Source organism: Nocardia brasiliensis ATCC 700358 (assembly GCF_000250675.2).
GTDB lineage: Bacteria > Actinomycetota > Actinomycetes > Mycobacteriales > Mycobacteriaceae > Nocardia > Nocardia brasiliensis_B.
This window is the reverse complement of record NC_018681.1, coordinates 1,325,628-1,382,044: the sequence shown is the minus strand read 5'-3', so window position 1 is coordinate 1,382,044 and position 56,417 is coordinate 1,325,628. Positions and strand designations below refer to the sequence as shown.

Genomic DNA, 56,417 nt, shown 5'->3' with positions numbered 1-56,417 from the left:
GCAATTGTGGATAACTCGGGGGTGTTGAAGGAAGGTGCTGACCTAGAACGCACCCCTTCTGCGTTCCCGCACCCGCTATGCCAGGCCGCAGCGGGTGCGGGAAGACGGAAGGGGTGCGGGGAGTCGGAACTGGTGCGACTACGTCGCGCGCAGGGTGGCTTGGAAGCGGCGCATGCCGTCCAGCCAGCGGTCGTAGTCGGCGCCCTTGTAGCGGTACATCTTCAGGACCTCGGGGTGGGGCAGGATCAGGAAGTGTTCGGCGTCGAGGGCTGCCAGGACGACCTCGGCCACCTCGTCCGGGGAGAGGACCGGGCCCGCGGTGGTCACCGCTTTCACGGCGAGCTCGGCGTCGGCGGTGAATTCCCCCGGGACCAGGCCGGTGTGCAGGAGTTGGGTGTCGACACCCATCGGGCACAGGCAGCTGACTCGAATTCCCTTGTCGCCGTAGGTAACCGACAGCCACTCGGCGAAGCCGACGGCGGCGTGTTTGGAGACCGCGTAAGGGGCTGAACCGAGTTGGGTCAGCAGGCCCGCCGCCGACGCGGTGGAAACGAAGTATCCGCCACCGCGCGCGGACCATTCGGGGACCAGCAGGCGAGCGGCCCGCACGTGGGCGAGCACATTGACCTCTAGCGCGGCGGCCCACTGCGCGTCGGTGCTGTCCAAGCCGCCGCCACCGCCGATCCCCGCATTTGCGAAATACAGGTCCACCGGGCCGAATTCGGTCGCGGCGCGTTCGATCAAGCCGCGAATCACCTGCTCGTCGGTGACGTCCCCACCCATCGCGACCGCGCCCGCGCCGAGCGATTCGGCAACGCGGGTCGCACTGGCGGCATCGAGGTCGGCGAGCACCACCCGAGCCCCGGCGGCGACGAGCGCCTTCGCCAGCGCCGCCCCGATCCCCGCGCCCGCCCCCGTGACGATGGCAACCTTGCCTGAAATCTCCATCTCCGCACCTTAATCAACCGCGCCGCGGGTGGCGCGCCCCCGCTCAGTTCGCGCCGGCCAGCCGGTCCAGCAGCGGGGCGGTGCGCGGGCCGACCAGTTCGCGCATGACCAGCGCCATGTTGGTGCGCTCCACGCCGGGGATCTTCAGTATCTGTCCGGCGATTCGATACAGATCGTCGGCGTCCTTCGCGACCACCCGCACGGTCAGGTCGGTGAGCCCGGTCATGCCGCACACCTCGGTGACCTCCGGCACCTCGGCGAGTTCCGTTACCACGGAATCCAATTGGTGCTGATCCACAACCACCGCGACGAACGCGGACAGCGGATAGCCGAGCGCGCGGGGTTGCACTCGACGCTCGAAACTGCCGAGCACCCCGCCCGCCTCCCAGCGCGACAGCCGCGCCTGCACGGTATTGCGGGACAGCCCCAGCCGGGCCGCCAGTTCCACACCCGTGGCTCTCGGATTGGCGACCAGCTCCAGTAACAACCTGGCGTCGGTCGCGTCCAAAGTCACGTCGGCCGTTTCTCTGGTCATGCATCGCAGTATGGCACCACTCCCCCGCCCCAGTGGCCGCTGACCCGGTATTTGTCCAGGCCAGAGCACTTTTGTGAACCACCACGTAGTCACCGGACCGACCCGCCGGCCAGGCCGGGAGCTGCGGGCCCGATCGGGCAGGAGTACGCCGAGAATCGACTCAGGTGCTTATGCCTGCATCGACGGCTGGACGCGAGGGCGGCAATGCCGCTGGGCGGCACCCGGATTCATCGTTCCAGGATTGGTCATTCATGGTGAAAGTCTGCACGTCGGGGATTGCTCGCCACCGAAGCCCCATTTGCAGTGACCTGCCCCACAGAAAGTTCGAGATCTACGCATCGTTCTCACTAAAGGACACGAATGGGTCCGTGCAGCGGCTAGCATCATCGACGCTGCGCGAATTTGCCGCGGTGAACAATGGGGAGGACATGCAGATGAGCAAGACATCGGGCCGCGGCATCCTTTGGCGGACGGGCGGGACAATTGCACTAATCGTAGGGGTGGCGTTCTTCGCACCGTCTACGACGGCAGCACCGCTGCAGACCGCTCGACAGGGAGAATTGGCGGCCCCGATACTGTCGGCAACGCTGACTCCAGATCGAGGTGACGGCCGCGGTCACACAATAGATGTGACGGTCTCCAACCCGAACGCCGAGTTCTCGGGTATCAATTGTTGGGCGTACATGGACGACACGTTCCCGGTCGCCGGAGAACGCAACCCTTTAATCATTTACAGGGACGGCAGAGATCGCGTTTTTCCGGGCCAGACAAAGCAGGCCAGCCTAATTCGCGTACGGGCCGGTGAGCGAGTCATCACAGCGAGTTGCCATGCCGGGGAACAACGTCAGAATACTTATCCGGAGGCGAAGGCGACCCCGATCAAACTGATCGTAGGCGGCTAGTGTGCTGAATTGGTGATCGCCGGTCGAAGTTTGCGGGTAGCAAGCCATCGCCCGACAGGCACCGCAATGGCGAGCACCAGCGTCACGAGGCAGAGCACCGCGGGAGCGATCGCGGCGAACATCGGATCCGGGCGGAACTCGGGGAACTCCGAATCCGTTGGCAGGAAGGAAAGGCCGTAGGCACTCGGGTTGCGGAAGTAACTGAAATTGGCCGCCAACCCGAGAATCGATGCGAGGACCACGAAGACCCAGCCGATCGGTTTGCGCTCGTAAAGCCGCAGCGCGCCGCAGCAGTACAGCAGCCCGACAGCGCTGACTTCGACCGCGACCAAGGTGTACAGCACGATGACGAATACGCTGAGATCGGGCAGATCGCTGCTGCCGGAAGGACTGTCGGCCGCATCGGCCACGAAGGTGATCGATACGGTACTCTGCACGGCAGCGGGTACCACGGCGATCAGCGCCGTCACGATTGTCAGGGCGGTGGCGATGTTCGGGAATCCGGTCGGCTGCGGCTGCACCCGGCTCCGCATGCCCAACCAGATGACGACCACCGCCATCGCGGCGACGCCGGCGAAGACGGCCTGCAGCGTGCTCGTCTGCAGTCCGCCGGACAGGCTCATCCAACTGATTTTGCCGAGACCCTGTGCGCCGTAGGAATCTACGTCGGTGAGGGCAACTTTCACCACGAGAGTGACGAGAGCGGCCGATACACCGACGAGGAGAACCACCACCAACCAGGTCCGGGTTGGTGGCACGAACCTTGCCGAGCGTTCCGGCAGCACCGGGACCTGGCCCGCTTCACTTCGCGCGGCCCGCCACCGCAGCAGAATCGCCGCCGTGGCGGTGGCACCGGCGACACCGGCGAAGACGACACCAGTGCCGATGGAAGGCCCGTTGTAGGTCGAACGAGTGTCGTTGCCGCCGTTCGCAATCACACCCATGAGTCCGGCGCCGACCACTGCGGCGACGGCGATGACCCACGGTGCGGAATCGTGCCGCAGCAGTCCGCAGATACCGACCCCGACCAAGCACGCGACGCTCAGCGGCAGGCTCATTCCGAAGACATCGAACCAATCATCCCAGGGTGTTTCCCAACAGAGAGTTACGTAGAAATTCGCCCACGACGCGACAAAAGCGGCCACAGCGGCGAGCTGTGCGAGGTAGGCGATCCCGGCCATACGATTGCGCGTAGACGCACGCGCAGAAGCGAACATGCGGTCAAGCTAGCAGCGGCTGTCTGGTCAGTTGTGTTGAATCCGTGGAGATTTGGTGCGGGTTCCCGGTGGCGGGCGGCTGTTCGGAGTGAGCGGCGATAGGTTGCAGGGCAACGGCCCGTGGTCCCGCTGCACGGGTGGAACCCTCCCGGTAGGAAGCGAATGCGCGGGCGAGTGCCGCACCTATGTCGACGCGGGCACCGGCCTCATGGCATACAGCACTTTGGCCGTCCAGTTGGCGGTGCTGGTGTTGATGGTGCGGAGCCTGTCACGCCGGCACATCGTCCTGATGTGGCCGCTGGTGTCGATTCTGGTGCTGGTCGCTGTCGGGATAGTCAGCTTCTTGCTCGTCGCGCATGGACTCGACTCGTCGGGATAGCGGCGAGGCCCGGTGCTGCGAGGCCGACACGCCCATAAATCTCGGTCCCTCCGACCACGGTCTACTGCCGTGTCATGTGAGTCCGATTCGTCCCATATTTCGACCGCGCAGCCAACCTCGGGGCCATCTTCGCTGATCGCACGCATCGCTGGTCATTCGACGCAGCATGACAGCAACGTACTGGTCGGAATTGAGCATTCTGCGCATTCGCGTGTCGTTCACTTGCGCACATCGCATTCTCGTGGATGCTGTGAGGTAGAGCACACGCGCACCCCGTGAGGAGGCGGACCCCGATGCCAGAGAAGATCGATTATCCGGTCCAATTGGTCCAGCCCGACGGACGGCGCGTCCTAGCTCGCGAGTACGCCGCTCTGGTCGCCGATATCGGCCCCGATCAACTGCGGGACCTATACGAGGACATGGTCGTCACCCGGCGCATCGACACCGAGGCGACCGCCCTGCAACGCCAGGGACAACTGGGCCTGTGGGCGCCGCTGCTGGGACAGGAAGCCACCCAGGTCGGTTCGGCCCGCGCGCTGCACCCCGACGACTACGTGTTCTGCAGCTACCGCGAGGCGGCCGTCGCCTACTGCCGGGGGGTGCATCCCACCGAGATCACCCGGATGTGGCGCGGTGTCGCGCATTCGTGCTGGGATCCGAACGCGGTCAACATGACCAATCCGAATATCATCGTCGGCTCGCAGGGGCTGCACGCGACGGGTTACGCGTACGCCGCGCATCTGGAAGGCGCGGAGATCGCGACGATCACCTACTTCGGCGACGGCGCGAGCAGCCAGGGCGATATCGCCGAGGCGCTGGGTTTCGCGGCGAGCTGGAGCGCGCCGGTGGTGTTCCTCTGCCAGAACAACCACTGGGCGATCAGCGAACCGGTCCGGGTGCAGAGCCAGACCCCGATCGTGCGCCGCGCCTACGGTTACGGCATTCCGGGCGTGCAGGTCGACGGCAACGACGTGCTCGCGGTGCTGGCGGTGACGCGGCAGGCGATCGCGCGAGCCCGCAGCGGCGGCGGTCCGTCGTTCATCGAGGCGCTCACCTATCGGATGGGTCCGCACACGACCGCCGACGACCCCACCCGCTACCGCTCGTCCGCCGAGACCGAAGAGTGGGCGCGCCGCGATCCGATCGATCGGCTGCGCCGACTGCTCGAACGAGAGTCGTTGTTCGACAACGAGTTCCAGCGCCACGTCGCCGAGCACGCCGACGAGGTGGCCCGGCAGGTGCGCACCTCGACCATCGATATGACCGATCCGGCACCGATCGACCTGTTCGATCACGTCTATGCCACCCCGCATGCGCTCATCACCGAAGAGCGACGGGAATACGCGGAGTATCTGGCTGGCGATCCCAGCGATGCGGCCGCGCGACCGGAAGGAGTCCCTTCATGATCACCACTTTCGCCGGCGCATTGAACACCGGATTGCGGCGCGCACTGGAGGACGACCCCAAAGTACTGCTCATGGGCGAGGACATCGGGCGGCTGGGCGGGGTGTTCCGGGTGACCGACGCCTTGCAGAAGGACTTCGGCAACAATCGAGTCGTCGACACTCCGCTGGCCGAATCCGGCATCGTGGGAACGGCTTTCGGCATGGCGCTGCGCGGCTTCCGGCCGGTGTGCGAGATCCAGTTCGACGGCTTCGTCTATCCCGCCTTCGATCAGATCGTCTCGCATGTGGCGAAGATCCACTACCGGACGCAGGGAAAGGTGATCGCGCCCATCACGATTCGCATTCCGTTCGGTGGCGGGATCGGTTCGGTGGAGCACCATTCGGAATCGCCGGAAGCCTACTTCGCGCACACCGCCGGGTTGCGCGTGATGACGCCGAGCAACCCCGCCGACGCGTATCTGATGATCCGCCAAGCGATCGCACTGGACGACCCGGTGATCTTCTTCGAGCCGAAGCGGCGCTACTGGGACAAGGCCGAGGTCGATTTCCTCGCTTTGGACCGCGACGGGGATCTACCGCTGGACCGTGCCAGGGTCTGCACCGTAGGCGGCGACGCCACCGTCGTCGCCTACGGCGGCACCGTGGCCACCGCGTTGACGGCCGCGAAAATCGCTGCGGAAGAAGGGCATGCGCTGGAGGTGATCGACCTGCGCAGCCTCTCGCCGATCGATTTCGACACCATTGAGGAGTCGGTGGCCAAGACCGGCAGGCTGGTCATCACGCACGAGGCCCCGGTGTTCGCGGGTCTCGGCGCCGAGATCGCGGCGCGGATCACCGAGCGGTGCTTCTATCACCTGGAGGCGCCGGTGCTGCGCGTCGGCGGATTCGATATCCCGTATCCCCCCGCTAAGCTCGAGAAGTTCCATCTCCCCGATCCCGACCGCATTCTCGCCGCGGTCGATCGAACGCTCGCCGCCTGACGCCGGTACGCCGCAGTGAGAGGTGCCCACGTGGAAGATCGCGCCAACGAGCCCGGCTCGGGGAACGTCCTGGAATTCCGCCTCCCTGATCTCGGGGAAGGTCTTGCCGACGCCGAACTGGTCTCCTGGCTGGTGGGTGTCGGCGACGACGTGGCACTCAACCAGACGATCGCCGAGGTGGAGACGGCGAAGGCGGTGGTGGCACTGCCTTCGCCGTTCGCCGGGCGGGTGGTCGAGCTGCTCGCGGAACCGGGCGAGACCGTGCTGGTCGGGGCGCCGCTGATCCGCGTGCAGAGTGAGCAAGCGCCGGCGCAGCCGCCGCAGGACAGCGCGGCGGGTGAGACGAACAACGGACGGACCGCGGTGCTCGTGGGCTACGGGCCGGAGGGGGAAACCGTATCCCGGCGGCGCAGGCCTGCCGCCGCGGCGAACCCCGCCCCGCCGCAGGGCGGTGACACGCCCGATTCGATCCCCGAACAGCCTGCGGCGCAGCTGGTTTCGTCGACTGACCCAGAACAGTCCGACAGCAGACCACAACTGTCCGCCGGGCGAGCCGCCGCAACACCCGCGGCGCGCAGGCTCGCTCGCGAGATCGGCATCGATCTGTGGTTCGTCGCGGGTTCCGGACCCGGCGGTGCGGTCACCGTGGACGACGTGCGCGGCGCGGTGCCGGTCTCGCAACCGCGCACGACGGCGCCCAGGCCGGGGCCTGCCGCGGTCACCGACCCGCACGCGGGGGTGAGCCGGCCATCGGCTCGGGAGGAGCGGGTGCCGATCACCGGCGTGCGCAAACGCACCGCCGCGGCCATGTTGGCCAGTGCCCGCACCATTCCGCAGGCCAGCACCTTCGTCACCCTCGATTGCACCGCGTCGGTGGAATTGCTCGACCATCTACGCAGCACGAAACCTTTTGCCGGACTTACCCTCACCCCGCTCGCGCTGGTGGCGAAATCGGCGCTCGCCGCGCTCACCGAATTTCCCGGTATCAATACTTTTTGGGACGAACCGAATCAGGAAATCGTCACCAAGCACTACGTGAATCTCGGGATCGCGGTGGCGACCGACCGCGGCCTGCTGGTACCGAACATCAAAGAAGCACAGTCACTGAGCCTGCGCGACCTGACCCGCGAGATCGGCTGGCTGGCCGAGACCGCCCGATCCGGCGGCGCGAGCCCCACCGACCTGCGCGGCGGCACCTTCACCATCACCAACGTCGGCGTCTTCGGCGTCGACACCGGCGTTCCGCTGGTGAATCCCGGGGAGGCGGCAATCCTGTGCCTGGGGTCGATCCGCAAGCGCCCGTGGGTATTCCGGGACGAACTCGCGGTCCGCTGGGTCACCACCCTGGGCATCAGTTTCGATCACCGGATGATCGACGGCGAATTAGCCTCCCGCTTCCTGTCGACGACCGCCGCCCTACTAGAGGATCCACTAACCCTCCTCAGCCGCATCTGACGCACCCTCTCCAGCTTCCCGCACCCTTTTCGCCTTCCCGCACCCGCTGTGGCGTGGCATAGCGAGTGCGGGAAGACAGAAGGGGTGCGGGAAGTCAGGTGGTCAATTGCGCTGCGGCAGTGCGGATCACGGCGGGGATCTCGACGGGTTTGCGGCTCTCGGCGTCCACGTAGACGTGCACGAAGGTGCCCGTGGCGGCGAGTTCGAGGTCGTTGTCGGCTTCGCGGAAGATGGCGAGATCGTAGGTGATGCTGGACCGGCCCAGGCGGGAGATGCGCAGGCCGACCTGGAGCCGGTCGGGGAAGCTGAGCGAGCCGACGTACTGGCAGGAGGTCTGCGCGACGACGCCGAGCGCGGGCAGCTCACGGATATCGGTGCCGGTGGCGTGCATCAACCACGCGTTCACCGCGGTGTCGAAGTACGAGTAGTAGGTCACGTTGTTCACGTGCCCGTAGTGGTCGTTGTCCGCCCACCGGGTCGGCATCGGCCAGAGCACCGGATACTGCTGCTGCGTCACCCGGCCGACACTAGCTCAGCCGGGTTCGCGCCCTGCCGGTGGTCGCGCGGGCTGACGCCGAAGTGGCGTTTGAACGCGGCACTGAGGGCGAACGCGCTGCCGTATCCGACCTGGCGGGCGATGGACTCGATGGTCGCGTCGGATTCGGCGAGCAGGTCCGCGGCCAGCGCCAGCCGCCACTCGGTGAGGAAGGACATCGGCGGCTCGCCGACCAGATCGGTGAAGCGCCGGGCCAGCGCGGCCCTGGACACCCCGACCGCCTCGGCCAGGCCGGCCACCGTCCAGCCGTGCGCCGGATTGTGCTGCAGCAGCCGCAGCGCCTTGCCCACGAGCGGATCACTGTAGGCGTGGTACCAGGCGGGCGCGTCGTTGCGGGCGAACCAGGCGCGCAGGGCCGCGATCAGCACCATGTCGAGCAGCCGGTCGAGTACCGCCCCTTGCGCGGGTTCGTCTTTGACCGCCTCGTCGACCAGGATGTCGAGCAGCCGGGTGTCGAAGTCGCCGCGCTGCAACACGATCACCGGCGGCAGCGCGCGCAGCAGCCGCTGGCTGGCCGCGCCCGCCGACTCGTAGGTGCCGGTGATCATCATGGTCGCGCCGTCGGCGTCGGTGCCCCACTGCCGCACGCCGAGACTCAATGTCTCGCAGAGTATTTCACCGTCGGCGGTCTTGGTGACGTTGCCGGGGTGGATGTAGATCTGCGGCTCGGTGGCCGGGTCGTCGGCGACCGTGTAGTGGTCGGGCCCGCGGAAGATCGCGATATCGCCTTCGCACAGCTGACGAGGCGCGTGCTGGCCCAACATGATCCAGGCGCCGCCGCGCACCATCGACACCACGGTGAGCGGGGCCTCGTCCTGGATGTGCAGGGACCAGGGCGGCGCGAGCATCGAACACATCAAGAACGCGCCTCTGGCACGGGGACCTTCGAGCAGACTGGCGAGCGCATCCACGCAATCAACCCTAGACGATTACACATGATCATGAGCTGTTGAACTATGTTCCGTCTCGCCGCACGCGGATGTACTGGACCCATGACACACAGCACCGATTCCCGGCCCCGCATCCTCGTCACCGGCGGCACCGGCAAGACCGGCAGCCGGGTCGCCGCGCGACTCACCGCCGCGGGCCACCAGGTCCGGGTCGGCTCCCGCACCGCCGACATTCCCTTCGACTGGGCCGACCGCGACACCTGGCCTGCGGCGTTGACCGGCGTGCACGCCGCCTACGTCGCCTTCCAGCCGGACCTCGCGGTACCGGGCGCCCCCGAGACGCTGCGGGCGTTCGCCGCGGTGGCGAAGCGGAGCGGCGTGCGCAGACTGGTGTTGCTCTCCGGTCGCGGTGAGCCGGAGGCGCTGGAATGCGAGGAGATCGTGCAGCAGTCCGGCCTCGACTGGACCGTGCTGCGCTGTAGCTTCTTCGCCCAGAATTTCAGCGAGGGCGCGTTCACCGAATACATCCTGGCAGGCGAGGTCGCGCTGCCCAACGGTGACGTACCGGAGCCGTTCGTGCACGCCGACGATATCGCCGAGGTCGCCACGGTGGCGCTCACCGAGCACGGGCACGCCGGCGTGGTCTACGAGCTGACCGGGCCGCGCGCCCTGTCCTTCACCGCGGCGGTCGCGCAGATCGCCGAGGTGACGGGGCGCGAGATCGCCTTCGTTCCGGTGACGCGCACGGAATTCGTTGCGGCGCTGACCGATTACCAGGTACCCGCGGATGTGGTGAGCCTGCTCGACTACCTGTTCGGCACGGTGCTGGACGGCCGCAACTCCGCCATCACCGACGGTGTGCGGCGCGCGCTGGGCCGGGAGCCGAAGGACTTCACCGACTATGTGAAGGAAGCAGCCGCGTCGGGCGTCTGGGATATCCAGCCGAGCTGAGGGCGCACCTCGTCGGTGCCGGGCGCGGTGCGTGGAGACCGCGCCCGGCATCGATCCGAGCCGGCCGCGAAGATCATCGGTACCGTCGAAGGGGTGTTCAGTCCGACGATGGATCGCACGCTCCGCCTCGCTCGCATCGCCGTGTTCACGGTGTTCGGGCTGAACGGATTCCTGCTCGCCATGTGGGTGGTGCACATTCCGGCGATCACGGACCGGACCGGTATCGCGAAATCCACACTCGGCATGTTCATCCTGCTGATGGCGGGCTCGGGCATCGTCGGCATGCGGATCGCCGGGCCGCTGGCGGATCGATTCGGCAGCCGGACGCTGGTGGGTACTGCGGCGGTGATCGCCTCGGTGGCGGTGCTCGGTCCCGGGCTGGCCACCGGTCCGGTGACATTGGCGATCGCCCTGTGCTGCTTCGGTTTCGGCAACGGCGCGCTGGACGTTTCCATGAACACCCAAGCGGTACACGTGGAACGCGCCTACGGGCGGCCGATCATGTCGGCCTTCCACGCGCTGTTCTCCGGCGGCGGTCTGCTGGGTTCGCTGCTCGGCGCGGCGACCTTGCGCGCGGGCTGGGATCTGCGAATGACGTTGGCACTGGCCGCGACCGGCTGTGTCCTGTTGACGGCGGCGCTCGTACCGCGCCTGCTCCGGGACAGCGAGACCGAGCCACGGACCGTTCCTGCGGCCGCGGACGAGCAGGCATCCGTCGACCTGACATCTGGACGGGCGCATCGGCGAAAGGTGCTGGCACTGGCCGCGATCGCCTTCGCGGTGCTGCTCGCGGAGGGCGTGGCCGGGGACTGGAGCACGCTGCAGATGCGTGAGCACCTCGGTGTCGACCAGGCCACGGCCGCCCTGGCGTTCGGCGCGTTCTCGGTCACCATGACCGGCGGCAGACTCGCCGCCGACCGGGTGAGCGGGGCGTTCGGCCGGGTGGCGGTGGTCCGTTACGGCACCTTGCTCGCCGCGCTCGGCCTCACCGTCATCATGGTGTCACCGTGGGTGCCGTTGTCGTTGCTCGGCTGGGCCATGGCGGGCCTGGGCCTGTCCGGCACCGTACCGCAGATCTTCACCGCCGCAGGTAATCTCGGCTCCGCGACGGCGGCCACCGATATGGCGCGGGTCTTCAGCCTGGGCTACCTGGGCTTGCTCGCGGGCCCCGCCGTCATCGGCTGGCTCAGCGCAGCCATTCCGCTGACCGCCACCTTCCTGGTCCCGCTGGTGGCCATGGTGGTGTGCTGCGCTTACGCGGGGGCCGTGGCCGCGCCGCAGCGGGCGAGCGAAAAACACTGACGCACAGCGAATTCCGCTCGCCCGCCGGGACTACTCGGGTTCCACCAGGCAGAGCGTCATCGGATCCGGTTTCGGATACACGATGGTGCTGTCCTCGGTGTATTTCGGGCCGCACGCGGACTTGTCCGCGCTGCCCCGCACGATACGGCCGATCTTGTAGTCGGCGGCGGAGCTGCAGGCGACCTTGGTGCTCGCCGCCAGCGTGCCGCTCTTGATGCAGTCGCCTTCCTTCACATTGAGACGCAGGCACAGCGTGTAACCGTTGCGACCGGTCTCGTAGTAGCTGGCGTAGTCCTTGTTCTCGCAGTTCTTGTTCGACCCGTCGATCCGTTGTGCCACCACGTAATTGGCCTCGGGATCGGAGCATTCCTTGATCGCGAACTCGGCCTTGTAGGTGGTGCCGGACAGTTTCGCGCACTCGCCGACGGCGACCTTCTTGCCGTCAGGTCGCCCGACGGTGGCGATGAGCGCGACCACGGCGATCACGCCCAGGATGACGACGGTGATGATGATCGCCTTGGCCTTGCCGCCCGAACGCGACGGCGGTCCCGGTGGCGGGAAGGCGCCGGGCGGGAACCCGGGCGGTCCGCCGTGCGGTGGAACGCCTTGCGGTGGTGGGAAACCCTGCGGCGGCATACCCTGCTGTGGCATGCCCGGCTGCGACGGATATCCGTTGCCTGGCGGCGGATAGCCTGCTCCGTAACCCGGTTGTGCCGGCTGACCCGGATACCCCTGCGCCTGCGGGTAGCTCGGCTGGGCGTAGCCCTGGCCGCCGGGTTGCCCCGGATATGGATAGTTCGGTGGTGTGGTCATGTTCCCCTCCCCAGGGTTTACGCGATCTCGGCCGCACGCGGCGGCCGAACGAACTCACAGAATCTAGCCGATGGCTCCGACGGCTGTGCGCTGGGTGATTGCCGTTACGTTCTCAGAGGTAGAGGCCGGGGTTGACCGGATCCGCGGGCACCGACTGGATCTTGGTGTCTCCGTCGCGCAACGCGACCAGTTCCGCCAGCGTCGCGCCGTCCGGACAAGAAGCCGCCGCGGGGGTGTCCGGACGCCGTTCCCGGGCCAGCCAGGCCGCCGATTCGGCGGGCGAGAGCCGCCCGACCTCGAGCTGCGCCAGGCACCGCCCGGGGCGGGTCACCGCCGGGTGCAGCCGGGTCAGGTCCTCGTTGGTGGTGATCGCCACGAGCACGTCCCGGCCTTGGCCGAGCATGCCGTCGGTCAGGTTGAGCAGTCGCGAAAGGCCCTGTCCCGCAGTTTCTCTGGCCTCGCCGCGGATCAGTTCGTCACAGTCCTCTAGCACCAGCATGCGCCAGCGCTTGGTGTCCTCGTCGCCCTCGATGCCCGCCGCGACATCCATCAGATAGCCAGGCTTGGCGAACATCACCTCCGGGTCGAGCACGCAGTCGAACTGGCACCACGGCCCCCACGCGCGCGCGAGCGCACGCAGCGCGGTGGTCTTCCCGGTGCCCGGCGGCCCGTGCAGCAGCACGAGCCGGCCGCGCACGTCCGCGGCGGTCAACGCCATCAGCCGGTCCAGCGCGCCCGCCACGTCGGCGGCATAGTTGCCACGGATTTCCGGCCAGGTCGGCGCGGTGATGGTGCGGCCACGCCGCTGGGGGCCGTGGCTGTGCATATGCCAGAAGCCCATTTCGATGGTCTCGCCGATCTCCGGCTGCGCGGCCGCATCGCGGATGGCCTCCGCGAGCACCGTCGTCGCGAGTTCGTCGGTGACGGCGGTGACCTCGACCATCGCCGAGCCACCCGACCACCGGACCGCGCGCAGCGACCAACCCGCTCCGACGACCAGCGCGGCACCGCTGTCGTCGTCCTGCGTCGAGCGCACCACCCGGCCGTGCTCCGGCCGCAGCAGGGCGTCGGGCTTGATCCGCTCCAGATGCGCGGTGCGCGCACACGGCTGATCACCGCGCAGGAAGGGACTCACCGCCAGCGCATCGATCGCGTCGCGCGTCGAATAGGCGGAGTCGACCGCGACAGTCCACGGCAGCCGCTCGGCGAGATCGACCGAGGGCTCACTCGGGTCGATCAACCGAAGGGGCTCGTTACGTGCGGACACTCCGAGCATGATCAGGCCTGCGGACGTGGCTTGTCCACTGGTTTAACGCCGAACGGCCTCCCGCGTGCGCGGAAGGCCGTTCGAATCCGAATCCCTACAGCGCCTTCAGTTCCTCGGTGACCGCACCGACGGACTTCTTGGCGTCGCCGAACAGCATCGAGGTGTGATCGGCGTAGAACAGCGGGTTGTCGATACCCGCGAAGCCGGAGTTCATCGAGCGCTTGAGCACGATGACGCTCTTGGCCTGGTCGACGTTGAGGACGGGCATGCCGTAGATCGGGCTGCTGGCGTCCTCGCGCGCCGCGGGGTTGGTGACGTCGTTGGCGCCGATCACCAGGGCGACGTCGGTGCGGCCGAATTCGCCGTTGATGTCGTCCATTTCCTTGAGCGCGTCGTAGGAGACCTCGGCCTCGGCCAGCAGCACGTTCATGTGACCGGGCATGCGGCCCGCGACCGGGTGGATGGCGTATTTGACCTCGACGCCCTTGGCTTCGAGCAGCGCCGCCATCTCCTTGACCGCGTGCTGGGCCTGGGCGACGGCCATGCCGTAGCCGGGGACCACGATCACCTGATTGGCGTAGGCCATCTGAATCGCGGCGTCCGCCGCCGAGGTGGCCTTGGCCTGCTTGTTCTCACCGTCGCCGGCGGCGCCGGGAGCTGTTCCGCCGCCGCCGAATCCGCCCGCGACGATCGCCGGAATGGACCGGTTCATCGCCTTGGCCATCAGGTTGGTGAGGATGGTGCCGGACGCGCCGACGATCATGCCCGCGACGATCATGGCGGTGTTGTTCAGCGCCAGACCCGCTGCGGCGGCCGACAATCCGGTCAGCGCGTTGAGCAGCGAGATGACCACCGGCATATCCGCGCCGCCGATCGGCAGCACCACGGCGAGGCCGAGCACACCGGCCAGCACCAGGACCGCGATCATCCACAGTTGGGACACACCGTCATTGGTGGCGCCGACGCCGATCACGACGGCGGCCGCGATCGCGCCCAGGAGCAGCAGCAGATTCAACGGCTGCTGCAGCTTGCCGAGACCGATCGGGCGGCCGGGCAGGATCTCCTGGAGTTTGCCGAACGCGATCAGCGAGCCCCAGAACGAGACCGAGCCGATGATCGCCGCGAACAGCGAACCGATGACGATGTGCACCGTCGGCTCTTCGTCGAAGTGCGAAAAGCCTCGGCTGTTGATGAATTCCGACCACGCGATGAGCGCCACCGTGCCACCGCCGACGCCGTTGAACGCGGCGACCAGCTGCGGCATGGCAGTCATCTTGGTGAACTGCGCGGGCGGCACGCCGAGCGCGATGCCGACCACCAGTCCGGCGATGATCAGGATCCAATTGCTGGTGTGGCGCACCGAGATCAGGGTGGCGACCACGGCGATGAACATGCCGACGGCGGCGATCAGGTTGCCGCGCACCGCGGTCTTGGGACCGGTCAGGCCCATCAGACCGTAAATAAACATGCCGAACGCGATGATGTAGAGGCCGTTGACCAGGTAGGTCACGTTGTCGAAGGTATGCATCACGCTGCCCCGTCTCGTCGCTGCGCAGGCTGCGCTCCTGCTGCCTTCGCCGGCGCTGCTGCCGCTTTCTTGCCCTTGAACATGCCCAGCATCCGGTCGGTCACCACGAAACCACCGATGACATTGAGGGTTCCGAAGACGACGGCGACGAACAGGATGATCTGGGTCAGGATCGAAGGGTCCTGCACGTTGCCCAGGGTGACCAGCGCGCCGAGCACGACGATGCCGTGAATGGCGTTGGTACCGGACATGAGTGGGGTGTGCAGGGTGTTGGGGACCTTCGAGATGACGGCGAACCCGACGAACCCGGAGAGCACCAGGATCGCGATGTTCGCGAGCAGTTCGGTGTACATCAGGCTTCCCTCTCCCGGGTGACGCAGGAATCGGCGAGCACCTGATCCTCGAAGTCGGGTGCCAGCGCACCGTCCTTCAGCATCAGTTCCAGCAGTGCCGCAATGTTTTTCGAGTACAGCTCCGAGGCGTGCTCGGGCATCGTCGCGGGCAGGTTCAGCGGCGAGGCGATGGTGACCTGGTGCTTGACCACGGTCTCACCCGGCTCGGTGAGTTCGCAGTTGCCGCCGGTCTCCCCGGCCAGGTCGACGATCACGCTGCCGGGCTTCATGCCCTCGACGGCGGCCGCGGTCACCAGACGCGGTGCGGGACGGCCGGGTACGAGCGCGGTGGTGATCACCACGTCGAAACCCTTGATCGCGTCTTCCAAAGCCTGCTGCTGCTTGGCCTTTTCCTCGTCGGTGAGCTCGCGGGCGTAGCCGCCCTCACCGGCCGCGTCGATGCCGAGATCGAGCCACTGCGCACCGACCGAGCGCACCTGATCGGCGACCTCGGGCCGCACGTCGTACCCGGTGGTGCGGCCGCCGAGGCGCTTGGCGGTGGCCAGCGCCTGCAGGCCCGCGACACCCACGCCGAGCACCAGCACCGTCGCGGGCTTCACGGTGCCCGCCGCGGTGGTGAGCATCGGGAAGAAGCGCGTCGACTCCGACGCCGCGAGCAGCACGGCCTTGTATCCCGCGACATTGGCCTGCGAGGACAGCGCGTCCATCACCTGCGCCCGCGAGATCCGCGGAATCGCCTCGACCGCGAACGCTTGCACGCCACCGGCTTTCAGCTTGCCGATCTGGTTGTCCGCGTTACGCGGGGCCAGGAACCCGATCAGGGTCTGCCCGTCGGACAGCTTCGCCACCTCGGCATCGCTGGGCGGGGCGACCTTCACGACCACCTCGGCCGACCAGGGGTCGCCGATCGTCGCGCCGGCCTCTTCATAGGCGCTGTCGGGAATGAGCGCGCCGAGACCGGCACCGGACTCGACCACCACCTGCACCCCCTGCTTCAGCAGGGTCGGAATGATCTTCGGCACCAATGCGACACGTCGTTCGCCCGCGTTGGACTCGCGAACGACTCCGACACGCGCGCCGCGTGGCGACTGATCGCCTACGCTCTGCGTTGTCTCCACTATGTCAGTTCCTTCTTGTGCTGAGCTTGCAGGCAACAGATGGACGGCCGGACGATGTTACTTCAGAGTAAGGTCGCCCAAATCCTCGCAACTGTACCCGGCGTGTTGTGCGGACCGCTGAGACGCCCGTCACACGATCGCGCCGGATTCCGGCGATATGCCGGGTTCTCGAGGTCATCGGGGTCACCTCCTGCGCGGTGGTTGTACGGATGAGCGCCGGTTCTGATGGTGGTCGCCGCGGCTGCCCGCGACAAGACCGAACGTGCAGGTCCATTACTTACTCGAAGGTTCGGCACCAGGTCAGGCGGGGGACGCCAGGCCTGGGAAGTGACGTGCATCATGATCGATTCTCGCGCCGGGGTGTTCCGGGCCGCTCGTACGCCGTAAGGTCCAGCCTGTGACCGACTGCGTCTTCTGCCGCATCGTGGCCGGCGTTGCCCCCGCAACAAAGGTGTACGAGGACGACTCGCTCTGCGCCTTTCTCGACATCCGGCCCATCGCCCGCGGGCACACGCTGGTGATCCCCAAACAGCACGCCACCGAACTCGAGGATCTGGACGCCGAACTCGGCGCCTACGTCTTCCGGGCCGGGCATCGGCTCGCGCTCGCGGTCCGGCGCAGCCCGCTCGCCGCCGACGGCGCGAACCTGGTGCTCAACGACGGCACTGCCGCTTTTCAGACCGTTCCGCACGTCCATCTGCACGTGATCCCGCGCAGCCACGGCGACAAGCTGCGCTTCGCTGCCGGCTTCCTGCTGCGCAGGCCACACGATCCGCAATCGACCGCGGCCGCCATCCAGGCCGGTATCGCGGCGCTGGAAAAAGACGAAGCATCGAGTCGGGAGCGGCCGGGCGCGGACCGGCCGGAAGAAGGAGCACACGAATGATCGATCCGACCCTGGACCGGGCCGAGCTGACCAGGCTGCTGTCCGAGCAGTGGGACGCGATCGCCGCGTTGGTCACCGGACTCGACGAAAACCAGTGGCGGACATCGACGGCACTGCCCGGCTGGACCGTGTTCGACGTGGTCGCGCACGTCGTCGGCACCGAATCGTGGTTGCTCGGCGAGCGGCCGCCCGCGCACGACCCGCTGACACCCAAGGCCGACGTGCGCACGCTGCCGCATATCCGCAACGAGACCGGCGTGCTCAACGAGATCTGGGTGGACCGGCTGCGGCCGCTGTCCGGCGAACGGTTGCTGGAGCTGTTCCAGGACGTCACCGGCAGACGGCGGGCGGCGCTGCGCGCGCTCGGCGACGAAGAATGGCAGGCCCAGACCCAGTCGCCGATCGGGCTGGTCAGCTACGGCCGGTTCATGCGGGTGCGGCTGTTCGACTGCTGGATGCACGAACTCGATATCGCCGACGCGCTGGGCGTCCAGGTGGACGAGGGCGGGCAGCGCGGCGAATTCGCCTTCACCGAGTTCCTCGGCAGCATCCCGCGGATCGTGGTGAAAAAGGGTGGCGCACCGGACGGTGCACGGATCACCTTCTCGCTGACCGGACCACTGGCGCGTTCGTTGCACATCCAGGTGGCGGAGCGGGCGAATTTCGTGGACGCCTTCGACGGCGCCCCGACCGTCGACATCCATCTGCCCGCAGCGGATTTCGTCCGGCTCGGCGGCGGGCGGACCACCGCGGAGCAGCACTCGGACCAGATCACCATCAGCGGCGATCAGGAACTCGGGCAACGGCTCGTGCAGAATCTCGCGTTCACCATCTGATGCGCCTGTTCCTGTCCAGCTACCGGTTCGGCGCGCACTACGACCGGCTCGCCGCCCTGGTCGGCGCGCCAGGCCGAGTCGCGTTGATTCCCAACGCCTGTGACGCCTGGCCCGAGCTGTGGGAGTCGGCGATCATCAGCGATATCGTCCCGCTGCGCCGGCTCGGGTACGAGCCGGAGACGGTGGATCTGCGCGATTTCGTCGGCCGCCCAGCGGAATTGGAGCGCACGCTCGCCGAGTTCCCGCTGCTGTGGGTGCGCGGCGGCAACACCTTCGTGCTGCGCGCCCAATTCGCCCGCAGCGGAGCCGATGTCGTGCTCCCCCGGCTGCTGGCGGCCGACGCGCTCGTGTACGCGGGCTACAGCGCCGGCGCCTGCGTGCTGACCCCCGATCTGCACGGACTGGAATCCTCCGACGACCCGGCGGAGGTCCAGCCGACGTGCGGGATCGAACCGCTCTGGGACGGACTGGGTTTGGTGCAGCAGCGGATCGTGCCGCACATCGCCTCGCCGACCGATCCGCTCGGCCTGTGCGACCGGCTCGCCGAGTCCTATCGCGCCGAAGGCATCGCACACTGGGCGCTCACCGACGACGACGCGATCGTCGTCGACGGCGATCGCACAGAGGTGCTGATCAAGTCAGTGGGGTCGTGAGCAATACCGGCTGATCACGGAGGCCGGACACGGTGGTCTTCCGCCGCGGCTAGGACATCGGTGACCGCACGTCGCGCGGGGGCGCCGGTTCGGCCTTCGCGTCGCGGCGGAACACGACCCAGCGCATCGCGCTGTACATGTAGACCGCTTCGCAGCCGCCGGCGAGCAACCGCGCCAGGTGGTAGTCGACGCCGAGCGCGGTGAGCCCGCTGCCGACGCCGAGGATGAACGCGGCGTAGTTGATCGCCACGACCACCACGTAGACCCCGGCCTGCTTGCCGACCGGCGCGTGCGAGTGGAAGTTGAAGGTGCGATTGAGCACGAAACTCAACCCGAAGGCACAGACGTACGCGACGGAGACCGACAGCCAGACCGGCAGGCCCAATCCACCATGGAAGAGGGTGAGCAGGGCCAGGTCGACGCCGAAGGTGAAGCTGTTGATCAGCGCGAAGCCGAGGAAGGTCGGCGCGACAAGACGATTCAGTCCCCAAGGCAGCCGTGCGACGACCGCCTCACACCATCGGGTGAAGCGGTCGGCAATGTTGTCGGTGGTCTGCGCCGGCTCGTGCACGCTGCCAGGGTGCCAGCGGCAGGTGACCACCAGATGATCATCCGGCAACGCCGCGTCGATCCGTCGAGGCGGCCGTGGCGTGCCCCGGCGGACTAGCGTGGAGTTGTGGACGTTAGTGACTTGATCGACGGACTGCCCGAGGGTGCGGTCGTCACCGACCCTGATCTGCTGGCGAGCTACCGGCAGGACTGGGCGCGCGATCCCGCGGCCGGCACGCCGGTCGCGGTGGTGCGCGCGACGAGCACCGAGGATGTCGCGGCGGCGCTGCGCTGGGCGCACGAGCGACGCGTGCCCGTTGTGCCGCGCGGTGCCGGGTCGGGGCTGTCCGGCGGTGCCACGGCGGTCGACGGCGGACTGGTGCTGAGCACCGAGCGGATGCGGGCGATCACCGTCGACCCGGTCACCCGGACCGCGGTCGTGCAACCGGGCCTGCTGAACGCCGAGGTGAAACGCGCCGTCGCCGCGCAAGGGCTCTGGTATCCGCCCGACCCCTCCTCGTTCGAGATCTGCTCGATCGGCGGTAACGCCGCCACCAACGCGGGCGGGCTGTGCTGCGTGAAGTACGGCGTGACAACCGATTACGTGCTGGGCATGGAGGTGGTGCTCGCCGACGGGACGGTGCTGCGGCTCGGCGGGCCCCGGCTCAAGGATTCGGCCGGGCTGTCGCTGACCAAACTGTTCGTCGGCAGCGAGGGCACGCTCGGCGTCATCACCGAGCTGACGCTGCGCCTGCTGCCTGCCCAGCCGCCGCAGAGCACCGTCGTCGCCTCGTTCGCCACACTGACCGCCGCCGTCGACGCGATCCTCGCCATCACCGGCGAATTGCGGCCCGCCATGCTGGAATTCATGGATTCGGTCTCGATCAACGCGGTCGAGGACGAACTGCGGATGGGCCTGGATCGCAAGGCCGCCGCACTGCTCGTCGCGCGCTCGGACGCGCCCGGCGAATTCGCCGGGCGGGAAGCCGAGATCATGCTGGCCGCCTGCGAAAAGGCCGGTGCGACCGAAGCTTTCCACACCGCCGACGCCGAGGAAGGTGAAGCCTTCACCGCGGCAAGGCGGTTCGCGATTCCCGCGGTGGAGAAGCTGGGCGCACTGCTGCTCGAGGATGTCGGCGTCCCGCTGCCCCGGCTCGGCGACCTGGTGACCGGTGTCGCCGAGATCGCCGCGCGCAACGAGGTGACCATCTCGGTGATCGCGCACGCCGGCGACGGCAACACGCACCCACTGATCGTGCACGACCCGGCCGACGCCGCCATGACCGAACGCGCGCACCGCGCCTTCGGCGAGATCATGGACCTGGCCATCGCGCTCGGCGGCACCATCACCGGCGAGCACGGAGTCGGGCGCTTGAAGAAGGCGTGGCTACCCGACCAACTCGGCGCCGACGTGATGGCATTGACCCAGCGCATCAAGGACGCGCTCGACCCGAACGGCATCCTCAACCCGGGCGCGATTCTCTAACCCATGGAACATTCCCGGCCGCGAAGGAGTTTCACCGAATCATGACCACCAGGCTCGAGCACAACGTCGCCGACACCCGTTTCGAGATCTACCTCGACGACACCCTCGCCGGCTACGCCGACTACGCCGAGCGGGAGGAAACGAAGGTTCGCGACTTCCACCACACCATGACCTTCCCCGAGTTCCGTGGCCGCGGCGTCGCCGCCCAGGTGGTCGAATTCGCGCTGCGGGATTCGCGCACCAACGGCTTCACCGTCGTCCCCACCTGCTGGTACGTCGAGAAGTACATCGCCGAACACCGCGAATACGCCGATCTCGTCGGCTGAGTCCGACACCGATCGGCGTTAGGGTCGGCGCATGGACAGCACCGACGCGGGCCGCTGCGCGCGAGCCCTCGAAACCATCCATTCGATGACCTATTTCGCGCCGGAAACGGAGCAGTATCTGGTCGAGGCCGGACTCCGGCCGGGCAGGATGTGTTATTTCGCCGGACGCGCGGCCCCGATGGGCGCGGTCGGGCCGGGTGTGGTCGCGGCGACCTTCTACAACTTCAATCCCGACCTCGTCGCGCGGCACATCCCGCGAGCGTGGTCACAGGCCACGCCCGAGGCCGTGGTGACGGCGCGGCTGGCATCGGTCGACGCGGCCCTGCGCCGCCTGCTCGGCGCCGCCGCCGACTCGGCCGAGGTGCGCGAGGCCGCCGAACTGGCTCGCACCGCCGCGACCGCCTGCACAGCGGAAGGGCGTCCGCTCCACGCCGCACACGCCGACCTACCGTGGCCGACCGAACCGTTGCTCGTCCTCTGGCACGCGATCACCCTGCTGCGCGAACACCGCGGCGACGGCCACATCGCCGCACTGCTCGCCGCCGGGCTCAGCGGCATCGAAGCCCTGATCACCCACACCGCGACCGGACGCGGCTTCACCCCGCTCGCCGCCCAGCAGACCCGCGGCTGGAACGAACAGCAGTGGACCGACGCGGCCGCCGCCTTGCGCATGCGCGGCCTCCTCACCGCCGACGACACCCTGACCGAGGCCGGCACCCAATTGCGCGCCGACGTGGAAGCCGCGACCAACGATATGGCGCTCGCCCCCTGGTCCGCCCTCGGCGACGCAGGCGCCACCCGCCTCGCCGAAATCGGAAAGACCCTGTCCCGCACCATCGTCGCGGCCGGCGCGTTCCCGCCGGGCGTCTTCACCGCCGCCACCGGCCGCAACGGATGACCCGGGCCGTGGGCGCGGCCGTCCCGGCGCAATGCCCGCCGCCGGCCGGGCCCGCCGCCGGCTGAGCGCCGGAGCGCGCGCCAGCTGATAGTTTCGGGTTGCTCGATGCGGTTGCCGATGGATTCCATCTCTGTGATCGGAGTAGGGCATGTACCGGAGCTCGAAATTGATCGGCCTGGTCGCACTGCTGGGCGCGGCGGCACTCGGCGGCACCGGCCTCGCCGCCGCGGCGCCGACGGACCCGGGAGTCGCGGAACGGTGCGCGCGGAAATCGGCCGGCTACGCCGATTTCAAGAATTGCGTGGAGCAGGGCAATCCCGGCGGTGAACTCGACGGTCAAACGGCTGGTCCGGACAAGAATCGGCCGAGCGGTCCGAGCGAACGCGGCGGCAGTGATCACTCGGGCGACGAATCGCCGGACGTGCCTGATCAATCCGGGAACGCCGGCGGTCGATCCGGGAACGCGAGTAATCAAGCCGGGAACGCGGGCAATCAAGCGGGCAGTCAATCCGGATACGCGGGCGATCAAGCCGGGAACGCGGGCAATCAGACGCGGATCGAAGGCAGATAGCCGACCGCGCTACTCGCCTTGCGAGGACCTCGCGAGGCTGTGCGCCAAGAGTTCGAAGGCGGTTTCGGCACGGGCGACCGCGATCGGGTAGATGTCCTCGACGGGGTGGCCCGCCCGGACTGCCTCGGCGTTGTAGGACGTGAGAATGCGCTGGGCACTGAAGACCTGCGCCGCGATCAGGTGCGCGGTGAACTCGTCGCGCGGCTCGCCGGACGCGAGCAGCGCCGCGGCGAGATCGCGTTCCTGGTCGATCATGTAGCCGGACAGGTGCGCCATCAGAGCGGGCGTCGAATACAGCAGTCGGTGGAACGTGACGGCGGCGCGGGTGTCGTTGAGGCCGGTGAGCGGGTCGCGGTCCGCGAGGCGGTCGAGAAAGTCCTGACGCAGGGCCGCCAAGGGCGTCGTGCCGGCCGCGCGCTCCCGGACGACGTGCGCGGACCCGCGGCCGCCGTCCATGAATCGGTGCAGTACCAGGTCTTCCTTGGCCGGGAAGTAGGCGAACAGGGTGGGCTTGGAGACCTCGGCGGCGGCGGCGATCTCGGCGACCGAAGCGCCGTCGAAACCCGACTCCTCGAAGAGCGCGAAGGCGGCGTCCAGGATCGCCTGACGCGTCCGGAGCTTCTTGCGTTCGCGCAGCCCTGGTGCCTCCATGAGGCCAGCGTAGAGAAAATTACCTTGGCCTACAAATTGACTCGGTTGTATTGTTTACCGGGTTAAATTTCCGAACCGAGGTGGGGAGCCGATGCAGCACGATCCTGTCGAGCCCGAAATCCGTGCCGAACGCGACTACCTGACCTCGTGCCGCGCCGCGCTGACCCGCATGCGCGACGCCGCGGTCACGGCACTGGCGGACGGTCTGGGTCAAGGCGACGTGTTCGACAAATTCCAGAACTTCGCCGCGCGCGAGTTCCACAAGAAGCAGATCGAGGAGCTATCCGGCTTCGACGACGTCCCACTGTTCTTCGGGCGCTTGGACTTTCCGCCGGGTGAACTCTACGACAAGGTCCGCGAGGTCGGCGCGCCCTCGTCCGCGCCGGACAGCGACCGCGTCTACATCGGGCGCCGCGGCATCGCCGACGAGCGCGGGGAGCTGCTGGTCATCGACTGGCGGGCGCCGCTGTCGCGAGCCTTCTACGAGGCCGATCCGCAGGACGCGATGCGCGTGCGGGTGCGCCGCCGATTCGGCTTCGATCACACCGGCACCCTCACCGCCTTCGAGGACGAAGCGCTCGACGGCCACGGCGCCGACCGCGACGGCCGGCTGCTCGCCGCGGAAATCGAACGGCCGCGCAAGGGGCCGATGCGCGACATCGTCGCCACCATCCAACCCGAACAGATGCGACTCGTCCGGGCGCCACTGGAACGCACGCTCTGCATTCAGGGCGCGCCCGGCACCGGCAAGACCGCCGTCGGCCTGCACCGGCTGGCGTACCTGCTGTTCACCGAGCGGGAACGGTTGCAGCGGGAGGGCGGGGTCGCCGTCATCGGACCCAACCGCGCTTTCCTCGACTACGTCCGCAATGTGCTGCCCGCCCTGGGCGAAGTGGCCGTGCTGCAAACTACCGTCGAGGAACTCACCGGCTCGAATGACCCTGCGCACGTGGATGATCCGCAGACCGAGCGGATCAAGGGGGACGCCAGGATGGCCGAGGTCATTCGCCGTCTGCTGTGGTCGCGCGTCCGGCCCCTCGAGGAGACCGTGCCGGTCAAGCACCTGCAACGGACCTGGCACCTGTACTCCGACGAGATCGCCGAAGAACTCGACGAGGTACGCGCCCGCGGGACCGACTACCGCACGGGGATCGAGTTACTCGGCCAGCGGCTGGCTCTGCTCGTGCTGCGCCGGATGGAACAGGCGGGACACAGCACCACCGACGCGACGCTGCGGCAGCTGTGCCGGAACAAGGCGATCGTGCGCGCCGTCCAGCGGATGTGGCCGGAAACCGATTCCGCCCGAGTCGTTTTCGATCTTCTCACCGACCGGGAGCAGTTGGCCCAGCTGGCACACGACCTGCTCTCGCCCGCCGAACAGAGTGCGGTCCTGTCCACGGCGCGGCCCCGCACGGTGCGCCAGATGCGATGGTCCAAGGCAGATTTCGTGCTGATCGACGAGGCCGCGAGCATGATCGAACGGCCCGCGAAACTCGGCCACATCGTGGTCGACGAAGCCCAGGACCTCAGCGCCATGCAGCTGCGGGCGATCGCCCGCCGCGCAACCGGATCCTGCACGGTACTCGGCGATCTCGCGCAGGCCACCAGCCCCTCGGCCGTCACCGACTGGGCCGAAGTCCTCGGCCACCTCGACCGAACCGACGGTGTGATCGAGGAATTGACGCGCGGCTATCGCGTGCCGGCCCAGGTCATCGACTACGCGGCCCGCCTGCTGCCGCATATCGCCCCGGACCTGCGCGGACCGTCCTCGTTCCGGCAGTCCGCCGAGGCTCTGCGCATCCTGCGCACGTCCCCGGCGAAGCTGCACGACACTGCCGTAACCGCCTGTGCCAGAGCACTTTCCGAGGCGGGATCGATCGGGATCATCGCCGCAGACCGCGATATCCCGGAATTCCACCGCTCGTTGACCGATGCGGGACTTCCGCACACCCTGCTCGGCACCGACGAGGCGAGTATCGACGCCCGCCTGAACCTCGTCCCCGTCACCTTGGCGAAAGGCCTCGAATTCGACACCGTAGTGGTCGTCGAGCCCGCCACCATCGTCGACGCGGAACCCCGTGGCCTGCACCGCCTCTACGTCGCCCTCACCCGAGCCGTGAGCACCCTCACGGTCCTGCACGCCGCTCCCCTACCGACCCCCCTGCTCCGAGAACCCGCCATGAGCGCCTGACGAAAAACGGTGGCACCGAAACCCGGTGCCACCGTTGGCTTCTCGCCCGCGTGGATCAGCGCAGCAGGGCGCGGCTCATGACGACGCGCTGGATCTGGTTGGTGCCTTCGTAGATTTGGGTGATCTTGGCGTCGCGCATCATGCGCTCCACCGGGAAGTCGGTGGTGTAGCCGGCGCCGCCGAAGAGCTGGACGGCGTTGGTGGTGACCTCCATGGCCACGTCGGAGGCGAAGCACTTGGCGGCGGCGGAGATGAAGCCCAGGTTCTTCTCGCCGCGCTCGGCGCGGGCGGCGGAGGTGTAGACCATGAGGCGGGCCGCCTCGATCTTCATCGCCATGTCGGCGAGCATGAACTCGGTGTTCTGGAAGCTGGCGATGGTCTTGCCGAACTGCTTGCGGTCCTTGGTGTAGGCGATCGCGGCGTCCAGCGCACCCTGAGCGATGCCGACCGCCTGCGCGCCGATGGTCGGGCGGGTGTGGTCCAGGGTCTGCAGCGCGGTCTTGAAACCGGTACCCGGCTCGCCGACGATCCGGTCACCCGGCACCCGGCAGTTCTCGAAATACAGTTCGGCCGTGGGCGATCCCTTGATGCCGAGCTTGTGCTCGAGCGGGCCGACGACGAAACCTTCGTCGTCCTTGTGCACCAGGAAGGCCGAAATACCGTTGGCGCCCTTGTCCGCATCGGTCACCGCCATGACGGTGTACCAGGAAGACTTGCCGCCGTTGGTGATCCAGCACTTGGAGCCGTTGAGGACCCAGTCCTCACCCTCCTGCTTGGCGCGGGTGCGCATGCTCGCGGCATCCGAACCGGCCTCGCGCTCGGACAGCGCGTAGGAGGCCATCTCGCCGTTGACGATATCGGGCAGCACCTGCTGCTTGAGTTCCTCGGAACCGTTGAGGATCAGGCCCATGGTGCCGAGCTTGTTGACCGCGGGAATGAGCGAGGAGGAACCGCAGACGCGCGCGACCTCTTCGATCACGATGCAGGTCGCGACGGAGTCCGCGCCCTGGCCGCCGTACGCCTCGGGCACGTGCACCGCGTTGAAGCCCGCCGCGTTCAGCGCGGACAGCGCCTCCTCGGGGAAGCGGGAGTTACCGTCGACGTCCTTGGCGTGCGGAGCGATCTCCTTCTCCGCCAGCCCGCGGATGGCCGCACGCAGTTCGTCGTGGAAGTCCTCGAGCTGGAACAGGTTGAAATCGGGGTTTCCCGCCATGGGGCTCACTCCTGGTCGTCGGTACATGCCGGCACTGCCCGAGCATTGCCACACTTCGGCACTCGGTGCCATATCTTGGCCCAGTGTACGCCCATACATCGCCGCAACGTGCGGATACTTTCTGGCACTCAGTGTCAGATTGGTCGCACTGGACCCGGCTCAAAGACTACCGAGCTTGCGCGCCACCAGATCGGCGACCTGCCGGGCCGGGGTGTCGCGCGGGAACACCGCGACCACCATTTCGTCGGCCGCGGCCCGCCTGCCGTCGCCGCGCGGAATCGCGGCGAGTTCCACGCGCAGGTCCGCGGCACCGGCGTCGGATTCGCCGCGCACCATCCGGCGCAACAGGTAGTTGTGTGTCGCGGTGACCGCGGCCGTGTACTGCACCCGGGCCAGATCGGGCACCTCCGGCAGGCGTTCCCGCAGGTAGTCGGTGAACAGCCGCTCGTACCGGAAGACCGTCACGATCTCCCGCTCCCGCAGCGCGGGCACTCGGCGCACCACCTGATACCGCCGCGCCGCGATCTCGCGCCACTGGGTGAACCGCACGAAGACCTGCACCACGGCCTCGCACACGATCTCCCACGGATCTCCCGGCGTGGCCGCCAGGAACTCCGCCGCCCGCGCCAGCTGCGATTCGTGATCGGCGAAGATCACGTCCTCTTTCGAGCGGAACTGCCGGAAGAACGTGCGCCGTGAGATCCCCGCCGCCTCCGCGATCTCGTCGACCGTCGTCGCCTCATACCCCTTCTCGGCGAACAACCGCAACGCCTGATCGACCACCGCCAGCCGAAACTCCGCGTTGTCCTCCCCCCGCACCCGCCCCTCACCAGTAGTCACCAACCAACCGTAGCGAGCCGCGGGCCGACGCCACGCCGACGCAGCCTCTTTCGAATATTTCGTTTGTTTCGTATACTGCGAATAAGGAGGTGATTGGCGTGGCGCGTTTGCAGGCTGCGAAGCGGACAGAACCCGGAAAGATCGATGCCGATGTGGCCGCCCGTGCCATGCGGCGGATCAAGGACTACCTGATGCAGCACCCCACGGAACAAAACATCCAGGTGACGAGAGAGCACCCAGGCGAAGACGCTCTGGTCCTGCCCCGAGAAGCTGTCAGCCTGCTCGCATTCATCCTGACGCAGGCCGCCGAAGGCCGCGGCGTGTCGGTAGTTCCCTCGCATGCCGAACTCACTACTCAGCAAGCAGCCGACATGTTGAACGTTTCCCGCCCGTATGTGATCGCTCTCCTGGAGGCCGACGAGATTCCGTTCCGCCTCGTCGGCCGTCATCGGCGGATCAGATACGAAGACCTCAAGGAATACCAGCAGCGGAACCAAGCGAAAAGCAAAGCCGCAGCAGACGAACTCGCTCATCTCGGCCAAGATCTCGGCATCTGACCATGGCCTTCGTCGTGGTGTACGACGCCAACGTCCTCTACGGAAATGCGCTACGCGACTTGTTGATTCGAATTGCGATGTCCGGCTCCGTGCAAGCGAAATGGACGGACAAGATCCTCGACGAAGCTCTGGCGAGTCTGGCGGACAAACGGCCCGACATTCCCACCCCGAAACTGACCCGACTTCGCGGACTGATGAACAAGGCAGTTCCAGACAGTCTCGTCTACGGCTACGAGCCTCTCATCGAGGGTCTGAAGCTGCCCGACCCCGACGACCGCCACGTACTCGCGGCGGCCATTGCCGTCGGCGCCCAGGTCATTGTGACGTCCAACCTCGCCGACTTTCCTTCAGATGCGTTGGCACCGTGGAATATCGAGGCACAGAGTCCCGACGACTTTCTGCTCGACCAGATCGACTTCGACGACCGAGTGGTCTGGGCGTGCATCCAGCAGATCGCGGACTCGCACATCAATCCGCCGGAAACCGTCGAGGATGTGCTCGACGCGCTGGATAGCGCGGGCCTCGTGGAAGCGGTTGCGGCCCTACGCGCAGGCGGCCTCGACGGCTGATCAGCCGAGGAGTTTGGTGCGCAGGGCCTCGTCTTTGTCGAGGACCATTTGTTCCAAAGCGGCTTGGAACTGTTCCATGCGGGTGCGTAGGGCGGGGTCGTGGGCGGCGAGGATGCGGACGGCGAGCAGGCCCGCGTTGCGGGCGCCACCGATGGAGACGGTGGCGACCGGGACGCCTGCGGGCATCTGGACGATGGAGAGCAGCGAGTCCATGCCGTCGAGGTACTTCAACGGGACGGGGACGCCGATGACGGGCAGCGCGGTCGCGGAGGCGACCATGCCGGGCAGATGGGCGGCGCCGCCCGCACCGGCGATGATGACCTGGAGGCCGCGGCCCGCGGCCTCGCGCGCGTAGTCGAGCATCCGCTGCGGGGTGCGGTGCGCCGAGACGACACCGACCTCGAAACGAATCCCGAACTCCGCCAGCGCTTCCGCGGCGGCCTCCATGGTCGGCCAGTCGGAGTCGCTGCCCATGATCAGGCCTACCTGCGGAGTGGTCATGCGTGCGCCTCGCTCACTGGTGGGGATCCCATCCATCCGTCCATACCGCGCGCGACATCCACTGCGCCGCGCGTTCGGCCTTCTCCCGCACCTCGGCGACATCGTCACCGAGGATGTTGATGTGCCCGATCTTGCGATCCGGGCGTTCGCCCTTGCCGTACAGGTGCACCTTCGCGTCGGGCATCCGCGCGAACAGGTGGTGCAGCCGCTCGTCCATGGTCATCGCGGGCGCCTCGGCCGCGCCGAGGATATTGGCCATCACGGTGACCGGGGCCAGCGGGCTGGTGTCGCCGAGCGGATAGTCCAGCACCGCGCGCAGATGCTGCTCGAACTGACCTGTGCGCGCGCCGTCCATCCCCCAGTGCCCGGAGTTGTGTGGCCGCATCGCCAGCTCGTTGATCAGCAGCTCGCCGTCGTGGGTTTCGAACAGCTCCACCGCCATCGCCCCGACCACGCCGAGTTCCTTCGCGAGATGCAGCGCCAGCGTCTCCGCCTGCGCGGCCAGGTCGTCGTCGAGGTCCGGCGCGGGCGCGATCACCACGGCGCACTGGCCGTTGCGCTGCACGGTCTCCACCACCGGCCAGGTCGCGGCCTGCCCGAACGGCGAGCGCGCGACCATCGCCGACAGCTCTCGCTTCAGGTCGACCTTGGCTTCGGCGAGCAATTGCACGTCGTGCGCGAGCTGCTCGGTGACGATCGTGGTGGCCTCGGCCGCGGACGCGGGCATCCAGACACCGCGGCCGTCGTAGCCGCCGCGCACCGCCTTGAGCACCACGGCCCACCCGTGCTCGTCCCCGAACCGCACCGCGTCCTCGACCGAGCCGACCGGCGTGAACGCGGGCACCGGCAGGCCGAGCTCGGACAGCTTCAGCCGCATGGCGAGCTTGTCCTGTGCGAAGACCAGCGCCTGCGGCGGCGGCTGCACGTTCACGCCCTCGGCGACCAGCGCCTCCAGGTGTTCGGTGGGCACGTGCTCGTGGTCGAAGGTCAGCGCGTGCGAGCCGACCGCGGCTTTGCGCAACGCGGCCAGGTCGGCGTGACTGCCGAGCACGACCTCGGGGCTGACCTGGGCGGCCGGGTCGTCGGGGCGTTCGGCGAGCACCCGTAGCCGCTGGCCGAGCGCGATGGCGGCCTGGTGCGTCATGCGCGCCAGCTGACCGCCACCGATCATGGTGACGGTGGGCATACCCGAGGATTCGAAGGAACGTACTGCGTCCACGTCGGACAATATTGTCATGTCCGGCGCGAATGACCCCGACCGGTACACTCGGCCCCGTGTCATTCGTCGACGACGTGGTCCGCGTCCTGCCCAGGCCTCTCGCGAGGATCGCGTTCCGCCATCGGGAACTGATCAAGTTCGCGATCGTCGGCGCGACCACGTTCGTGATCGACAGCGGCATCTTCTACGTCCTGAAGTGGACCGTGCTGTCGGAGAAACCGGTCACCGCGAAGATCATCTCCGGCGTCATCGCCGTGATCGCGTCCTACATCCTCAACCGGGAATGGTCGTTCCGGAACCGGGGCGGGCGCGAACGACACCATGAGGCGCTGCTGTTCTTCGGCGTCAGCGGCGTCGGCGTGGTGCTGGCCTTCATCCCGCTGTGGATCTCCAGCTACGTCTTCGACCTGCGTCAGCCCGATGTGAGCTTCACCGTCGAGAACATCGCGGACTTCATCAGCGCCTTCATCATCGGCAACCTGCTGCAGATGGCGTTCCGCTTCTGGGCGATGCGCCGCTGGGTGTTCCCCGACGAGATGAACGAGATCGCCGCCGAATTCGACGAGATCGTCGAAGAGCAGTTCGGCCGTAACTGACGCGGTGCGGGCCTGATTCACCGCGGTTCCGGCACCACCGAGTTCTGCGTCCGGTACGCGGCCGAATTCAGGAACACCGCGAACAGCGCGGGCCTGCGCCGCTGCAATTCCAGCCGCCCGCCGTCGGCCTCGACCAAGGCCCGCGCCAGCGCCAGCCCCACACCGGTCGAGCCGCCCGCGGAGAAGCCGCGGTCGAAGATGTGCGGCGCGAGTTCGTCCCGGATGCCGTCGCCCTCGTCGGCCACCTCCACACAGACCAGCGGATCGCGATCGATACCGGGCCGCACCGTGCGCACCGACACCGTGCAGGTGCCGCCCCCGTGCATGAGCGCGTTGTCGACGAGCACCGCGACCGCCTCGCGCAGCCGGGAACCGGTGATCGGGGCGCGCAGCGATTCGTCGCCGATGAGCGTCAGGGTGCGACCGGCTTCGGAGAACGGGTGCGTCCATTCGGCGACCACGCCGCGCAGCTCCTCCATCACCGGCACCGGGTCGAGGTCGGCGGCGTCCTCGTCCCGGGACGCGCGGACCAGATCGTCGATCGCGTCGGTGAGCCGATCGACCTGGGCCATGGCCTCCTCGGCCTCGTGCACCACTTCGGGATCGGCGTGCGCGGACAGCTCGTCCAGGCGCAGCCGGACCGCGGTGAGCCGGCTGCGCAGCTGATGGGAGACGTCGGCGACCAGTGCGTGCTCGCGCTGCAGGCGCCCGGCGATCTCCACGGTCGCGGAGTCGAGCACGTCGGAAACCCGGTCCAGTTCGGAGATGCCGTGCCGACGCGGGTCCGGGCGGAAGTCACCCATGGCCAGTCTGGCGGCCCTGGCGGCCACGTCACGCAACGGATCGGCCACCCGCCGGGCGGTGACCACCGCGACCGACACCGCGGCGCCCAGCGAGGCGAGCACGGCCAGCGCGACCACCGCGACGGCCTGCTGCTGCCTGGCGTGCATCGGCGCGGACGGCACCTCCAGCCGCAGCGACCCGCGCTGACCCATGGACAGTGATTCGACCAACGGGTCCTTCACCTCGTCCACACCGATGTCCACCCGCGACGCGTTGTCCTGCGGGGCCGGATAGACGATGGTGAGTTTGGCGTCCGCGGGCAGCACCGGTTCCATCGCGCGCGTATCCAGTTCCCCGAGCACCATGCCGTCGCCGTGCTCCTGCACGATGATCGCCGCGGCGATCCGTTCCAATTTGCTCTGCAGATCGTCGCGGGTGATGTCCTCGACCCAGAGCCAGGCCGTGTAGACGAGCGGCACGCCGAGCACCACCGTGGTGAGCATCAGCACGGTGAGCATGGACCGCAGGATTCTGCGCCGCACGTCAGTCGGTGTTCAGCCGGAAGCCGACACCGCGGACGGTGACGATGCGCCGCTCGGCCATCGGGCCCTCGTCGCCGATCTTGCGACGCAGCCAGGACATGTGCATGTCCAGCGTCTTGGAGCCGCGCAACTCGGCGTCGCCCCAGACCTCGCGCAGGATGGTCTCGCGCGGCACCACCTGACCGGCCCGGTCGATCAGCACCTTCAGCAACTCGTATTCCTTGTTGGCCAAGCCGATCTCGGCGCCGTTCACCAGCACCCGGCGCGCGGCCGGTTCCAGCCGGATGCCGCCGACCTCCACCGTGTCGTCGCCGATCCCGCTGCGCCGCAACAGGGCTCGCACCCGCGCCAGCAGTTCGGCGAGCCGGAACGGCTTGCCGACGTAGTCGTCGGCGCCCGCGTCGAGGCCGACCACGAAATCGACCTCGTCGGTGCGGGCGGTGAGCATCAGCACGGCGATGTCCGCGCCGCTGGCCCGGACCTGACGGCACACCTCCAGCCCGTCCATGCCGGGCAGGCCGAGGTCGAGGATCAGCAGATCGTGATGCCCTTCCAGGGCTCGTTCGAGCACGGCCGGACCGAAGCGCTCGACGGTCACCGAGTACCCCTCGCGCCCCAAGGCGCGCGACAACGGCGCGGCGATCGCCTCGTCGTCTTCAGCTAGCAGTACGGCCGTCATACGCCCAGGTTAACGCGAACACTCATCGATAGTCGCCGCGCTCACGCGAGTACGCGTCGCGACCGTTGTCACCCTGCTCGACCTCGAACACCTGGTGGTACAGCAGCGCGTGCACCCGCTGCACCGCCGGGATGTCGTCGAACTCGAGCGGCTCCGAGGACGACGATTCGATGATGAGCGTGCCGGTGCCGAGCATCCGGTCGAACAACCCGTGCCGGAACTGCACGCTGGAGATGCGGCTCATCGGGATGTCGATGCCGGTGTGCGTCAGCACGCCCTGCCGGACCAGCACGCGCCGGTCGGTGATGATGAAATGCGTCGACTTCCAGCCGAGAATCGGTGCGACACAACGCCATACGACGATGATCAGCCAGATGGCGAGCACCGCGATCAGCAGCGCGGTACGCGCGGTTCCCTCGGGCGCTTTACGCGAGGCCAGGCCCCCCGCGAACCCGGCGAGTGCGGTGGCGACGATCAGCGTCACGATCGGCCAGAAGAGCATCTTCCAGTGCGGATGACGATGCAGAATCAGCTGCTCTTCCGGCGCAAGCACATCCTCCGGATAACCCATGGTCGAACAGTACCGCGTGCAGATGCCGAAATGCCTGACACCGCACCGCGTCGTGCTGCACAATCGTCGGCCGGCCCGCGTCGGCGCGGCGTCCGCGTGCCCGCCCGAAGCGCCGGCCGAGCCACCGACCGATGTCCTGCACTTGAATTCGAGTGCGGGACAGGCGGTTCAGTAGTCGGCGCGCAGATGCGTGACATCGCCCGCGGAGACCGGACGATCGCCGATCAGCAGGCGGCCCGCGTCGTCGATATCAGTGGCGACGCCGGTCAGCGTCTGCCCGCCGGGCAGTTCGGCACGCACCTGCTTGCCCAACGTCGCGCACCGCTCGCGGTAGGCGGCGGCCAGGTCGGCGGTCTTCCAGCCTGCGTCCCGCCAGGCGATGAAGCGCCGGGCGAACTCGGTCAGCATCGCCTGCACGAGTTGCGTCCGATCGGTCTCGCCCGCACCCGCCAGCAACAGCGAAATCGCATGCGGCACCGGGAGTTCGGCCTCGGTGAGACTCACGTTGAGCCCCATCCCGATCACCACGGCAGGCACCTCGCCGCTCACCGCGACCTCGGCCAGGATGCCCGCCACTTTGCGGCCATCGATCAGCACATCGTTGGGCCATTTGAGGTTCGCGTGCACACCGGCGGTCGCGCGCAGTGCGTCCACCACGGCGATGCCGGTGAGCAACGGCAGCCAGCCGAGGACCGCGGGCTCGATCCCGGGTAGCCGCACCAGCAGCGACATCGAGATCTGTGCCCGCGCCGGGCTGATCCAGGTGCGTGCGTGTCTGCCGCGCCCTTGCTCCTGCTGCTCTGCGAGGAGTACCGCGCGATCGGCGTCTGGTTCGCCTGCTCGCGCGATCAGGTCCGCGTTGGTGGACCCGGTCGACTCCACCACCTCGATGTGGTGGAAGAACGACAGCTCGGGCGACTCGATGAGACTGCGCCGCAACTGCTCTGCATCCAAAGGGGGCCTGTCCACACGGGCAGGCTACTCGGTGCGCGAGGTCGTGCCCGACACCTGCCGGGCGCTGATGGGTTTATCCGACGAGGTCGTAACCGCAGCTCGGTGCCCGTGCAGCTTGCTCAGCGGGCGCGTCCTCCCCCTGCTCGGCCTCGGTCCGGAAATCCGGATCGACGATCGTCGGCTCCGGCTCGGTCACCGGCCACCTCGTGAATGCCCCCGCGGCGGCGTGTTCGGCTATGGTCGTGCTCCATCCCCACATACTGTGCTCCTCCCCTGAGCTGCCTGGGCGGTGTAGCTGTCTGCCTGGGCGTGTGTTCTCCTATCCCGGCTCCCCCGTCGGAGCGCGAAAACTTGACCACTCCAGGGTATCCGGGGCACCGGTCGCGGCGATACTCATTTTCTGCCGAATGGAAACGCCACCGACGACCTGGAACTTTCCCGGCGCAACGTTGATCTAGCTGGGCGTTTTTACCGGTCGGTAGCCCCTACTCGGTTAGAGAGAAGGACTGCCACTCGTTACACTCCGGAGCCATGACGAGTGTCCAGCAGCAGTCCGCGCAAGACCCGGCGGGCGCCCCCGACATCCACACCACCGCCGGGAAGCTGGCTGATCTGCGGAATCGGCTGGAAGAGGCCAAGCACCCGATGGGCGAGGCCGCGGTCGACAAGGTGCACGCCAAGGGCAAGATGACCGCCCGCGAACGCATCCTGGCGCTGCTCGACGAGGGTTCCTTCGTCGAGCTCGACGCGCTGGCCCGCCACCGCAGCGTCAATTTCGGACTGGAGCAGAATCGCCCGCTCGGCGACGGTGTCGTCACCGGTTACGGCACCATCGACGGCCGCGACGTGTGCATCTTCAGCCAGGACGTCACCGTGTTCGGCGGCAGCCTCGGCGAGGTCTACGGCGAGAAGATCGTCAAGGTGATGGACCTGGCGCTCAAGACCGGCCGCCCGTTGATCGGCATCAACGAGGGCGCCGGTGCGCGCATCCAGGAGGGCGTCGTCTCGCTCGGCCTCTACGGCGAGATCTTCCACCGCAACGTGCAGGCCTCCGGCGTGATCCCGCAGATCTCGCTGATCATGGGCCCGGCCGCGGGTGGCCACGTGTACTCCCCCGCGCTGACCGACTTCGTGGTGATGGTCGACGGAACCAGCCAGATGTTCGTCACCGGACCCGACGTCATCAAGACGGTCACCGGCGAGGACGTCAGCATGGAGGACCTGGGCGGCGCGCACACCCACATGACGAAATCCGGTGTCGCGCACTACGTCGCCTCCGGCGAGCAGGACGCGCTCGACTACGTCAAGGATCTGCTGTCCTACCTGCCGAGCAACAACCGCGCCGAGGCGCCGCGCTTCCCGGCGCCGGACCCGATCGACGGCGCGATCGAGGACTCGCTCACCGACGAGGACCTCGAGCTGGATTCGATCATCCCGGACTCGCCGAACCAGCCGTACGACATGCACGAGGTGATCCGTCGCCTGCTCGACGACGACGAGTTCCTCGAGGTGCAGGCCGAGCGCGCGATGAACATCATCGTCGGCTTCGGCCGGATCGACGGCCGCAGCGTCGGCATCGTCGCCAACCAGCCGACCCAGTTCGCCGGCTGCCTGGATATCGACGCCTCGGAGAAGGCCGCGCGCTTCGTGCGCACCTGCGACGCGTTCAACATCCCGATCCTCACCCTGGTCGACGTGCCGGGCTTCCTGCCGGGTACCGGGCAGGAGTACAACGGCATCATCCGGCGCGGCGCGAAGTTGTTGTACGCGTACGGCGAAGCCACTGTGGGAAAAATCACGGTCATCACGCGCAAGGCCTACGGCGGCGCCTACGACGTCATGGGTTCCAAGCACATGGGCGCCGACGTGAACCTGGCCTGGCCCACCGCGCAGATCGCGGTGATGGGCGCGTCCGGGGCGGTCGGTTTCGTCTACCGCAAGAAGCTGCAAGACGCCGCCAACAGCGGCGATGACGTCGACGCGCTGCGGCTCGAACTGCAGAACGAGTACGAGGACACCTTGGTGAACCCCTACGTCGCCGCCGAACGCGGTTACGTGGACGCGGTCATCCCGCCCTCGCACACCCGCGGTCAGATCGTGTCGGCACTGCGGCTGCTCGAACGCAAGATGGTCAGCCTGCCGCCGAAAAAACACGGCAACATCCCGTTGTGATCAAGCGATACCCTCGGTACGCCGCGCACACTGGTGAGAGCGACGCAATGAGTGGATCCGAGGATGATCGCGTCATCGACCGCTAGTTTCGAACAAGGAACACGCCTGATCAGGCAAAGAGAGGATCTGGCACTGTGACGACCGTGGCAGAAGAAGATGTGTTGACCGCCGCCGAACTCGACCTCTCCGTCGGCGCAATGCCCGACCAGGCCGAGTCGGCCGAGGGCACGGCGGCCGCCGCCGAAACCGCCGCGACCGGGGAGCCGTTCTTCCGGGTGCTGAAGGGCAACCCCAGCGACGAGGAGATCGCCGCGCTGGTCTGCGTGCTGTCCGCGGCCGCCGAGGACGCCGCCGCCGCGGGCTCGACCGGCCCGGTCGACATGTGGGGCCGCCCCACCTTCATGCATCGGGGCACCTCGCCGTTCTCGCCCTACGCCTTCCCGCAGCTGTCGCACCTGCGCGGGTGACCACCTTCGTTCTCGCCTCCGCGTCCCCGGCCCGCCGGGAAGTGCTCCGCTCGGCGGGCATCGACCCGGTCGTACGGGTATCGGAGGTGGACGAGGACGCCGTCGCGGCCGCACTGCCCGCCGGCACCGCACCGCAGGTCGTGGTCGTCGAACTGGCCAGGGCGAAGGCCTTGGCGGTGGCCGCGACTATTCCCGAACTGAGCGCCGATTGTGTTGTGGTCGGCTGTGATTCGATGCTGCTGGTGGACGGCGAACTACAGGGCAAGCCGCACACCGCCGCGGTCGCCCGGGCCCGCTGGGGCGAAATGGCCGGGCGCAGCGCCGATCTGGTGACCGGACACTGCGTCCTGCGGCTGCGGGACGGCGAGTGCACCGCCGAGGCCCTCGACTGCAGTTCCACCACAGTGCATTTCGGCAAGCCCGAGCCCGACGAACTCGACGCCTATATCGCGACCGGCGAACCGCTGCAGGTCGCGGGCGCGTTCACCCTGGACGGCCTGGGCGGCTGGTTCATCGACCGGATCGAGGGCGATCCGTCCAGCGTGATCGGTATCGGCCTACCACTGCTGCGCCGACTGCTTGGCGACGTTGGGGTCGCCGTTACGCAGCTGTGGGGCGATCCGGCCCGCTGACGGCGGCGCGATCACCGGTTCCACCGACGCGGCCGCGTCGCCGACCGCGGCCACCGCGGCGACCTCACGATTGTCCGGCTCGCGGCGCGCGTCCTGTTCCCGCCGCGCCAGCAGTTCCAACCGGACCACGCAGAGTTCCGGCTCGACGAACGGGTGCAGGCGCACGTTCACCTCGCCGCGCGCGCCGTTGCGATCCAGGACCTCTTTGATCAGCCCGAGGTGCACGCCGCACACCACCTCCGAGTGCGTGCGCGCGAGTTCGCGCAGCGGGCACGCGGTGAGCCGGACCAGCACCTGCTCGGCGGTGTCGTTGTTCGGATCGCGTTCAGGGGCGAACCCCAGCTCCGAAAGCAGCGTCATGGTGACGTCTTTCGCGTCCTCCAGCGATTCCACCCGGTGATCGCCGACGTCCAGCTTCGCGCCCCAGGCCCGGCCTGCCGCGATGGCCGCCTCGGAGCGCCTGCGCGGATCGGGGCCGAGTTGATCGGCGAGCACCTGGGCGAGATCCTGGTAGCCGACCGATCGCTGTACCGCGCTGTAACCGATTCGCGGACGCCCGCGACCGCGCGGCGGTTGCTGGAATTGGCGCACCAGGGATTCCCGGGTGAGCACGTCGAGATGAAACCGAACCGTGGTGACGTGTTGTCCGGTGATTCTGGCCAGTTCCTGGGCGTCGAGAGGCTCGCTGGCGCCACGTAGGATCGCGAGCAGTCGCCGCCGCGGCCAAGAATCGGACATAGCTCACCCCTCCTCCCGGGAGACTTTATCGGATGCAGGTGCGATTTATTCGCTCATTCAGCCGATTTGTGATCTGAAACGAAAGCAACTATCGCCTCACACTTACCATCGCTGTGAGACCTGAACCGCCGTAACCGCCGTCTACCTCGCGCGAAGGACCCACAACGTGCCCGCTGCTCCGGACCCTCATCCCTCATTCGGTGCTTACCCAGATCCTCACCGACTAGTAACCACAGAGTGGCTGTCGGCAAACATCGGCACGTCCGGACTCAAGATCGTCGAGTCCAACGAGGACATATTGCTGTACGACATCGGGCATGTACCCGGTGCCATCAAGATCGACTGGCGCGGCGATCTCAACGACCCGGTCACCCGCGACTACATCGACGGCGCCCGATTCACCGAGTTGATGCGCGCCAAGGGAATCGAGCGAGACGATACCGTGGTGATCTACGGCGACCGGGGCAACGCGCAGGCGGCGCACACATTGTGGGTCTTCACTTTGTTCGGGCACGAGGATGTGCGATTGCTGGACGGCGGCCGCGACGCCTGGATTTCCGAGGAACGCGACACCACCTTCGACACCCCCTATCTTTCCGTGAGCGACTATCCGGACGTGGTCCGCGACGACAGCAGCGCGCGGGCCTTCCGCGAGGACGTGCTCGCCCACCTCGGCGGACCACTGCTGGACGTGCGCTCGCCCGAGGAGTACTCCGGCGAACTAGTCCAGCCACCAATCAATCCGGAGGACGCGGCACTGCGCGGCGGGCACATCCCGACCGCGACCAACATTCCATGGACCGAGGCATTCGGCAACGACGGCCGCTTCCGCTCCCGCGCCGAACTGGACGCGGTGTACGGCGAGCTGGCCGGCGCGGACGACGTGATCGTCTACAGCCGGGTCGGCGAGCGTTCCAGCCATACCTGGTTCGTGCTGCGGTATCTGCTCGGTATCGAGACGGTGCGCAACTACGACGGTTCGTGGACCGAGTGGGGCAACTCGGTGCGTATGCCGATCGCCAAGGGGACTGAACCCGGTGCGGTACCGGCCGCCGCGGGCCGGCGCGCTCGCGCCAGGTAGCGCATGCTCGGCGTTCTCGCCGGACAGGCGGTGTGTGATACCCGACCTACTGTCCAGTAGGACTGGCCGAGTTCGGCGTCTGTTGGCAGACTGCCTACACTCGCCCGAGACGTAGTTCTGTCGACCTCGGGGCGACCAAAAGAGATTGCACACAGGAGGCTCAGTGCCCAGCCACGCCAGCGCACGGATCACGAAGGTACTCGTAGCTAACCGAGGCGAGATCGCCGTGCGCGTGATCAGGGCAGCCAAGGACGCAGGCATCGGCAGCGTCGCGGTCTACGCGGAGCCCGACGCGGACGCGCCCTTCGTGCAGCTCGCTGACGAAGCCTTCGCGCTCGGCGGCCAGACCTCGGCCGAGTCGTACCTCGTGTTCGACAAGATCCTCGACGCGGCCGCCCGGTCCGGCGCCGACGCGATCCACCCCGGCTACGGATTCCTTTCCGAGAACGCCGACTTCGCCCAGGCCGTCCTCGACGCCGGGCTGATCTGGATCGGCCCGTCCCCGCAGTCCATCCGCGACCTCGGCGACAAGGTCACCGCCCGGCACATCGCCGAGCGGGCCAAGGCCCCGATGGCCGCGGGCACCAAGGACCCGGTGAAGAACGCCGACGAGGTCGTCGAGTTCGCCAAGCAGTACGGCGTGCCGGTCGCGATCAAGGCCGCCTTCGGTGGCGGTGGACGCGGTATGAAGGTCGCGCACACCATCGAGGAGATCCCCGAACTGTTCGAGTCGGCCACCCGCGAGGCGATCGCCGCGTTCGGCCGCGGCGAATGCTTCGTCGAGCAGTACCTGGACAAGGCCCGCCACGTCGAGGCCCAGGTGATCGCCGACCAGCACGGCAACGTGGTGGTCGCGGGCACCCGCGACTGCTCGCTGCAGCGCCGGTTCCAGAAGCTGGTCGAAGAGGCCCCCGCGCCGTTCCTGTCCGACGAGGTGCGCGCGAAGATCCACGCCTCGGCCAAGGCCATCTGCAAGGAAGCCGGTTACTACGGCGCGGGCACGGTCGAGTACCTGGTGCAGGGCGAGACGGTGTCCTTCCTCGAGGTCAACACCCGCCTGCAGGTCGAGCACCCGGTCACCGAGGAGACCGCCGGTATCGACCTGGTGCGCCAGCAGTTCCGCATCGCCAACGGCGAAGAGCTGACGATCAAGGAAGACCCGACCCCGCGCGGGCACTCCTTCGAGTTCCGGATCAACGGCGAGGACGCGGGTCGCGGCTTCCTGCCCGCCCCCGGCCCGGTCTCGGTGTACCGCGAGCCCACCGGCCCCGGTGTGCGCGTGGACTCCGGCGTGGTCGAGGGCAGCGTGATCGGCGGCCAGTTCGATTCCATGCTGGCCAAGCTGATCGTCACCGGCGAGAACCGCACCCAGGCCCTCGAACGGGCCCGGCGCGCGCTGGCCGAGTACCAGGTCGAGGGACTGGCCACGGTCATCCCGTTCCACCGCGCGATCGTCGAGGATCCGGCCTTCATCGGTGACGGCGAGAAGTTCGACGTCTACACCAAGTGGATCGAAACCGAGTGGACCAACACCGTGGAGCCGTACACCGGCGCCGCCCCGGCCGAAGAGGACGAGGCCCTGCCCCGGCAGAAGGTGGTCGTCGAGGTCGGCGGGCGTCGCGTCGAGGTGTCGCTGCCCGGTCAGTTCAGCCTCGGTGGCGGTGCGGCCGCCGCGGGCAACGGTGCCGGTGTCGTGCGCAAGAAGCCCAAGCCGCGCAAGCGTGGCGGCGCGGGCGGCGGCGCGGCCTCCGGTGACGCGGTCACCGCGCCGATGCAGGGCACCGTGGTGAAGGTCGCCGTCGAAGAGGGCCAGACCGTCGAGGCGGGCGACCTGATCGTGGTGCTCGAGGCCATGAAGATGGAGAACCCGGTCAACGCGCACAAGGCGGGTGTGGTCACCGGGCTGGCGGTCGAGGCGGGTGCCGCGATCACCCAGGGCACCGTGCTCGCCGAGATCAAGTAAGACGTTCCGAACACTGAGCGAGATCGAGTAGTACTCGCGTAAACGTACGGCGAACACCGCTTCGAGCGGGCGCTGGGCGCTGCCGCCCGCGCCCGCTCTGTCGTATCGTGGTCCGGTGACCAGTACGAGCGTCTCCGTCGTCGCGGAGCTGATCCGCGCGCGGCGCACCGCGGGCACCCGTGCCGACGGCAATCGGCTGGTGCTCGTCATCGAGGGCGGCGGCAGTCGCGGCGTGTATTCGAGCGGCATGGTGTCGGCGCTCGAGGAACTCGGTCTCGCCTCCGTGTTCGACGCGGTGTACGGCACGTCGGCGGGCGCGATCAATGCCGCGTGGCTGCTCTGCGGGCGCGCGGTGGCGGGGATGCGGTCCTGGACCGACCCGGACATCATGCGCCGGGCCATCGATCCGGCCCGGATGCTGCGCGGCCGACCGGCTTTCGACCTGCGCTACCTGGTGCATCAGGTCTACGACGGCATCGAGCCGATGGATTTCCCGGCAATCCTGGCCAACCCCACCACTTTTCATCCCATCGCCACCGACATCCGGACCGGGCGGGCGGTGGACCTGCACCCGCACATCGTCGACAAGCGCACACTGATGGGCGCGATCCGCGCCTCCGCCGGACTGCCCATCCTGGCCGGGCCACCGGTACGGCTCGGCGGCGCACAGTATTTCGACGGTGGCCTCACCGAAACGGTCCCGATCCGCACCGCCGTCCACGCCGGCGCCACACACGCCCTGGTGCTGCGCACCCGCCGGATCGATGAACAACGCCCGCCCGCCTCGCTGCTGCACCGCGTCGTCGGCGGCGGCTACCTGCGCGCCGTCGCCCCCGGCGCCTACCGCGCCTGGATCCAGCGTCCGCAACAGCAGGCGATCGAGGATCGCGCACTCACCGAACGCGGCGAGGCAGTCCTGCAGATCCACCCGCCACTCGGCTCCCCCGACGTCGACAGCGCAGCCCGCGACGTAGGCCTGCTCGCCAAGGCCCTCGAAATCGGCCGCAACGCCGTCCACACCGTTTTCGCCGACACGATGCGCGTCGCCTGACCCCGCGCGCACCGGTTCTGACTTCTCGCACGGGTTCTGGGCTCTCGCACGCGCTGTGGCATGGCAGAGCGGGTGCGTGAGGTCAGAACGGGTGCGTGAGTGCTAGCCGAGGTGGACGGCGACGCCGTTGGAGAGGACGAAGTCGTGTAGTTCCAGGTGGGTGGGCGTGGACTCGGCGGGGACGTCGAAGACCAGTTGGGTGGTCGCGGACTGGCCGGGGGCCAGCTCGAACGAGTAGTTGTAGCTGCGCTGGGCGACCTGCCACATGGTCGCGGTGGCGTTGTGGTCGAACGCGGTGCCCGCCGCGTCGAACAGGCGCTGGCCGAACGGCAGGAACCACTTCGCCTCGGCGGAGATATTACGGACCGCGAGTGTGACGACCACGAACGAACCGGCGGCCTGCTGCAGGCCGACCCGCCGCACGCCGGTGTCGACATCGCTGACGACGAACTCGAACTTGCCGTCCCGCACCGGCGTTCCGGCCCCGGCGGGCCCCACCGGACCGGGCTGTTCCGGCGGTGGTCCCGGGTTCTCCTCGGCCACGGCGGTCGGTGGCGGCGGCGCGGCCGGGCTCCCACCCGAGTCCGCGGCCCGATTGCCCGCTGCCAGCAATGCGACGCATCCGGCCGCCAGCATGAACGGGGTCAGGAAGACGATGACCAACGCGCCGACGACCTTCGAGACGAAGCCGCGCTTGCGACGGCGCGGCCGGGCTGCGGGCGGTCGCCGTCGCGCGTCCTTCGGAGGTTTCGCCGGAGCCGGAAAAACTTTGCGCCCATACCCGACGGGGTACCGAGAGGGGACGACCGGCGGCTGCGGAGCCTGCGGAACATATTGCGAAACAACAGGTCTCGGCTTGGACCGGACGAGTCCCAACTTCGCCGCGAGCGACCGAGGCGGCGTAGGGCGATGCGGCACGACGGTCCCCGGCGCGCCGGTACCGAAACCCGCCTTGCCCGCCGGCGAATGTGGTGCACGCGCCGCAGGCAACCGACTCCCTGGCTGCGAATATCCCTGCGGCGGAGCCGGCACGACCGACTCAGCAAGCCGGGTCGCCACCAGCGTCGGCGTCGGCCCAGGCTCCGGCATCACCTTGGTCGGCGAAAGCTGCTTCGCCCCACCAACACCCGCAGACGCATCACTCACTACCAATCCCGCGTCGACGGAAGCGGCGGCCGATCCAGTCGGCGGCATCACGCGCGTCTGCGAAAGGCGCTGCACCCCAGCACTTCCCGCAGCAACGCTACTTCCCGCCGGGCGGCCGTCGTATGAAGACGCGGCCGCGCCGGTGGGCGGCAACGCTCTGGTCGGCGAAAGCCGTTTCGCCCCATCAGCACCCGCAGACGCGCGACCCACGGCCGATTCCGCGGCGGCAGAAGCGGCGGCCGATCCAGCCGGCGGCATCACGCGCGTCGGCGAAAGGCGCTGCCCGCGGGCGGGTCCCGGGTACGGCGAGCCGACGGCCCCGGACGAACCGTGGGCATCGGGGTGGGGTGGGCCGTCGTTGGGCAGCACCTTGGTCTGGCTCGGGGGCCGCACGGATTTAGTGGGTGGTTGGGGCAGCATGGGGCGGCGGATGCCGATGGCCGCACTGGCCGCCGCCGCGAAATCCCCCGCGGTCGGGTGGCGATCGGCGGGATTCTTGGCCATGCCGCGGGTGATGACCGCGTCGAGGGCGGCCGGGACGGCGGTGTTGCGGGCGCCCGCGCGCGGCGGATCGGTCATCAGGTGGGCGTGCATCTGCTGGGCGGGGTCGGTGTCCCCGTAGGGCCGGGCGCCGGTCAGGCATTCGTAGAGAACGCAGGCCAGCGAGTACACGTCGGAACGGGCATCCGCCTTGCCGGTGAACCGTTCCGGCGCCATGTAGGCCAGGGTGCCGATCGCCAACCCGGTGGTGGTGACCGCGGTCTGCCCGATGCCGTGCGCGATACCGAAGTCGATCAGATAGGTGAACCCGCCCGCGTGCACGACGATGTTCGACGGTTTGACATCCCGGTGCACCAGCCCGGCCCGGTGCGCCACGTCCAGTGCGGCGCCGACCTGACCGACGATGCCGACGGACGTTGCGGGCCCCAGCGCCCCGGCCGCGATCATGGTCGCCAGATCGGCGCCCTCGACGAACTCCATGTCGATGAAGAGCCTGCCGTCGATCTCCCCGAAGCGATGGATACGCGGGATGCGCGGATCACGCAGCTTCGACACCACTTCCGCTTCGCGCTCGAAACGCTTGCGGTAGCTCGCGTCCGCCGCGAGTTCGGTCGGCAACAGTTTCAGCGCGACCCAGCGCGCACCGGCATCGTCGTATGCCAGCCAGACCTGGCCCATGCCGCCCCGGCCGAGCAATCGATCCAGCCGGTAGCCCCCGAATCGCACCTCCCCCATCGCGAACCTCCAGTCACCGTCGACTTGTCCAGGCTCGGCCCGCTGGCCCCGATCACCTGCGGCGACACCGGAAAACGCCTGCTCCGACCGCAGATACCAAAGGACCCAACCTCCTTCGCAGCGTAACCGCGCCCCGGCACCCCGGCCAGTGTGTCGTGAACGACACCCTCGCGGTGACCGAGCCCGCCCGACAGGAGACACGGGAAAGCCGCCGATGCCACGGCCTTCGGCAGGAACGCGATCCTCGCCGGTCGTCGGCGCGCCCTTTGTGATGCTCGCCGCCCTTCGTCGGCCGCGCTATTTGTCCTTGCCGGCCTTTCCACGGCCCTGCCCGTTGTCGTGCCCGTGGCCGCCGTGCTCGTTCTTGCCCGTACCGGTGCCGTTGTTGCCGTCCTCGGCACCGGCAGGTCCACCGCGCTCCGGCTTCGCGGTATCCGGTTTCTGCGGTTCCGCACGAGGCGGTTCCGCACGGGGTGGTTCGGCGCTGGGCTCCGACGGCATCCAGCTCGCGGCGCTCCCGACAGTGGGCACACAGCGCAGCAGCATGCCGTCCGCCGCGACACCACGCGCGGCGACGGCGGGATCACAGGGCTGCCACGCCGCCGGAACGATCGGCGCGGCCGGAATCGATACCACGGGAACAGGCGTGGGCACCGTTTCGACCGGCGAGGAAACCACACGGGATGGCGTCAGCGGGGCCGAAGCCCTAGCAGCCGAACCCTTTTCCCGATCGAGCGACTGCCCCAACCAGAACGCCAGCCCGACGGTGACCAGCAGACCGGCCAGCACGGCAGCCGCAATGCGCGAATTCGTCTCCCGCCGAGCCGGACTCGGCGGCGCGGCCGTAGCCCGGGCACCGGCCATCCGCTCCGGCCGGGTCCTCGGCAGCGTCGCCGCCGCAGACGCACGAAACGGTTGGCCCGGTGCGCTTGTCGTCGGCAGCACCACGGCCGCGGTCTCCACCGTCGGCACGTCGAGCCCGGTGACCGCGGCATAGGCGGCGGCCGCCAACTCGCCCGCGCTAGCGCACCGCTGCTCCGGCACCTTCGCCATGCCGCGCGCGATCACCGCGTCGAGCGCGGCGGGCACCGCTGGATTCAGGTCCGCGGCGAGCGGCGGTTCGGTCATCAGATGGGCGAGCAACGACTGCGCGGCGTCGGCGTTGCCGAACGGCCTTCGCGCGGTGAGACATTCGTAGAGCACGCAGGCCAGCGAATACTGATCGGACCGCGCGTCCCCCGCTCCGGAGAAACGCTCCGGAGCCATGTAGGCCAGCGTGCCGACCACATTGCTGCTCGTCGTCAGCGCGGGCTGGTCGATCCGATACGCCGTGCCGAAGTCGATCAGGTGAACGTGGTCGTCCGGTCCGAGCATGATGTTGGACGGCTTGACATCTCGATGTACCAGCCCGGCCCGGTGCGCGTCGTCCAGTGCCTGCGCGACCTGCATCACGATCCGCACCGCCCGCGCGGGTGGTAGCTGCCCTTCCCGCTGGAGCAACGTCGCCAGGTCGGCGCCCGCGATGAACTCCATGGCGAGATAGAGCCGACCGTCGTGTTCGCCGAACGCGTGAATCGACGCCAGGTGCGGTCCGCGCACCTGGGCCGCCAGCCGCGCCTCCCTGGTGAACCGCTGCCGATAGGCCGGCTCGCCGGCGTAGGTGGCCGAGAGCACCTTCAGCGCAACGGACCGTCCGGTGGTGTCGTCGTAGGCGAGCCAGACCTGTCCGGTACCACCGCTGCCGAGCAATCGATCGAGGCGGTAGTGGCCGAACCACGTCGCACCCATATATGGAACCTCCCGCTAGCCTTTCCTCATGGAGGAGCTACCCGAAATCCGTATCGGCACCGCAGAGCGCGAGGACGCGATGCGGCGACTGTCCGATCATTTCGCGGCAGGGCGGCTCAGCGTCGCGGAATTCGACGAGCGCAGCGCGATCGTCGCGGCCGCCGTCACCCGCGGCGACCTGACGCAGGTGTTCACCGATCTGCCCGAGCCGCTCGCCAAAGCGGCTGCCGTGCCTGCGAAACCGGAGTCCGGGTTCTTGTCGGAATGGCCCGAGCGGGTGATGGCGGTGATCCCGATCTTGGCCGTCATCCTGTTCTTCCTCACCGGCAGCTGGCTCTGGTTCCTGGCGATTCCACTGGTCGGTGCGCTGCTGTTCGGGGGAAGGCACGGCGGGCACGGCGGCGGGCGGGAGCGCCGCCGCAACCGGCGCGACCCCGAAATTGACTGACTGACGCCGATTTCTCGGGTCATGACCGGCCCGAGCCGGTCGCCGTAGCGTCGAGGCCATGACGCGATCCGCCAGACTGCGCCGCTGGCTGCTGTATCCGCTCGCGGTCGTGGTGACGCTGCTCCTGCTGTCCATCGCGGCGGGTTACGCGCACTACCGGCTCACGCTGTACAAGGCCGCGCCGCGCCAGACCGGCAAGTTGGTGCTCACCGGTGCCACCGTGCTCGTGGGCCCGGACCTGACACCGCACCCGAACTCGACCATCCTGATCGAGGATGGCCTGATCACGGCGATCGGCCCGGACGTGGCAATACCGCAGGACGTCGCACGACGGGATCTCACCGGCCGCACCGTACTGCCCGGCCTGATCGATTCGCACGTGCACCTCAACGCGCCGGAGGTGCCCCGCGGCAAAGACCTCGGCCTGCTGGACCTGCCGGGCATCGTCGCCGACTGGTACCGCTATCACCCCGACAAGCGGCGAAACTTCCTGCGCAACGGCGTGACCACGGTCCGGAGCATGGGTGACGAGAACGAATGGGTGCACACCCTGCGGCGCCGGATCGCCGACGGCGACCTGGCGGGACCGCGCCTGCTGATCGCGGGACCGATCTTCACCACACCCGGCGGCCATCCGGTCGCCACCATCGGCGTCGAACCGAATTCGGACGCGGTACGGCTCCCGGACAGTCCCGAGCGGGCGCGCGAGATGGTCCGTGCGCTGGTCACCGGCGCGGACCCGGTCGATCTGATCAAGGTGGTGCAGGAGCGCGGGAACCCGGAACGCAAAGTGCTGGAACCGATTCGGCCCGATATCCTCGCGGCGATCATCGATGAGGCACACCGGCACGGCACGAAGGTCTTCGCGCACTGGGGAACTCGTGCCGACCTGGACGATCTGCTCGCGGCGGGCGTCGACGGACTCGACCATCTGGAGGCTCGTGGCGTGCTAGCCGGCTGGCCCGAGGGCTTTCCGGAAACCCTGGTGCGGCGCGGTATCACGCTCGCGCCGACGCTCGCGGTCACCGACCTGGTCTTCGACGAGCCAACCAAAGCGGCGATTCGGTTGCGGGTCAAAGAGTTCCGTGACGCGGGCGGCCGGATCATCGCCGGTTCCGACGCCGGGATGCCGGGCGTCTACGCCGGGCCGGGCCTGATCCGCGAACTCGAATTGCTCGTCGCCGCAGGATTGTCCCCGCGCGAAGCGCTCATCGCGGCCACCGTGACGCCCGCCGCCGCCCTGCACGCCGACACCATCGGCGTATTGGCACCGGGCCGGGCCGCCGACCTGCTGGTCGTCACCGGCGACCCACTGACCGACATCACCGCGCTGCGCGCCGTCGACACGGTATTCCGGGACGGCCGCGTCGTGCACGAAGCCGACCGATAGCCTCGACGTATCGAGCGGCACCGAAGCGGGCGCCGCCGCACATCGTCGAGGAGCGCGGACACGAATGGAACCGATCGAGATCAACGCGGGCACTTGGTATCTGCGCGCGTTGCGCGCCGACGACCGCATCGACGATCGGCCCGCCCTGGCCCATGGCGGCATCACCGACCCCGGCTACGTCGCTCTGCGCTTCGCGGGCTGGGTCGAGGAATCCCATTTCTCCTGGGCCGTTTGCGAACCGACCACCGCCGAACTGGTCGCCGAGGTCGGCGCGACGCCAGCGCCGGACGGCACCGCGAAACTCACCGGCTGGGCTCGTCCCGGTCATGAGCAGGCGCTCGATGCCGGGCTGAGCGCTGTTCAGCGGTTCGTCGAGGGCGCGCTCGGCTTACGCCCGCACACCGGCTGAGGGTGTTCGCACACCTCGCCGAGTCGTCACACTGCAACCCGCCGTGGCGACGCACGGACCGGGTTCCGGCGAGGTGTGCGAAGTTCGTCAGCCGAGCCGGTCGAGCACCCGGTCCAGCGCGTCGACCGCCTCGTCCAGTTCGGCGGCGGAAACGGTCAGCGGCGGGCGGAAGCGGATGCCACGCTCGCCGGTGCCGAGGATCAGCACCCGCTCCTGCTCGCGCAGCGCGGTGAGCACCTCGTCCCGCAGCGCCACCGAGGACACGGTGACCGCGCACATCAGGCCGCGCCCGCGCGGCTCGCTGATGCTCGCATGCCGCTCGGCCAGCGACTCCAGCCGATCCAGTAGATGCGCGCCGAGCGCCTTGGCCCGATCGACCAGCGAATCCTGCTCCAGCACTTCGAGAATCCGCCGCACCCGCACCATGTCGGTGAGGTTGCCGCCCCAGGTGGAGTTGATCCGGGAGTTCACCACGAACACGTTGTCGGGCACCTCGTCGACGCGCCCGCCCGCCATCACGCCGCACACCTGGGTCTTCTTGCCGAAGGCGACGACATCGGGCTGCAGGCCGAGTTGCTGGTAGGCCCAGGTGGTTCCGGTCATGCCGACGCCGGTCTGCACCTCGTCCAGCACGAACAACGCGTCGTTCTCGTGGCAGAGCTGCTGCATCGCCTGCAGGAACTGCGGCCGCAGGTGCCGGTCACCGCCCTCGCCCTGGATCGGCTCGGCGATGAAACACGCGATGTCGTGCGGGTTTTCGGCGAAGGCGCGGCGCGCCTGATCCAGTGCGCGCGCTTCCACCTCGACGATATCGTGCGCGTCGCTCAGGTACGGCGACTCGATGCGCGGCCAGTCGAACTTGGGGAACCGCGCGACCTTCACCGGATCGGTGTTGGTTAGCGACATGGTGTATCCGGTGCGGCCGTGGAACGCGCCGGTCAGGTGCAGCACCTTGGTGCCGAGTTCCGGTGCGCGGCCGTGCATTTCGTTGTGCCTGCTCTTCCAGTCGAACGCGATCTTGAGCGCGTTCTCCACGGCGAGGCCACCGCCGTCGATGAAGAACAGGTGTGGCAGCCGGGGATCGCCCAGCACGCGCACGAAGGTCTCGACGAAACGGGCCATCTCGACGGTGTAGATGTCGGAGTTGCTCGGTTTGTTGATCGCGGCGGTCGCGATCTCCTCCCGGAACTCGGCGTCCTCGGCCAGCGCGGGGTGATTCATACCCAGGGCGTTGGACGCGAAGAAGCCGAACATGTCGAGGTAGGAGCTGCCGTCACGTTCGTCGACGAGCCGGCAGCCGCGGGATTTCTGTAGGTCGAGGACTAGTTCGAAGCCATCGGCGAGGATGCTGGCCGACAAGATCTCATGCACTCGGGCGGCGGGGGTGACCGCCGGGCGGGTGCGTTCCAGTTCGATGGTCACACCATCGAGGGTACGAAAATTTACGGAATCTGTACAGGAAAGCGGATTAATTACACGTAACGGCTACCTGTCATAGAATGTCTGCAGGATGATGGTGCTTCGAGTCCTGACGTTGGCGGTCGCCCTGATCTCCTGCAGCAGCTGCTCGAGGTGCCGCGGCGAGGCCACCCTGACCAACAGCATGTAGCTCTCGTCGCCTGCCACCGAGTGGCACGCCTCGATCCCGGGGATGTGCTGCAACACTGCCGGGGCATCATCCGGCTGCGACGGGTCGAGAGGAGTGATCGCGACGAATGCCGACAACAGCTGGCCGAGCGCCTCGGGGTCGACGTGCGCCGTGTATCCGCGGATCACGCCGCGTGCTTCCAGCCTGCGCACCCGCGACTGCACGGCGGAAACCGACAGGCTCGCCTTCTCGGCCAGGTTCGACAACGTGGCGCGTCCATCGGCCATCAATTCACGAATCAGCAGGCGATCTATGTCGTCCAGTACTGGTCTTGCCGGTGTATCCGCCATCAGCGAAGGGTAAACCAGGCAACCCGGCTCGTGGCAGAAACCTCACCCCGATCCTCCCAAGACATGGGACAGATATGCCGCAATGCGGCCGAAAGGTACGGCGGAGCAACAGATGACAGATGTTCAGACCACTCGTGAACTCGCGGAGCGCGCCGCGGCGGTGCTGCGTGGCCTCGGCGTGGAATCCCCCGAACCCGGCGACCTGCTCGCCCGCAGTCCGATCACCGGCGAACGCCTGCTGACCCTGCGGGCCAGTTCATTGGACGAGGTCGACAGCGCGATCGAACGGGCCGCCATGGCTTTCGGCGCCTGGCGCACGGTACCCGCCCCGGTCCGCGCCGCGCTGGTGCGCAGGCTCGGCGAACTGCTCACCACGCACAAGAGCGAACTGGCCGAGCTGGTCACGCTGGAGGCGGGCAAGATCGGCGCCGAAGCCGCGGGTGAAGTGCAGGAGATGATCGACGTCTGCGAGTTCGCCATCGGCCTGTCCCGGCAGCTGTACGGGCAGACGATGCCGTCGGAGCGCCCGGGTCACCGGCTGATGGAAACCTGGCATCCGCTCGGCGTGGTCGGGGTCATCTCGGCGTTCAACTTCCCGGTCGCGGTCTGGGCGTGGAACACCGCGATCGCGCTGGTCTGCGGCGACACGGTGGTGTGGAAGCCCTCGGAGACCACCCCGCTCACCGCGCTGGCCTGCCACACCCTGCTGCGTCGCGCCGCGGCCGAGGTCGGCGCGGATCCCGAAGTGCACCAACTGGTTCAGGGCGCGGCCGAGGTCGGTGCCCGCCTCGTCGACGACGAGCGGGTCGCGCTGGTGAGCGCCACCGGTTCGGTGCGGATGGGCAAGATCGTCGCGCCGCGGGTGGCCGAGCGGTTCGGCCGCTGCCTGCTGGAACTGGGCGGCAACAACGGCGCGATCGTCACGCCCTCGGCGGATCTGGAGCTCGCGGCGCGCGGCATCGTGTTCGCGGCGGCGGGCACCGCCGGGCAGCGGTGCACCACGCTGCGCAGGCTGATCGTGCACGCCGACGTGGTCGGTCCGCTGCTCGAGCGGATCGAGAGCGCCTATCAGCAACTGCGCGTAGGCAATCCGCTGGAGGACGGTGTTCTCGTCGGGCCGCTGATCGACGGACGGGCCTATGCCGGGATGCGCACGGCACTGGACAAGGCGCTGGCCGACGGCGGCGAATTGATCTGCGGCGGTGAGCGAGTCGACGGCTTCGGCGAGGACGCCTACTACGTGCGCCCGGCGATCGTGCGGATGCCCGCGCAGACCGCGGTGGTGCGCGAGGAGACCTTCGCGCCGATCCTGTACGTGCTGACGTACCACGATTTCGACAGCGCGATCGCCCTGCACAACGCAGTGCCGCAGGGACTTTCGTCGGCGGTGTTCACCACCGACCAGCGCGAGGCCGAACGCTTCCTGGCCGCGGACGGCTCGGACTGCGGCATCGCCAACGTCAACATCGGCACCTCCGGCGCCGAGATCGGCGGCGCGTTCGGCGGCGAGAAGCAGACCGGCGGCGGGCGGGAATCCGGCTCGGATTCCTGGAAGGCGTACATGCGCCGGGCCACCAACACGATCAACTACTCCGCCGAACTGCCGCTGGCGCAAGGGATCAAGTTCGGCTGATCGGCGATTACCCGCCGAATCCCCTGACGCGCCAGGGCAACGCCGCGGCCGGGTGGCCGGCACCGACCACCCGGCTTCGGCCGTTTCCGGGCTCCGGCAAGCTCATTCGAGCACGACCGGCAGGGACTGCACGCCGCGGAAGGTGCTGCTCGGCCGCCAGCGCACCGCCTCGGCGAGCCGCATGTCCGGGTATCTGGCCAGGATCTTCTCGAACGCGAGCCGCGCCTCCAACCGGGCGAGCGGCGCGCCGACGCAGTAGTGGATGCCGTGCCCGAACGCCAGATGCCCGCCCTTGGCGGCCTGCCCGATCCGGATGTGGTCCGGGTGCGTGAACCGGCCGGGATCGTGATTGGCCGCGAGCAGCGACACCGAGATCAGCTCGTCGGCCGGAATGTCGATGCCCGCCACCGTGATCGGCTCCGCGGTGTACCGCAGGGTGGACACGTGGACCGGGCCCTCGTAACGGAGGAACTCTTCGATCGCCGCCGGAATCCGCTCGGGCTCCGCAGCGAGTTCGGTGTACAACGCCCGATCCCGCAGCAGCGCGAGCAGTCCGTTGCCGATCAGGTTCACGGTCGTCTCGTGGCCGGCCACGAGGATCAGGAACAGCATGGCGATGAGTTCCTGGTCGCTGAGCTTGTCGCCCTCGTGATTGGCAAGAATCAGCTGCGAAAGCAGATCGTCACCGAGATTCTTGGTGCGCTCGGCGATCAACCCGATCAAGTAGGTGGCCAGTTCGACGCTCGCCGCGGCACGCTGGGCGGCGGTGGCATAGAACGGCGAGTCGGCCGCGTCGGGATCCTCGACGTTCTCCGCCGAGGTCGCGGTCATCGTGGTCGACAGCTCGCGGAACCGGTTCCGGTCGGTCTCGGGCACCCCGAACAGTTCGCAGATGACCGTGATCGGGATCGGCAGCGCGTAGCCCTCGATCAGGTCCACCTCGGGCGCTCCGGCCATCCGGTCGAGCAGTTCATCGGCCAGGGTCTCGATCCGCGGATGCAATTGGTCGACGGTACGCGCGGTGAAGGCCTTGCTGACCAGCCTGCGGAGCCGGGTGTGGTCCGGCGGGTCCGAACTGAGCATGTGTTTCCACAGGTCGGTGCTCACCGCGGTCATTCCGTCGCTCTCGCCGCGCAGCCGGGTGGTGATCGGCGCGATGCTCGCCGCGTCCTTGCGCACCCGGTCGTCGGCGAGCACCGCGCGCCCGAGCTGGTAGTCGACCACCAGCCAGGTGGACAGTCCGTTCGGCAGCAGCACGTGATGGACCGGTCCTTGCGCGCGCAGCTCGTCGTAGACGGGATAGGGGTTGTACAGGAACTCGGTGCCGAGTCTGATCAGTGGTTTGGTCATGAGAACTTCCTGTAGGTCGTGCGGCTGCTGCCGTCACCGCTGACGACGTGCAGGGGTTTCAGGTCCCAGCTCTCCGCTACCAGCCGAGCCAGGAAGACCAATTCCTCGTCGGAGTGCGCCATTTCGGGCTTGAGGCTCTCCAGCACCCACTGGATCTTCCCGTCGAACTGGGAGAACCAGGTCGCGAGCGCGATCGGCTGCCGGTCGGCGCGCGGCGCGTCGATGCCCTGGAACACCCCGCGCATCATGAACATCGACGGGTTCGCGCCGTGGCGCATCGCGGTCGGCACGAACGAGTCGACCACGCCCATGTTGGAGCACATGCCGACGGTGATGGGCGCGGTGTCGGCCAGCCGCTCGACCACGCCCTCCGGCAGCACGTCGATCAGTTCGGCGGGCATGTTCCGCGGGCGCGAGATCGCACCGGAACCCACGTCGTGCGCGTCGGCGAACGCGGCCTTGCTCGCCACCCGCAGCGGCGCGAGATCGCCCCGGTCCAGCCACTGCGGGTCCACCACGATCGGCACGCGGGCAAAGGAATTCGAGTCGGCTTGGTCCTGCTCGCGCAGGATCCGCACCGCCGTCAGCAACACCAGCGCGCCGTCCGGACCCACCAGCGCGCAGTGCCGCAGCAGATCGGCGACCATCGCGAGGTAGAGCGTGTTGGGTGAGCCGCCGCGCTGCGCCGCGCGCGCATTCCATTGCGCCGCATCGAAAGTGACGACGACCGAGCCCTCCCGCCAGCCGAGCGGCTCGCCCACCGGGGCAGGCTCGCGCGCCGTCAACGCCCGCCGCACCGCCGCACGATGTCGCGGATCACGGGCCATCCGACGCGCTTCCGCCGTGACGCCGCGCGCGACGGCGACGCTGCGACGCAATCCGTCCAAGAGATCGCCGCGGTGATCGATGACCGCACCGAGTGATGCCGTCGTGGCGAGTTCGGGATGCACCAGCCCGGCGATCGCCATCAACCCCGCGTGCCCGTCTGCGATGGCGTGCGAGGCGATGACCGACCACACCATGCCGCCGGACCGGGTGGGCACCGCCGACATCCGCCAGCCGTAACCGTTTTCGGGGTCCAGCGGATAGTGCGCCTGGGTGTTCGCCCAGGCCAGCATGTCGCACTCGTCGATCGCGGCATGATCGAGGCTCAGCGGCAGCGCGGCGTCGGCCGGCACCCAGCGCCAGCGCGCGAACGGCACCGCGGGCCGGTGCACCCGTCGCATGGACGGGCCCGCGCACAGGATCTCGTACATCGAGCGCAGCTGGTCGTCGGTGAGCCGATTCGCCAGCACCACGACGGTCTGGCTGATCACCGGCACCCCGTGCCCGTGATGGAACCGCAGGAACGCCTTGTCGGTGAGTCCGACGTACACCGGGGACATCAGGACGCCGCCTTCGCGGTCAGCGTGTCGCCGAACTCCGGTTCGGCCAGCCGAAGCATCCGCTCCTGCGCCACCATCGCGACCAATTGGCCGTCCCGGCTGAAGATCCGGCCCTGCGTGAAGGCCCGGCCGCCCTCGGCCGAGGGCGAGATCTCGTCGTAGAGCAACCAATCGTCGACACGGCACGGCCGCAGGAACCAGATCGAATAGTCGAGCGCGGCGGTCTGGATGGCGATGCCCGGGTACGGCGCGACGGCCGCGCCGAGCAGGGTCATATCGCTGGCATAGGTCAGTGCGCAGCTGTGGGTCACCTTGCAGGCCGGCAGCTCACCGGTGTATCGGAGCCAAACCTGCTGGCGCGCAGCATGTGTCGGCCCGTCCGGGACCCGCCGGATATCCCAGCCCGCCCATTCGTTGCCCGCGTCGTCCGCGCCGATCCGCGCCAGCGCTTCCGGGGCGGGCGCGTCCGGGCACGGGTCGGCGTGCCGCACCCCGCGATCACCCACGTGATACGAGGCGACCATCAGGAAGGTCTCCTTGCCGTGCTGCACCGCCCGGATCCGGCGCACCGCGAACGAGCGCCCGTGCTTGACCGTGTCGACCAGGTAGTCGATCGGGACCTCCGGCGTGGTCGGCCGGACGAAGTATCCGTGGATCGAATGCACCATGAACTCGGCGGGCATCCCGGACGAGCCGGCCGCCAAGGCCCGGGCCGCCACCTCGCCGCCGAAAGTTCGCATCAGTGCGGTGCGGTGCTGCCGCTTGCCGCGGAAGAAGTTCGGGTCGATTTCCTCTACGGCCATCGCGTCGAGTAGTTCAACCATGACGCCACCGTTCCCTTCGATTTCTGAATACCGATGAAGCTCATACCCGACCGTTTCCGCCGTGCCGATGGCCCGTCTTTCAAACGCCCGTACCG

General features: G+C 68.2%; 57 protein-coding genes. 28 read left to right on the top strand and 29 right to left on the bottom strand.

Annotated features, from left to right (window positions below):
• Positions 1-138: 138 nt before the first annotated feature.
• Entirely contained in the window at positions 139-948 is an 810-nt protein-coding gene (locus O3I_RS06060) for an SDR family oxidoreductase (protein ID WP_014982017.1), read from the bottom strand.
• A 43-nt stretch (positions 949-991) separates the two neighbouring features.
• Positions 992-1,483, bottom strand: coding sequence for an Lrp/AsnC family transcriptional regulator (locus O3I_RS06055; protein ID WP_029897892.1), 492 nt, complete (start codon positions 1,481-1,483; stop codon positions 992-994).
• A gap of 170 nt (positions 1,484-1,653) precedes the next feature.
• Here O3I_RS06055 and O3I_RS44710 point away from each other — a divergent pair, with 170 nt between their 5' ends.
• Positions 1,654-2,385, top strand: coding sequence for a hypothetical protein (locus O3I_RS44710; RefSeq protein WP_141692205.1), 732 nt, complete (start codon positions 1,654-1,656; stop codon positions 2,383-2,385).
• On the opposite strand, the gene O3I_RS06050 is transcribed toward O3I_RS44710, so the two are convergent.
• On the bottom strand, positions 2,382-3,443 hold the full coding sequence (locus O3I_RS06050) for a hypothetical protein (protein ID WP_141692204.1): 1,062 nt from the start codon (positions 3,441-3,443) through the stop codon (positions 2,382-2,384). The two genes, O3I_RS44710 and O3I_RS06050, sit on opposite strands and share 4 nt — an antisense overlap.
• Before the next feature lie 214 nt (positions 3,444-3,657).
• Here O3I_RS06050 and O3I_RS06045 point away from each other — a divergent pair, with 214 nt between their 5' ends.
• The 4 genes from O3I_RS06045 to O3I_RS06030 all read left to right on the top strand — a co-directional run bounded on the left by O3I_RS06045 (position 3,658) and on the right by O3I_RS06030 (position 7,822).
• Positions 3,658-3,981, top strand: a complete 324-nt coding sequence (locus O3I_RS06045) for a hypothetical protein (RefSeq protein WP_014982014.1) — start codon at positions 3,658-3,660, stop codon at positions 3,979-3,981.
• 293 nt (positions 3,982-4,274) lie between these two features.
• Positions 4,275-5,387, top strand: a complete 1,113-nt coding sequence (pdhA, locus tag O3I_RS06040) for a pyruvate dehydrogenase (acetyl-transferring) E1 component subunit alpha (protein ID WP_014982013.1) — start codon at positions 4,275-4,277, stop codon at positions 5,385-5,387.
• Complete coding sequence (locus O3I_RS06035) at positions 5,384-6,367, top strand: alpha-ketoacid dehydrogenase subunit beta (protein WP_014982012.1); 984 nt, start codon at positions 5,384-5,386, stop codon at positions 6,365-6,367. The genes pdhA and O3I_RS06035 overlap by 4 nt, the downstream gene beginning before the upstream one ends.
• Before the next feature lie 30 nt (positions 6,368-6,397).
• Entirely contained in the window at positions 6,398-7,822 is a 1,425-nt protein-coding gene (locus tag O3I_RS06030) for a dihydrolipoamide acetyltransferase family protein (RefSeq protein WP_014982011.1), read from the top strand.
• Between the two features lie 94 nt (positions 7,823-7,916).
• Here the strand turns inward: O3I_RS06030 and O3I_RS06025 are convergent, their stop codons facing one another.
• Both O3I_RS06025 and O3I_RS06020 read right to left on the bottom strand, forming a co-directional pair.
• The gene (locus O3I_RS06025; protein WP_051066903.1) at positions 7,917-8,306 is read right to left on the bottom strand and encodes an acyl-CoA thioesterase; all 390 of its coding nucleotides are present in this window, start codon (positions 8,304-8,306) and stop codon (positions 7,917-7,919) included.
• Positions 8,307-8,335: 29 nt separating this feature from the next.
• Positions 8,336-9,289 carry an AraC family transcriptional regulator gene (locus O3I_RS06020; RefSeq protein WP_014982009.1) on the bottom strand — a complete coding sequence of 318 codons (954 nt, stop codon included), beginning with the start codon at positions 9,287-9,289 and terminating at the stop codon, positions 8,336-8,338.
• 81 nt (positions 9,290-9,370) lie between these two features.
• Between O3I_RS06020 and O3I_RS06015 the strand changes: the two genes are divergently transcribed.
• Positions 9,371-10,219, top strand: coding sequence for an NAD(P)H-binding protein (locus tag O3I_RS06015; protein ID WP_014982008.1), 849 nt, complete (start codon positions 9,371-9,373; stop codon positions 10,217-10,219).
• Between the two features lie 108 nt (positions 10,220-10,327).
• Positions 10,328-11,521 (top strand): MFS transporter, encoded by a 1,194-nt coding sequence (locus O3I_RS06010; protein WP_051066902.1) that lies wholly within the window; start codon positions 10,328-10,330, stop codon positions 11,519-11,521.
• 30 nt (positions 11,522-11,551) lie between these two features.
• Here O3I_RS06010 and O3I_RS45360 read toward each other — a convergent pair whose 3' ends face one another.
• From O3I_RS45360 to O3I_RS05985, 5 genes are all read right to left on the bottom strand, one after another.
• Entirely contained in the window at positions 11,552-12,334 is a 783-nt protein-coding gene (locus O3I_RS45360) for an LppU/SCO3897 family protein (protein ID WP_167829104.1), read from the bottom strand.
• 112 nt (positions 12,335-12,446) lie between these two features.
• Positions 12,447-13,610, bottom strand: coding sequence for a DUF5925 domain-containing protein (locus O3I_RS06000; RefSeq protein ID WP_041562435.1), 1,164 nt, complete (start codon positions 13,608-13,610; stop codon positions 12,447-12,449).
• 85 nt (positions 13,611-13,695) lie between these two features.
• Positions 13,696-15,111, bottom strand: coding sequence for an NAD(P)(+) transhydrogenase (Re/Si-specific) subunit beta (locus tag O3I_RS05995; RefSeq protein ID WP_014982004.1), 1,416 nt, complete (start codon positions 15,109-15,111; stop codon positions 13,696-13,698).
• Positions 15,112-15,128: 17 nt separating this feature from the next.
• Positions 15,129-15,482, bottom strand: coding sequence for an NAD(P) transhydrogenase subunit alpha (locus tag O3I_RS05990; protein WP_014982003.1), 354 nt, complete (start codon positions 15,480-15,482; stop codon positions 15,129-15,131).
• A complete protein-coding gene (locus O3I_RS05985; RefSeq protein ID WP_014982002.1) occupies positions 15,482-16,600 on the bottom strand; it encodes a Re/Si-specific NAD(P)(+) transhydrogenase subunit alpha in 1,119 nt (372 codons plus the stop codon). Before O3I_RS05985 ends, O3I_RS05990 begins: the two co-directional genes overlap by 1 nt.
• A gap of 397 nt (positions 16,601-16,997) precedes the next feature.
• Between O3I_RS05985 and O3I_RS05980 the strand changes: the two genes are divergently transcribed.
• The 3 genes from O3I_RS05980 to O3I_RS05970 are packed head-to-tail and all read left to right on the top strand — an operon-like array spanning position 16,998 to position 18,975.
• The gene (locus O3I_RS05980) at positions 16,998-17,486 is read left to right on the top strand and encodes an HIT family protein (RefSeq protein WP_014982001.1); all 489 of its coding nucleotides are present in this window, start codon (positions 16,998-17,000) and stop codon (positions 17,484-17,486) included.
• A complete protein-coding gene (locus O3I_RS05975) occupies positions 17,483-18,322 on the top strand; it encodes a maleylpyruvate isomerase family mycothiol-dependent enzyme (RefSeq protein WP_014982000.1) in 840 nt (279 codons plus the stop codon). The genes O3I_RS05980 and O3I_RS05975 overlap by 4 nt, the downstream gene beginning before the upstream one ends.
• The gene (locus tag O3I_RS05970) at positions 18,322-18,975 is read left to right on the top strand and encodes a Type 1 glutamine amidotransferase-like domain-containing protein (RefSeq protein ID WP_014981999.1); all 654 of its coding nucleotides are present in this window, start codon (positions 18,322-18,324) and stop codon (positions 18,973-18,975) included. The genes O3I_RS05975 and O3I_RS05970 overlap by 1 nt, the downstream gene beginning before the upstream one ends.
• Before the next feature lie 49 nt (positions 18,976-19,024).
• On the opposite strand, the gene O3I_RS05965 is transcribed toward O3I_RS05970, so the two are convergent.
• Positions 19,025-19,546, bottom strand: coding sequence for a GtrA family protein (locus O3I_RS05965; RefSeq protein ID WP_051066901.1), 522 nt, complete (start codon positions 19,544-19,546; stop codon positions 19,025-19,027).
• Between the two features lie 105 nt (positions 19,547-19,651).
• On the opposite strand from O3I_RS05965, the gene O3I_RS05960 reads away from it, so the two are divergent.
• The 4 genes from O3I_RS05960 (at position 19,652) to O3I_RS05945 (ending at position 22,805) form a co-directional block, all read left to right on the top strand.
• Entirely contained in the window at positions 19,652-21,010 is a 1,359-nt protein-coding gene (locus tag O3I_RS05960; RefSeq protein ID WP_041562434.1) for an FAD-binding oxidoreductase, read from the top strand.
• 41 nt (positions 21,011-21,051) lie between these two features.
• Entirely contained in the window at positions 21,052-21,336 is a 285-nt protein-coding gene (locus O3I_RS05955; RefSeq protein WP_014981996.1) for a GNAT family N-acetyltransferase, read from the top strand.
• 31 nt (positions 21,337-21,367) lie between these two features.
• Positions 21,368-22,234 carry an SCO6745 family protein gene (locus O3I_RS05950; protein ID WP_014981995.1) on the top strand — a complete coding sequence of 289 codons (867 nt, stop codon included), beginning with the start codon at positions 21,368-21,370 and terminating at the stop codon, positions 22,232-22,234.
• A 148-nt stretch (positions 22,235-22,382) separates the two neighbouring features.
• The gene (locus O3I_RS05945) at positions 22,383-22,805 is read left to right on the top strand and encodes a hypothetical protein (protein WP_014981994.1); all 423 of its coding nucleotides are present in this window, start codon (positions 22,383-22,385) and stop codon (positions 22,803-22,805) included.
• 9 nt (positions 22,806-22,814) lie between these two features.
• Here O3I_RS05945 and O3I_RS05940 read toward each other — a convergent pair whose 3' ends face one another.
• Complete coding sequence (locus O3I_RS05940) at positions 22,815-23,456, bottom strand: TetR/AcrR family transcriptional regulator (RefSeq protein WP_014981993.1); 642 nt, start codon at positions 23,454-23,456, stop codon at positions 22,815-22,817.
• Positions 23,457-23,547: 91 nt separating this feature from the next.
• Between O3I_RS05940 and O3I_RS05935 the strand changes: the two genes are divergently transcribed.
• Positions 23,548-25,647 carry a HelD family protein gene (locus O3I_RS05935; RefSeq protein ID WP_014981992.1) on the top strand — a complete coding sequence of 700 codons (2,100 nt, stop codon included), beginning with the start codon at positions 23,548-23,550 and terminating at the stop codon, positions 25,645-25,647.
• Between the two features lie 55 nt (positions 25,648-25,702).
• Here O3I_RS05935 and O3I_RS05930 read toward each other — a convergent pair whose 3' ends face one another.
• Both O3I_RS05930 and O3I_RS05925 read right to left on the bottom strand, forming a co-directional pair.
• On the bottom strand, positions 25,703-26,860 hold the full coding sequence (locus O3I_RS05930; protein WP_014981991.1) for an acyl-CoA dehydrogenase: 1,158 nt from the start codon (positions 26,858-26,860) through the stop codon (positions 25,703-25,705).
• 159 nt (positions 26,861-27,019) lie between these two features.
• Positions 27,020-27,700 carry a TetR family transcriptional regulator gene (locus O3I_RS05925; RefSeq protein WP_041563433.1) on the bottom strand — a complete coding sequence of 227 codons (681 nt, stop codon included), beginning with the start codon at positions 27,698-27,700 and terminating at the stop codon, positions 27,020-27,022.
• 98 nt (positions 27,701-27,798) lie between these two features.
• Between O3I_RS05925 and O3I_RS05920 the strand changes: the two genes are divergently transcribed.
• Positions 27,799-28,257 (top strand): helix-turn-helix domain-containing protein, encoded by a 459-nt coding sequence (locus tag O3I_RS05920; RefSeq protein WP_014981989.1) that lies wholly within the window; start codon positions 27,799-27,801, stop codon positions 28,255-28,257.
• 2 nt (positions 28,258-28,259) lie between these two features.
• Positions 28,260-28,826, top strand: coding sequence for a PIN domain-containing protein (locus tag O3I_RS05915; RefSeq protein ID WP_014981988.1), 567 nt, complete (start codon positions 28,260-28,262; stop codon positions 28,824-28,826).
• Here the strand turns inward: O3I_RS05915 and purE are convergent, their stop codons facing one another.
• Positions 28,827-29,327, bottom strand: coding sequence for a 5-(carboxyamino)imidazole ribonucleotide mutase (gene purE / locus O3I_RS05910; RefSeq protein ID WP_041562433.1), 501 nt, complete (start codon positions 29,325-29,327; stop codon positions 28,827-28,829).
• Positions 29,328-29,340: 13 nt separating this feature from the next.
• Positions 29,341-30,564 (bottom strand): 5-(carboxyamino)imidazole ribonucleotide synthase, encoded by a 1,224-nt coding sequence (locus O3I_RS05905; protein WP_041563432.1) that lies wholly within the window; start codon positions 30,562-30,564, stop codon positions 29,341-29,343.
• Between the two features lie 38 nt (positions 30,565-30,602).
• Here O3I_RS05905 and O3I_RS05900 point away from each other — a divergent pair, with 38 nt between their 5' ends.
• A complete protein-coding gene (locus O3I_RS05900; protein WP_029897843.1) occupies positions 30,603-31,142 on the top strand; it encodes a GtrA family protein in 540 nt (179 codons plus the stop codon).
• Between the two features lie 17 nt (positions 31,143-31,159).
• Here O3I_RS05900 and O3I_RS05895 read toward each other — a convergent pair whose 3' ends face one another.
• From O3I_RS05895 to O3I_RS46760, 5 genes are all read right to left on the bottom strand, one after another.
• A complete protein-coding gene (locus O3I_RS05895) occupies positions 31,160-32,467 on the bottom strand; it encodes a sensor histidine kinase (RefSeq protein WP_041562432.1) in 1,308 nt (435 codons plus the stop codon).
• Position 32,468: 1 nt separating this feature from the next.
• Entirely contained in the window at positions 32,469-33,146 is a 678-nt protein-coding gene (locus tag O3I_RS05890; protein WP_014981983.1) for a response regulator transcription factor, read from the bottom strand.
• A gap of 22 nt (positions 33,147-33,168) precedes the next feature.
• Positions 33,169-33,717 carry a PH domain-containing protein gene (locus O3I_RS05885; protein WP_014981982.1) on the bottom strand — a complete coding sequence of 183 codons (549 nt, stop codon included), beginning with the start codon at positions 33,715-33,717 and terminating at the stop codon, positions 33,169-33,171.
• A 168-nt stretch (positions 33,718-33,885) separates the two neighbouring features.
• Positions 33,886-34,686, bottom strand: coding sequence for a biotin--[acetyl-CoA-carboxylase] ligase (locus O3I_RS05880; protein ID WP_041562431.1), 801 nt, complete (start codon positions 34,684-34,686; stop codon positions 33,886-33,888).
• Between the two features lie 58 nt (positions 34,687-34,744).
• Positions 34,745-34,867, bottom strand: a complete 123-nt coding sequence (locus O3I_RS46760; RefSeq protein ID WP_272944288.1) for a hypothetical protein — start codon at positions 34,865-34,867, stop codon at positions 34,745-34,747.
• Positions 34,868-35,202: 335 nt separating this feature from the next.
• On the opposite strand from O3I_RS46760, the gene O3I_RS05875 reads away from it, so the two are divergent.
• The 3 genes from O3I_RS05875 (at position 35,203) to O3I_RS05865 (ending at position 37,942) form a co-directional block, all read left to right on the top strand.
• Positions 35,203-36,843, top strand: a complete 1,641-nt coding sequence (locus O3I_RS05875; protein ID WP_014981979.1) for an acyl-CoA carboxylase subunit beta — start codon at positions 35,203-35,205, stop codon at positions 36,841-36,843.
• 134 nt (positions 36,844-36,977) lie between these two features.
• Positions 36,978-37,310, top strand: coding sequence for an acyl-CoA carboxylase subunit epsilon (locus O3I_RS05870; protein ID WP_014981978.1), 333 nt, complete (start codon positions 36,978-36,980; stop codon positions 37,308-37,310).
• A complete protein-coding gene (locus tag O3I_RS05865; protein WP_014981977.1) occupies positions 37,307-37,942 on the top strand; it encodes a nucleoside triphosphate pyrophosphatase in 636 nt (211 codons plus the stop codon). The genes O3I_RS05870 and O3I_RS05865 overlap by 4 nt, the downstream gene beginning before the upstream one ends.
• On the opposite strand, the gene O3I_RS05860 is transcribed toward O3I_RS05865, so the two are convergent.
• Positions 37,868-38,680, bottom strand: coding sequence for a helix-turn-helix transcriptional regulator (locus O3I_RS05860; protein WP_014981976.1), 813 nt, complete (start codon positions 38,678-38,680; stop codon positions 37,868-37,870). The genes O3I_RS05865 and O3I_RS05860 overlap by 75 nt on opposite strands.
• A gap of 166 nt (positions 38,681-38,846) precedes the next feature.
• Between O3I_RS05860 and O3I_RS05855 the strand changes: the two genes are divergently transcribed.
• From O3I_RS05855 to O3I_RS05845, 3 genes are all read left to right on the top strand, one after another.
• On the top strand, positions 38,847-39,761 hold the full coding sequence (locus O3I_RS05855; RefSeq protein WP_041562430.1) for a sulfurtransferase: 915 nt from the start codon (positions 38,847-38,849) through the stop codon (positions 39,759-39,761).
• 163 nt (positions 39,762-39,924) lie between these two features.
• Complete coding sequence (locus O3I_RS05850; protein ID WP_014981974.1) at positions 39,925-41,724, top strand: acetyl/propionyl/methylcrotonyl-CoA carboxylase subunit alpha; 1,800 nt, start codon at positions 39,925-39,927, stop codon at positions 41,722-41,724.
• 115 nt (positions 41,725-41,839) lie between these two features.
• Entirely contained in the window at positions 41,840-42,775 is a 936-nt protein-coding gene (locus O3I_RS05845; RefSeq protein ID WP_014981973.1) for a patatin-like phospholipase family protein, read from the top strand.
• A 102-nt stretch (positions 42,776-42,877) separates the two neighbouring features.
• Here O3I_RS05845 and O3I_RS42415 read toward each other — a convergent pair whose 3' ends face one another.
• Together O3I_RS42415 and O3I_RS42410 are read right to left on the bottom strand one after the other, a co-directional pair.
• Positions 42,878-45,157 carry a serine/threonine-protein kinase gene (locus tag O3I_RS42415; protein ID WP_014981972.1) on the bottom strand — a complete coding sequence of 760 codons (2,280 nt, stop codon included), beginning with the start codon at positions 45,155-45,157 and terminating at the stop codon, positions 42,878-42,880.
• A gap of 297 nt (positions 45,158-45,454) precedes the next feature.
• A complete protein-coding gene (locus tag O3I_RS42410; RefSeq protein WP_014981971.1) occupies positions 45,455-46,945 on the bottom strand; it encodes a serine/threonine-protein kinase in 1,491 nt (496 codons plus the stop codon).
• A 28-nt stretch (positions 46,946-46,973) separates the two neighbouring features.
• Here O3I_RS42410 and O3I_RS05830 point away from each other — a divergent pair, with 28 nt between their 5' ends.
• The 3 genes from O3I_RS05830 to O3I_RS05820 all read left to right on the top strand — a co-directional run bounded on the left by O3I_RS05830 (position 46,974) and on the right by O3I_RS05820 (position 49,192).
• Complete coding sequence (locus O3I_RS05830) at positions 46,974-47,393, top strand: DUF1707 SHOCT-like domain-containing protein (RefSeq protein WP_014981970.1); 420 nt, start codon at positions 46,974-46,976, stop codon at positions 47,391-47,393.
• Positions 47,394-47,451: 58 nt separating this feature from the next.
• Positions 47,452-48,783, top strand: a complete 1,332-nt coding sequence (locus O3I_RS05825; protein WP_014981969.1) for an amidohydrolase family protein — start codon at positions 47,452-47,454, stop codon at positions 48,781-48,783.
• A 64-nt stretch (positions 48,784-48,847) separates the two neighbouring features.
• On the top strand, positions 48,848-49,192 hold the full coding sequence (locus tag O3I_RS05820; protein WP_014981968.1) for a hypothetical protein: 345 nt from the start codon (positions 48,848-48,850) through the stop codon (positions 49,190-49,192).
• Positions 49,193-49,279: 87 nt separating this feature from the next.
• Here the strand turns inward: O3I_RS05820 and lat are convergent, their stop codons facing one another.
• Positions 49,280-50,614: an L-lysine 6-transaminase gene (lat, locus tag O3I_RS05815; protein WP_014981967.1), complete on the bottom strand. Its 1,335-nt coding sequence runs from the start codon at positions 50,612-50,614 to the stop codon at positions 49,280-49,282.
• Positions 50,615-50,677: 63 nt separating this feature from the next.
• On the bottom strand, positions 50,678-51,130 hold the full coding sequence (locus tag O3I_RS05810; protein WP_014981966.1) for an Lrp/AsnC family transcriptional regulator: 453 nt from the start codon (positions 51,128-51,130) through the stop codon (positions 50,678-50,680).
• 112 nt (positions 51,131-51,242) lie between these two features.
• Here O3I_RS05810 and O3I_RS05805 point away from each other — a divergent pair, with 112 nt between their 5' ends.
• A complete protein-coding gene (locus tag O3I_RS05805) occupies positions 51,243-52,763 on the top strand; it encodes an aldehyde dehydrogenase family protein (RefSeq protein ID WP_041563428.1) in 1,521 nt (506 codons plus the stop codon).
• 102 nt (positions 52,764-52,865) lie between these two features.
• Here O3I_RS05805 and O3I_RS05800 read toward each other — a convergent pair whose 3' ends face one another.
• The 3 genes from O3I_RS05800 to O3I_RS05790 are packed head-to-tail and all read right to left on the bottom strand — an operon-like array spanning position 52,866 to position 56,322.
• Positions 52,866-54,113, bottom strand: coding sequence for a cytochrome P450 family protein (locus O3I_RS05800; protein WP_014981964.1), 1,248 nt, complete (start codon positions 54,111-54,113; stop codon positions 52,866-52,868).
• Entirely contained in the window at positions 54,110-55,498 is a 1,389-nt protein-coding gene (locus O3I_RS05795) for a hypothetical protein (RefSeq protein WP_014981963.1), read from the bottom strand. The genes O3I_RS05800 and O3I_RS05795 overlap by 4 nt, the downstream gene beginning before the upstream one ends.
• Positions 55,498-56,322, bottom strand: coding sequence for an acyl-CoA thioesterase (locus O3I_RS05790; protein ID WP_014981962.1), 825 nt, complete (start codon positions 56,320-56,322; stop codon positions 55,498-55,500). The genes O3I_RS05795 and O3I_RS05790 overlap by 1 nt, the downstream gene beginning before the upstream one ends.
• Positions 56,323-56,417 lie beyond the last annotated feature (95 nt).

Coding starts and splice junctions, on each gene's coding strand:
- O3I_RS06060 (WP_014982017.1), bottom strand. CDS start 948: ATGGAGATTTCAGGCAAGGTTGCCATCGTCACGGGGGCGGGCGCGGGG.
- O3I_RS06055 (WP_029897892.1), bottom strand. CDS start 1,483: ATGACCAGAGAAACGGCCGACGTGACTTTGGACGCGACCGACGCCAGG.
- O3I_RS44710 (WP_141692205.1), top strand. CDS start 1,654: ATGCCTGCATCGACGGCTGGACGCGAGGGCGGCAATGCCGCTGGGCGG.
- O3I_RS06050 (WP_141692204.1), bottom strand. CDS start 3,443: ATGAGCCTGCCGCTGAGCGTCGCGTGCTTGGTCGGGGTCGGTATCTGC.
- pdhA (WP_014982013.1), top strand. CDS start 4,275: ATGCCAGAGAAGATCGATTATCCGGTCCAATTGGTCCAGCCCGACGGA.
- O3I_RS06035 (WP_014982012.1), top strand. CDS start 5,384: ATGATCACCACTTTCGCCGGCGCATTGAACACCGGATTGCGGCGCGCA.
- O3I_RS06025 (WP_051066903.1), bottom strand. CDS start 8,306: ATGCCGACCCGGTGGGCGGACAACGACCACTACGGGCACGTGAACAAC.
- O3I_RS06015 (WP_014982008.1), top strand. CDS start 9,371: ATGACACACAGCACCGATTCCCGGCCCCGCATCCTCGTCACCGGCGGC.
- O3I_RS06010 (WP_051066902.1), top strand. CDS start 10,328: ATGGATCGCACGCTCCGCCTCGCTCGCATCGCCGTGTTCACGGTGTTC.
- O3I_RS45360 (WP_167829104.1), bottom strand. CDS start 12,334: ATGACCACACCACCGAACTATCCATATCCGGGGCAACCCGGCGGCCAG.
- O3I_RS06000 (WP_041562435.1), bottom strand. CDS start 13,610: ATGCTCGGAGTGTCCGCACGTAACGAGCCCCTTCGGTTGATCGACCCG.
- O3I_RS05990 (WP_014982003.1), bottom strand. CDS start 15,482: ATGTACACCGAACTGCTCGCGAACATCGCGATCCTGGTGCTCTCCGGG.
- O3I_RS05975 (WP_014982000.1), top strand. CDS start 17,483: ATGATCGATCCGACCCTGGACCGGGCCGAGCTGACCAGGCTGCTGTCC.
- O3I_RS05970 (WP_014981999.1), top strand. CDS start 18,322: ATGCGCCTGTTCCTGTCCAGCTACCGGTTCGGCGCGCACTACGACCGG.
- O3I_RS05955 (WP_014981996.1), top strand. CDS start 21,052: ATGACCACCAGGCTCGAGCACAACGTCGCCGACACCCGTTTCGAGATC.
- O3I_RS05950 (WP_014981995.1), top strand. CDS start 21,368: ATGGACAGCACCGACGCGGGCCGCTGCGCGCGAGCCCTCGAAACCATC.
- O3I_RS05945 (WP_014981994.1), top strand. CDS start 22,383: ATGTACCGGAGCTCGAAATTGATCGGCCTGGTCGCACTGCTGGGCGCG.
- O3I_RS05940 (WP_014981993.1), bottom strand. CDS start 23,456: ATGGAGGCACCAGGGCTGCGCGAACGCAAGAAGCTCCGGACGCGTCAG.
- O3I_RS05935 (WP_014981992.1), top strand. CDS start 23,548: ATGCAGCACGATCCTGTCGAGCCCGAAATCCGTGCCGAACGCGACTAC.
- O3I_RS05930 (WP_014981991.1), bottom strand. CDS start 26,860: ATGGCGGGAAACCCCGATTTCAACCTGTTCCAGCTCGAGGACTTCCAC.
- O3I_RS05915 (WP_014981988.1), top strand. CDS start 28,260: ATGGCCTTCGTCGTGGTGTACGACGCCAACGTCCTCTACGGAAATGCG.
- purE (WP_041562433.1), bottom strand. CDS start 29,327: ATGACCACTCCGCAGGTAGGCCTGATCATGGGCAGCGACTCCGACTGG.
- O3I_RS05905 (WP_041563432.1), bottom strand. CDS start 30,564: ATGACAATATTGTCCGACGTGGACGCAGTACGTTCCTTCGAATCCTCG.
- O3I_RS05890 (WP_014981983.1), bottom strand. CDS start 33,146: ATGACGGCCGTACTGCTAGCTGAAGACGACGAGGCGATCGCCGCGCCG.
- O3I_RS05885 (WP_014981982.1), bottom strand. CDS start 33,717: ATGGGTTATCCGGAGGATGTGCTTGCGCCGGAAGAGCAGCTGATTCTG.
- O3I_RS05875 (WP_014981979.1), top strand. CDS start 35,203: ATGACGAGTGTCCAGCAGCAGTCCGCGCAAGACCCGGCGGGCGCCCCC.
- O3I_RS05860 (WP_014981976.1), bottom strand. CDS start 38,680: ATGTCCGATTCTTGGCCGCGGCGGCGACTGCTCGCGATCCTACGTGGC.
- O3I_RS42415 (WP_014981972.1), bottom strand. CDS start 45,157: ATGGGGGAGGTGCGATTCGGGGGCTACCGGCTGGATCGATTGCTCGGC.
- O3I_RS42410 (WP_014981971.1), bottom strand. CDS start 46,945: ATGGGTGCGACGTGGTTCGGCCACTACCGCCTCGATCGATTGCTCGGC.
- O3I_RS05830 (WP_014981970.1), top strand. CDS start 46,974: ATGGAGGAGCTACCCGAAATCCGTATCGGCACCGCAGAGCGCGAGGAC.
- O3I_RS05825 (WP_014981969.1), top strand. CDS start 47,452: ATGACGCGATCCGCCAGACTGCGCCGCTGGCTGCTGTATCCGCTCGCG.
- O3I_RS05820 (WP_014981968.1), top strand. CDS start 48,848: ATGGAACCGATCGAGATCAACGCGGGCACTTGGTATCTGCGCGCGTTG.
- O3I_RS05810 (WP_014981966.1), bottom strand. CDS start 51,130: ATGGCGGATACACCGGCAAGACCAGTACTGGACGACATAGATCGCCTG.
- O3I_RS05805 (WP_041563428.1), top strand. CDS start 51,243: ATGACAGATGTTCAGACCACTCGTGAACTCGCGGAGCGCGCCGCGGCG.
- O3I_RS05800 (WP_014981964.1), bottom strand. CDS start 54,113: ATGACCAAACCACTGATCAGACTCGGCACCGAGTTCCTGTACAACCCC.
- O3I_RS05795 (WP_014981963.1), bottom strand. CDS start 55,498: ATGTCCCCGGTGTACGTCGGACTCACCGACAAGGCGTTCCTGCGGTTC.
- O3I_RS05790 (WP_014981962.1), bottom strand. CDS start 56,322: ATGGTTGAACTACTCGACGCGATGGCCGTAGAGGAAATCGACCCGAAC.